General features: G+C 42.1%; 29 protein-coding genes and 2 tRNA genes (1 of these 31 only partly in view). 28 read left to right on the top strand and 3 right to left on the bottom strand.

All coding sequences use genetic code 11. The features are described 5' to 3' along the window. Positions 1-434 precede the first annotated feature (434 nt). The 24 genes from I2I04_RS17675 to I2I04_RS17560 all read left to right on the top strand — a co-directional run bounded on the left by I2I04_RS17675 (position 435) and on the right by I2I04_RS17560 (position 37,203). Complete coding sequence (locus I2I04_RS17675) at positions 435-3,854, top strand: TonB-dependent receptor (RefSeq protein ID WP_143259251.1); 3,420 nt, start codon at positions 435-437, stop codon at positions 3,852-3,854. 20 nt (positions 3,855-3,874) lie between these two features. Next, on the top strand, positions 3,875-5,608 hold the full coding sequence (locus I2I04_RS17670) for a RagB/SusD family nutrient uptake outer membrane protein (protein ID WP_195655521.1): 1,734 nt from the start codon (positions 3,875-3,877) through the stop codon (positions 5,606-5,608). A 20-nt stretch (positions 5,609-5,628) separates the two neighbouring features. Beyond that, the gene (locus tag I2I04_RS17665; protein WP_195655520.1) at positions 5,629-6,420 is read left to right on the top strand and encodes an endonuclease/exonuclease/phosphatase family protein; all 792 of its coding nucleotides are present in this window, start codon (positions 5,629-5,631) and stop codon (positions 6,418-6,420) included. A 28-nt stretch (positions 6,421-6,448) separates the two neighbouring features. Then, a complete protein-coding gene (locus tag I2I04_RS17660; protein ID WP_195655519.1) occupies positions 6,449-8,605 on the top strand; it encodes an alpha-N-acetylglucosaminidase in 2,157 nt (718 codons plus the stop codon). An 8-nt stretch (positions 8,606-8,613) separates the two neighbouring features. Next, positions 8,614-9,756, top strand: coding sequence for a glycerate kinase (locus tag I2I04_RS17655; RefSeq protein WP_195655518.1), 1,143 nt, complete (start codon positions 8,614-8,616; stop codon positions 9,754-9,756). 6 nt (positions 9,757-9,762) lie between these two features. Then, entirely contained in the window at positions 9,763-11,019 is a 1,257-nt protein-coding gene (locus I2I04_RS17650) for a GntP family permease (RefSeq protein ID WP_195655517.1), read from the top strand. A 14-nt stretch (positions 11,020-11,033) separates the two neighbouring features. Continuing rightward, entirely contained in the window at positions 11,034-12,119 is a 1,086-nt protein-coding gene (locus tag I2I04_RS17645; RefSeq protein ID WP_195655516.1) for an acyltransferase family protein, read from the top strand. A gap of 6 nt (positions 12,120-12,125) precedes the next feature. Beyond that, the gene (locus tag I2I04_RS17640) at positions 12,126-14,309 is read left to right on the top strand and encodes an alpha-N-acetylglucosaminidase (RefSeq protein WP_195655515.1); all 2,184 of its coding nucleotides are present in this window, start codon (positions 12,126-12,128) and stop codon (positions 14,307-14,309) included. Between the two features lie 118 nt (positions 14,310-14,427). Next, a complete protein-coding gene (locus tag I2I04_RS17635) occupies positions 14,428-15,009 on the top strand; it encodes an RNA polymerase sigma factor (RefSeq protein ID WP_195655514.1) in 582 nt (193 codons plus the stop codon). Positions 15,010-15,117: 108 nt separating this feature from the next. Then, complete coding sequence (locus I2I04_RS17630; protein ID WP_195655513.1) at positions 15,118-16,074, top strand: FecR family protein; 957 nt, start codon at positions 15,118-15,120, stop codon at positions 16,072-16,074. Between the two features lie 31 nt (positions 16,075-16,105). Then, a complete protein-coding gene (locus I2I04_RS17625) occupies positions 16,106-16,879 on the top strand; it encodes an endonuclease/exonuclease/phosphatase family protein (RefSeq protein WP_195655512.1) in 774 nt (257 codons plus the stop codon). Positions 16,880-16,886: 7 nt separating this feature from the next. Beyond that, on the top strand, positions 16,887-17,666 hold the full coding sequence (locus I2I04_RS17620; RefSeq protein WP_195655511.1) for a hypothetical protein: 780 nt from the start codon (positions 16,887-16,889) through the stop codon (positions 17,664-17,666). 13 nt (positions 17,667-17,679) lie between these two features. After that, positions 17,680-19,209 carry a hypothetical protein gene (locus I2I04_RS17615; RefSeq protein WP_195655510.1) on the top strand — a complete coding sequence of 510 codons (1,530 nt, stop codon included), beginning with the start codon at positions 17,680-17,682 and terminating at the stop codon, positions 19,207-19,209. 330 nt (positions 19,210-19,539) lie between these two features. Further along, positions 19,540-20,529 (top strand): FecR family protein, encoded by a 990-nt coding sequence (locus I2I04_RS17610; RefSeq protein ID WP_143259238.1) that lies wholly within the window; start codon positions 19,540-19,542, stop codon positions 20,527-20,529. 161 nt (positions 20,530-20,690) lie between these two features. After that, a complete protein-coding gene (locus tag I2I04_RS17605) occupies positions 20,691-23,906 on the top strand; it encodes a SusC/RagA family TonB-linked outer membrane protein (RefSeq protein WP_143259237.1) in 3,216 nt (1,071 codons plus the stop codon). Positions 23,907-23,926: 20 nt separating this feature from the next. Further along, positions 23,927-25,405, top strand: a complete 1,479-nt coding sequence (locus I2I04_RS17600; RefSeq protein ID WP_143259236.1) for a RagB/SusD family nutrient uptake outer membrane protein — start codon at positions 23,927-23,929, stop codon at positions 25,403-25,405. Positions 25,406-25,427: 22 nt separating this feature from the next. Beyond that, positions 25,428-26,519, top strand: coding sequence for a cellulase family glycosylhydrolase (locus I2I04_RS17595; protein ID WP_143259235.1), 1,092 nt, complete (start codon positions 25,428-25,430; stop codon positions 26,517-26,519). Positions 26,520-26,539: 20 nt separating this feature from the next. Further along, positions 26,540-28,417, top strand: coding sequence for a hypothetical protein (locus I2I04_RS17590; protein ID WP_195655525.1), 1,878 nt, complete (start codon positions 26,540-26,542; stop codon positions 28,415-28,417). Positions 28,418-28,443: 26 nt separating this feature from the next. Beyond that, positions 28,444-30,333 carry a hypothetical protein gene (locus I2I04_RS17585; protein ID WP_195655509.1) on the top strand — a complete coding sequence of 630 codons (1,890 nt, stop codon included), beginning with the start codon at positions 28,444-28,446 and terminating at the stop codon, positions 30,331-30,333. A gap of 39 nt (positions 30,334-30,372) precedes the next feature. Continuing rightward, on the top strand, positions 30,373-33,627 hold the full coding sequence (locus I2I04_RS17580) for a DUF5107 domain-containing protein (RefSeq protein WP_195655508.1): 3,255 nt from the start codon (positions 30,373-30,375) through the stop codon (positions 33,625-33,627). Positions 33,628-33,853: 226 nt separating this feature from the next. Beyond that, the gene (locus I2I04_RS17575) at positions 33,854-34,375 is read left to right on the top strand and encodes an RNA polymerase sigma-70 factor (protein WP_143259308.1); all 522 of its coding nucleotides are present in this window, start codon (positions 33,854-33,856) and stop codon (positions 34,373-34,375) included. Positions 34,376-34,404: 29 nt separating this feature from the next. Continuing rightward, complete coding sequence (locus I2I04_RS17570) at positions 34,405-35,544, top strand: aldose epimerase family protein (protein ID WP_143259232.1); 1,140 nt, start codon at positions 34,405-34,407, stop codon at positions 35,542-35,544. A 116-nt stretch (positions 35,545-35,660) separates the two neighbouring features. Continuing rightward, complete coding sequence (locus I2I04_RS17565; RefSeq protein WP_195470701.1) at positions 35,661-36,464, top strand: inositol monophosphatase family protein; 804 nt, start codon at positions 35,661-35,663, stop codon at positions 36,462-36,464. 31 nt (positions 36,465-36,495) lie between these two features. Then, positions 36,496-37,203 carry a ComF family protein gene (locus I2I04_RS17560; protein WP_195655507.1) on the top strand — a complete coding sequence of 236 codons (708 nt, stop codon included), beginning with the start codon at positions 36,496-36,498 and terminating at the stop codon, positions 37,201-37,203. A 134-nt stretch (positions 37,204-37,337) separates the two neighbouring features. Here I2I04_RS17560 and I2I04_RS17555 read toward each other — a convergent pair. Then, positions 37,338-37,411: transfer RNA gene (locus I2I04_RS17555), tRNA-Asn, on the bottom strand. Between the two features lie 28 nt (positions 37,412-37,439). Next, a tRNA-Asn gene (locus I2I04_RS17550) sits at positions 37,440-37,513 on the bottom strand. Between the two features lie 77 nt (positions 37,514-37,590). Here I2I04_RS17550 and I2I04_RS17545 point away from each other — a divergent pair. Together I2I04_RS17545 and I2I04_RS17540 are read left to right on the top strand one after the other, a co-directional pair. Next, entirely contained in the window at positions 37,591-38,580 is a 990-nt protein-coding gene (locus tag I2I04_RS17545) for an adenosine kinase (RefSeq protein ID WP_143259229.1), read from the top strand. Positions 38,581-38,626: 46 nt separating this feature from the next. Continuing rightward, complete coding sequence (locus I2I04_RS17540; protein WP_143259228.1) at positions 38,627-40,315, top strand: S41 family peptidase; 1,689 nt, start codon at positions 38,627-38,629, stop codon at positions 40,313-40,315. 146 nt (positions 40,316-40,461) lie between these two features. Here I2I04_RS17540 and I2I04_RS17535 read toward each other — a convergent pair whose 3' ends face one another. Beyond that, the gene (locus tag I2I04_RS17535; RefSeq protein WP_143259227.1) at positions 40,462-41,652 is read right to left on the bottom strand and encodes a PAS domain-containing protein; all 1,191 of its coding nucleotides are present in this window, start codon (positions 41,650-41,652) and stop codon (positions 40,462-40,464) included. Positions 41,653-41,823: 171 nt separating this feature from the next. On the opposite strand from I2I04_RS17535, the gene ahcY reads away from it, so the two are divergent. Together ahcY and I2I04_RS17525 are read left to right on the top strand one after the other, a co-directional pair. Then, a complete protein-coding gene (gene ahcY, locus I2I04_RS17530; protein ID WP_143259226.1) occupies positions 41,824-43,254 on the top strand; it encodes an adenosylhomocysteinase in 1,431 nt (476 codons plus the stop codon). 151 nt (positions 43,255-43,405) lie between these two features. Further along, positions 43,406-44,380: the start of a YfhO family protein gene (locus I2I04_RS17525; RefSeq protein WP_195655506.1), read on the top strand. Its footprint extends 1,554 nt past the window's final position; only the first 975 of its 2,529 coding nucleotides appear in the window; it begins with the start codon at positions 43,406-43,408; its stop codon lies off the right edge, out of view.

Raw genomic sequence — 44,380 nt, 5'->3', positions numbered from 1 at the left:
GAAAGTTATAAATCTACCCTCACCACCCCTCACCCTTGACCCATTCATTAGCGCAACGTTTAACTCGTTTCTATGCAGGAATGAATCTATTTTAAGGGTGTGATTGCCCTGAATCAAATCCCCAAAATTTTCAGACTGAGCCGGGTTCTGGTGGAATCACTCATATGTGAGGTGGATGTTGCTCATTCTTTTTCAGGTAAAGACACTAATTTATGTATTAAATGAGAAAATACTATCTACCCCTTTATATTTTCTTTTAAAAACGATACCTTTGAAGTGTTTTCTTTCTTTTTTATCAAGTACGGATTGATTTCCGGCAAGTTCTCCTATATTTCCCGAATTAATATTCATTAACTTATTTGCCGTAATACTTTTTAATACCTCTTGTGTATTAGCTAATAGATATTGAACTATTAACTTTAAAGACTAATATTATGGAAAAAGATTCTCCTTTTTCATCCACCGGCAGAAGGTGTATTGTAGCCCTAATGTGCATATTTGTCACTGCTTTTGTTTATGCACAACAGCAAAAAATATCGGTTAGTATCAAAGAGCTTCCTCTTAAAGAGGCTATCAGTCAGATAGCAGAGAAGGCTTCAATGCATGTAGCCTATAGCAAAGAATTTGTGGATACGAGTAGGAAAGTGTCATTGGAGGTAAAAGACACAGAGGTAAACAAAGCACTAACTCTTTTGCTAAAAGGGACTAACATTGGGTTCCGTTTTCTGGATGACAGTATTTTATTTTATAATAAAGAATATCAAAATAAAAATGAACCTGTTGATTCGCAAGGAAGTAAAAGGGAACTATACGTGAAAGGTAAAGTTACTGATGAGAATGCGGAACCGATCATCGGAGCCACCGTATCGGTAAAAGGATCGACTACAGGTACAATCACTGATGTCAATGGTCAGTATTCTATCAAGGTACCCTATGGAAGTACACTTAGGTACTCATACGTCGGCTATCGTGAAGAAAGCGTCATAGCGAAAGAAACGACAGTAAACGTAGTGATGAAAGAGGATGCTGTCAGTCTGGAAGATGTAGTAGTTGTAGGCTACGGCGTGCAAAAGAAAGTGAATGTAACAGGTGCTGTATCTATGGTTAAAGCGGAGGCTATTGAGAACAGACCTATTACTAACGTAACTACGGGGCTGCAAGGATTGTTGCCTGGAGTTAGTATCGTTTCCTCTTCGGGGCAGCCGGGTGCTGTGCCAAGTATCAACATTCGTGGTACGGGAACCATCAACAGTAGTACAGCGCCTTTAATCTTGATTGATGGGGTAGCCGGGGGAGACATCAATTTATTGAACCCTTCGGACATCGAAAGCGTATCAGTACTGAAAGACGCTGCTTCATCAGCCATTTATGGAGCACGTGCCGCTAACGGTGTTATTCTTGTAACGACTAAAAAGGGAGAAAAGAAAGAACGGGTAGTATTCCAATATAACGGATATGCCGGGTTCCAGACTCCCACAGCATTGCCCGAACTTGTTAACGGAAGGGAATACATGGAACTCTCCAATGAAGCCATGAGTGCGGCCGGATTTTCCAAGCCCTATACCCAAGAGGCTTTCGATAAATATGATTCGGGACTGTATCCCAATGAATATTCCAATACAGACTGGATTGATGAAATATACAAAAGCCGGGCTTTTCAGACGGGGCATAATGTGAGCGCACGGGGTGGAAGCGAGAAAACCGGATTTTTTATGTCGTATGGTTTCCTGGATCAGGATGGACTGATTGTAGGTGACGGATATAGTTCAAAAAGACATAATGCGCGTATCAGTGTAAACACGGAGGTGTATGATCGTCTGAAACTGACCGGACAGATGAGTTATGTCGATTTCTATAAAAAAGACTTAGGCTATAGTGGCACATCAGGAGTATTCCGCCTGTCACAGCGTATGTCTCCGTTACTTCCCGTCATGTGGCAAATCCCTGACGAGAATGGCCGGATGGTAGATAGTGAGAACTGGTCGTACGGTTCGGTACGTAACCCCTTGCAGGTAGCTTATGAGTCGGGAATGGAAGAACGGAAAACTCGTGTGCTCAATGGTATTTTCAATGCAGATCTCAAAATTATAGACGGGCTGAACGTAGGTATGCAGTACTCTGCTAATATATATACCCGCCAAGTGGATGAATTTAACCCGAAGATGTTGTCTTATTACTCGGACGGTAGCCCGCTGAAAGCAAATGAAGATGCCAAGGACTATATCTCACAAAGCCATCTCGACGTTATGACCCAAACGTTGCAATTCACCCTGAATTTTAATAAAACCATAGGACGCCACGAGTTGGGAGCGTTATTGGGATTCTCGCAAGAATGGGAAAACAGAAGCACACTGGGTGCTACGCGTGATAATGTGATGGTTGAGGATATTCACGTTATTAGTGCCGGAATGATTAATTTTATGAATAGCGGAACAAAAGATGAGTGGGCTTTGCGTTCTTACTTTGGTCGTGTCAACTATGCTTTTGACGGTAAATACCTGTTTGAAGCTAACCTGCGTGCCGACGGAACTTCAAGATTTGCCAAGGGCAATCGTTGGGGATATTTTCCCTCATTCTCGGCAGGATGGAATTTTTCACGTGAAAAATTCATGGAGTTCGCTACTTCGGTATTGAGTTCGGGTAAGCTGCGTGCTTCCTGGGGTGAGTTGGGAAATCAAAATATTCCCGGTAATTACTACCCCTACTTGTCACCTATCATAACCGAGGAGTCCTATCCTATCGGAGCTTCTAATACACCTGTTATGGGACTTTGGCAAAACAAAATCGGTAATCCTGATATCAAGTGGGAAACCATCCGCATGCTTAATTTCGGGGTAGACCTTAGTTTTTTGAACAATAGACTGAATGTGGACTTTGATTGGTATAAGAAAGAAAATATTGACGCATTGGTTCGTCCCGATGTTCCGGCTATTGTCGGAGTTTCCAGTAGTAACGTAGGTTATGTCAATCTTGGTAAGATTGATGTCAAAGGATGGGAACTCAATCTGTCATGGCGTGATAAGATCGGAAGTGTAAATTACAATCTCGGGTTCAATCTGTCGGATGCCCGTAATAAGATTACCGATTTGGGTGGAACTCCGGAGTCCCTGACTAGTACGGCTTCCGGTTCGTATCGTCGGGTAGGTGATCCGATAGGTGCTTTCTATGGTTATCTGACTGATGGGCTGGCGCAAGTGTATGACTTCGAATCGGTGAATACAACTACAGGTAAGTACCAGAAACCAAAATTCCCTCTTGTTGCATCACAAAACGGCATTGTACAGCCCGGAGATATTAAGTATCGGGACATTAGTGGTCCTGACGGCGCTCCCGATGGGGTAATTGATGACTACGACAAAGTGGTGTTTGGCGAGAAAGAGCCCCATTACACCTATGCAATCAAGGGTGGTTTGGAATGGAAAGGCATTGATTTCAGTTTCTATTTGCAAGGAGTAGGCAAAGTTGCCGGTTACCTTGAGGATGAGGCCCGGCATGCGTTTATCAATGACTACTCAATCCCTAAAAAAGAGCATCTTGACAGATGGACGCCTATGAATCCAAATGCTTCTTATCCCAGACTTTATCAGTCGCAGGAGCACAACAGGCTCTTTAGTGACTACTGGAAAGAGGATGCATCGTACTTGCGTCTGAAGAATATTCAGATAGGTTATCGTTTTCCTGCCCGGATGGTGGCACCTCTTGGCATTAATAGTCTTAGAGTATATGCTTCGGCAGATAACTTGTTTACTAAAACCGATTACTTCGGGGCTTATGACCCTGAAGTGAGGACCACCAGCGGAGATGTCTATCCGCAAGTAAAAACCTATGTTTTTGGATTATCAATAACATTCTAACCTATTAAACGACTATAAAGATGAAATACTCAAAATACTTTTTAATCATTGCTTTATTTGGTATAATTACCTCATGTAGCGATTTTCTGGATAGAACGAACCCTAACGAGCCGGACAATGTAACATTCTGGGTGAATGAAGATCAGCTTAAAAATGCCTTGCCTCCCTGTTACGAAGCTTTACAAAAAGACTATCTTGTGAATTGGAGTGAATCGACTGCCGAAACTGTTATGTGGGGGAATATTACTAGTGGACTAAGTAAGGTTTCGGGAGGCAAACACTCTTATACTGACGGCTTCCCCTTCACTACCTATTGGACAGGAGCGTATAGTTATATTTATCGCTGCAATAATTTTTTAGACAACTATAATAAAGCGCAGGTAGCTCAAAATAAGAAGGACGTTTATGCCGCAGAAGTAAAAACCATCCGGGCGCTTATGTACTTTTACCTCACGACATTTTGGGGTGATGTACCTTGGGTAGGAGAAGTCATCCAGCCCGAAGATGCATATATCGAACGTACTCCCAGAGAGAAAGTCATTGACCAGCTCGTCGAGGATTTGAAATGGGCGGCAGAGCGCATGCCTGAAGAAAGGTATACGGGCGATAGACTGGGAAGACTCGACCGCTGGGGCGCTTTAGCCATATTGGCACGTATCGCCTTGCAAAACGAAAGATGGGAACTGGCTGCAAAAACGAGTGAATATATCATTGAAAACAGTCCCTATGGCCTGTATGAATACGAAAAACTATTTCATCATGAGGGGGATGTCGAGAATGATCCGAAAAATATCGAAGCCATCGTATATAGCCTTTTTGTACCCGAAATCCGTACACAAAGTCTACCCAATGAAACTTGCAGCCCGACCGACTATATACGTCTCAATCCAACGAAGTCGTTAGTGGATGCCTATCTGTGTACAGACGGTAAACCGGCAAAAACCGGATTGGAATATTATAAAAAGACCGGTGTGCAGACCTCATCGTTATACAAGTCGCCTGAAGAGCATTATGTGGATTATTTCCAGAACAGAGATCCTAGAATGAAGATGACTTTATATGCTCCGGGTGACAAATGGCCGGGAGGAGATGACGGTGACCCTGATACGGATAAGGCCAACGAGATATTTAATCTGCCTCGTTTTGCTTCATTGCAAGATAATAACCGTGTGGGGGCAAATAGCCGTACAGGTTTTTATCTGAAAAAGTATAACGATATTGATTTGGCCGGCTCAAGTGTAGGCGGACATGGAAATCTCAATGTCATCCGCTTTGCCGAAATCTTGCTGATTTATGCCGAAGCCACTTTCGAACTACAAGGCAAGAAACTGACACAAACACAGATTGATTACTCCATCAACAGGCTTAGAGATCGTGTGAATATGCATCGTATGAACCTTGACGAACTTAGCGCATGGGGGATGGATCTCGAAACCGAATTGAGAAGAGAACGTCGCATTGAGTTGGCAGGTGAAGGAACAAGATACGCCGATGTGATGCGCTGGCGTGAAGGCGAACTTCGTTTTGGACGTGCCATCACCGGTCCCAGTCTGAAAGTTTGTATGAACGATTTGGGCGCCAACCCGTATCCTGATACCGGAGTAGATGAGTTTGGTGATGTTATCTACGAAAAGTCTACCGCGGAAGGCGGAGCACGCTACTTCGACGCAACGAAACATTATTTGTGGCCCGTGCCTAATCCCGAGCGTCAGAAGAATCCTCTGTTAGGACAAAATCCAGGTTGGGAAAAGTAATCATTAAAAAAATAGAAACCATGTATTCAATGAAGAAATATTTATTATTGTTTTTATGCCTGACTTTGGGCGTTGTCTATGCGCAAGATACTCTACGGGTGCGGGTAATGACCTATAATTTGAGATTTGGCGAACTGGCATCTTTAGAAGAACTTGCTCATCACATCAAATCCTTCAAACCTGATTTTGTGGCGCTTCAAGAAGTGGATAGCAAAACAGACCGTAAGCGTGCCCCGCATCAGAAAGGGAAGGATTTTATATCCGAACTTGCCTATCATACAGGGATGTTTGGGCTTTACGGAAAAACGATTGACTATTCTACCGGTTATTACGGTATTGGGATGTTAAGTAAATATCCATATATTTCTGTCCAAAAGATAATGCTGCCCCATCCGGTCAAAGAGCATGAGAGACGGGCCATGCTGGAGGGATTATTCGAAATGGGTAATGATACCATTGTTTTTACCTCTACGCATCTGGACGTCAACTCTCAAGAAACACGGGCGGAGCAAATAAAATTTATTACCGATCATTTCAAGAATTATAAATATCCTGTAATTTTGGGAGGCGATTTCAATGCGCGTCATTACTCGGAGGCAATACGTGGTATGGATAGTTGGTTTGCTGCGAGTAACGATGATTTTGGAATGCCGGCATGGAAACCTGTGATTAAGATAGATTACTTGTTTGCTTACCCGCAAAAAGGATGGCGTGTGATTAGTACGCAAACTGTCCGGTCGCTTTTGTCAGACCATTTACCGATTATTACGGAACTGGAATATGTGAAAGAAGCATCAAAGAAAAAATATTGATACTCACTTATAACATTTATGATTTTCTATGATACATACAATAGTCAAGTATTTACTGATTTCAACAACGCTTTTTTTCTGCTCATGCCACAAGCCTAAGACGGATATTATCACCCCCGCCAAACAGGTAATAGAACGTCAGATTGGGGAAAGAGCACAGTCTATCCACTTTGAATATATCGAACCATTCGATGGTAAAGATATATTCGAAGTGATAGCAAGCGACGGTCGGCTTACCTTAAGGGGAAGTAGCTCCGTTGCTATCTGTTACGCTTTTCATACGTACATGAAAGAGGCCTGCAAGAGTATGAAAACATGGAGCGGTGAACACATAACGTCGGTGATGCCGTGGCCCGATTATGAATTGTATGAGCAAGTGTCCCCTTATGAGTTGCGTTATTTCCTTAATGTTTGTACATTCGGCTACACTACCCCTTACTGGGACTGGGAGCGTTGGGAAAAGGAAATTGACAGGATGGCTCTTTATGGTGTAAATATGCCGTTGGCTACCGTGGCCAGCGAAGCCATTGCGGAACGGGTATGGCTGCGTATGGGATTGACCAAGGAAGAAATCCGTGAGTTTTTCACTGCCCCTGCACACCTTCCCTGGCATCGCATGGGCAATCTGAACAAGTGGGACGGTCCTTTATCTGATGCCTGGCAACATAACCAAATCGCTTTGCAGCATCAAATCCTGACCCGTATGCGCGAGTTGGGTATGCAGCCCGTAGCACCCGCGTTTGCAGGTTTCGTGCCGGAAGCATTTGCGCAGAAACATCCCGACACACAATTCCGGCACATGCGGTGGGGTGGTTTTGATGAAGAGTACAACGCCTATGTATTGCCACCGGATTCACCTTTCTTTGAAGAAATAGGCAAACTGTTTGTCGAAGAGTGGGAAAAAGAGTTTGGAGAAAATACGTATTATCTCTCGGACAGTTTTAACGAGATGGAGCTGCCTATCGATAAGGAGGATAAAGAAGCGAAATATAAGTTATTGGCCGAGTATGGAGAAACGATCTATAAATCAATTACAGCCGGAAACCCGGATGCCGTTTGGGTTACACAGGGATGGACATTCGGATATCAACATTCATTCTGGGATAAAGAATCGCTTAAAGCCTTGTTAAGCAATGTACCTGATGATAAAATGATTATCATTGATTTGGGCAATGATTATCCGAAATGGGTATGGAACACCGAACAGACATGGAAAGTACATGATGGGTTTTACGGAAAGAAATGGATATTCAGCTATGTACCCAACTTTGGTGGGAAAAACACCATGACAGGAGATCTGGACATGTATGCAAGCTCCTCGGTCAAAGCGTTACGTGCCGCAAATAAAGGTAACCTGATTGGGTTCGGTTCTGCCCCTGAAGGACTCGAGAACAATGAGGTTGTTTACGAACTGTTAGCCGATATGGGATGGTCATCGGACAGCATCGACCTGGACGACTGGATGAGGATATACTGCGAGGCCCGTTATGGAGGTTATCCCGATGCCATGGAGGAAGCCTGGAGACTTTTTCGGAAAACAGCATATAGTTCTTTATATTCATACCCCCGTTTTACCTGGCAAACCGTAATACCCGATCAACGGCGGATCAGTAAAATCGACCTTAGTGATGATTACTTGCAAGCCATACGTTTGTATGCTAGTTGCGCTGACGAACTGAAAAGCTCTGAATTATACAGAAACGACCTCATAGAGTTTGTTTCGTATTATGTAGCGGCTAAAGCTGAAAATTTTTATAAGCAGGCCCTGAAAGATGATTCGGAGAATCGTGTTCTCGCAGCGCAACGTAATCTGCAACAAACTGTTGATTTGTTGATGGACGTTGACAGGCTGCTGGCCTCTCATCCTTTATATCGATTAGAAGAATGGGTGGAACTTGCGCGCAATAGCGGAACAACTCTTCAGGAAAAAGATGCTTATGAAGCAAATGCCAAACGCCTGATTACAAGTTGGGGTGGTATTCAGGAGGATTATGCTGCCCGTTTCTGGAGCGGGCTGATTAAAGACTACTATATCCCTCGTATACAGCTCTATTTCACAAAAGACCGGAATAAAATCCGGGAATGGGAGGAGCAATGGATTACATCTCCCTGGAGCAACAGTACGACTCCGTTTGATGACCCGGTCAAGGCTGCGTTGAATTTAATAGAGAAAACAAATAAGTGATAGCTTTTATGAAAAAGATTGTATTGGCATTCGACTCGTTTAAAGGTTCGGTCGGTTCTTTCGAGATAGCGAAAGCTGCCGAAAAAGCGATTCAGGAGGAATTACCCGACTGTCAGATTATACGTTTCCCCATAGCCGATGGCGGCGAAGGGACTACAGAAGCTCTATGCTCTGCCCTTCATGCCCAAACGGTGTCATGTCGGGTGCATGATCCATTCATGAAGCCAATTGAAGTATCGTATGGTATCGTAAGCAAAGGTGCGATGGCTATTATCGAAATGGCTTCAGCCTGCGGTTTGCCATTGATTGACTCAAATCGAAGAAACCCCATGAAGACTACGACTTATGGAGTTGGAGAGATGGTTGCTGACGCATTAAAACGCGGGTGCCGGGAATTCATTATCGGGATCGGCGGAAGTGCTACGAATGATGCGGGAATTGGTATGCTGAAGGCTTTAGGTGCACGTTTCTTAGATAGTGGAAACGGTGAGTTGGAGCCTGTCGGCGAAAATCTGATAAAAGTCCATCAAATAGATATTTCCCAATTAAATCCGGCATTGAAGGAGAGTCACTTTACGATCGCCTGTGATGTTAGCAATCCATTTTTTGGAAAAGAGGGTGCGGCCTATGTATATGCTCCTCAAAAAGGGGCAACTATGTTGCAAGTGATAGAGTTGGACAATGGGTTGCGGCATTATGCACAGCTGATAAAGGAATATACAAATATGGATATATCACAGTTTCCCGGTGCTGGAGCGGCCGGAGGAATGGGAGGCGGCCTGCTTCCGTTTTTGAATGCAGAATTGCAATCCGGAATAGAAGTTATATTGAGAACGCTTCGTTTCGAGGAGGTCGTCCGACAGGCAGACCTGATACTGACCGGAGAGGGGAAGCTGGATCGCCAGACTGGTATGGGAAAGGCGCTGGACGGAATTTTACGTGTCGGTGACAGATGTCAGGTTCCGGTGATAGCACTGGGGGGAGCGGTCGAAGCTACCGAAGCGCTAAATAGGATGGGGTTTACTGCCGTATTGCCTATTCAACCTTTCCCGGTAACACTTGAAGAAGCGATGCAACCGGAGTTTACGAAAGAAAACATAGAGAGAACGGTGCGACAGGTGGTGAGAATCATAAAACAATTTACTAAATAATACTCAATGACAGCGATAGGCGCATTAATCGGGCTTTCATTATCCATACTGTTAATCATAAGAAAGCTTTCTCCGACATACAGTCTGATTATCGGAGCGATAGTTGGAGGGCTGTTGGGAGGACTATCTTTAAATGAGACCGTAACGGTGATGACCGAAGGGGTGAAAGAGGTCACCCCGGCGATATTGCGGATTCTGACAGCCGGAGTCTTATCAGGTATATTAATACAAACCGGGGCTACCACGGTCATCTCCAATGCGATTATAAACAAAATGGGTGAAAAACGGGTATTTATGGCATTGGCACTCGCAACGATGTTGCTTTGTACTGTAGGCGTATTTATAGATGTGGCTGTGATAACCGTTGCGCCGGTGGCTCTTTCGATAGGCAAGCGTCTAAACCTGTCTCCATCCGTGTTACTTATTGCTATGATCGGGGGAGGCAAGTGTGGAAATATCATATCACCTAACCCGAACACCATTATAGCGGCCGGAAATTTTAATGCAGATCTATCGGCTGTAATGTTTGCCAATATTTTACCGGCAGTGATCGGTTTGTTTTTCACTGTTTTCGTTATTGTCCGTCTGATGCCTCAAACAGTAAAAAACAAAAAAACGGTGATGCAAACAGAGAATAAAGAGGAAGAGGGAAATCTGCCGTCGTTAAGAACCAGTCTGATTGCTCCTGTTGTTACGATTGTTTTATTGGCATTACGTCCTGCGGCAGGAATTAATATTGATCCTTTGATAGCTTTGCCGGTAGGTGGCTTATGTGGTGTTGTCTGTATGAAACAATGGAAAAATATTCTTCCGGGTATAGAGTATGGACTGCAAAAGATGTCTGTGGTAGCTATTCTGTTGATCGGAACCGGAACTATTGCCGGCATCATAAAGAACTCTTCTTTGAAAGACTGGATTCTTACAGGACTGGAGCATGCTCATATGAGTGATGTCTTGATTGCTCCTATATCAGGCGCGTTGATGTCGGCGGCTACAGCATCGACAACAGCCGGAGCGACACTGGCTTCTTCTTCATTTGCTGAAACGATATTGGCTATAGGCATTTCTGCGGTTTGGGGGGCAGCTATGATTAATTCCGGAGCTACAGTTCTTGACCATTTGCCACATGGCTCGTTCTTTCATGCGACAGGAGGCGTATGCGAACTCAACTTTAAAGAACGTCTGAAGCTGATACCTTATGAATCGCTTATAGGGATAGTGTTAGCTGCCGGAACGACTATTTTATATATAATAAGTAATTAAAAGAATCAAATATTATGAATCCGAACAAACGGTTGCTTTCGCTTGATGTACTTCGGGGTATTACTGTTGCCGGGATGATCTTGGTCAACAACACAGGAAAGTGTGGGTATAACTTTGCTGTTTTTGCACATGCCAAGTGGGATGGCTTTTCGCCGGCCGATCTGGTATTCCCGATGTTTATGTTCCTGATGGGTATTTCGACCTACATCTCCTTGTGTAAGTATAACTTCCAGTGTCGACCGGCCATTGCGAAAATCATAAAAAGAAGTCTTTTATTAATATTTATAGGTCTGGTTATGGAGTGGTTCATTACATCAATAGATAGTGGTAACTATTTTGATCTGAGTCAGCTCCGGTTGATGGGAGTTATGCAACGGCTTGGGATTTGTTATGGCATTACAGCCTTATTGGCCGTAACAATACCGCATAAGCGGTTTATGCCATTAGCCGTCATTTTGCTGGCTGTCTACTTTATTCTTCAGTTATTTGGAAACGGATTTGAGAAGAGTGCGGATAATATCGTCGGCATGATTGATTCGGCTATTTTAGGATCTAACCACATGTATCTTCAGGGCCGCCAGTTTGTCGATCCCGAGGGGATACTTAGTACGATTCCCGCTGTATCTCAAGTAATGATAGGTTTTGTTTGCGGAAAGATAATCATCGACATTAAAGACAATGACCGCCGGATGCTGAATCTATTTCTTATAGGTACCACTCTGTTGTTTGCCGGCTATTTGTTAAGTTATGCCTGTCCTTTGAATAAACGTTTGTGGTCTCCTTCGTTCGTTTTGCTTACTTGTGGGATTGCGTCATTGTCATTGGCATTGCTGCTCTATATCATTGATGTGAAGCAGAATAAAAAGTGGTTTTCGTTTTTCGAAGCGTTTGGAGCGAATCCGCTTGTAATTTATGTGTTTAGTTGCATAGCCGGCGGATTGCTTGTTCATTGGCATATTCATACGGCTGTATTCAGTAATTTGCTTAACCCGTTATTCGGAAATTACTTCGGTTCATTTATGTACGGTGTATTTTTCCTGTTGTTCAATGGGCTGTTGGGATATGTTTTGTTAAAAAGAAAAATCTATATAAAATTATAAATCAGAATGAAAAGAAAAAGTGTATACACGTGTCTGGTTATGCTGTTTATGTCGTTGGCTCTTCAGGCTAAAGACAAAGACGTAGCTGTTGCGGAAGCATTATTGAAACGTTTGCTGCCGTCATACATCGAGAGTTTTCAATTTCAAAAGTTGAAAGGAGAGAAAGACTGTTTTACGATAGAGTCTGTAAAAGATAAAATTGTAATCGGTGGAAACAACGCCAATTCAATGGCGATGGGACTGAACCATTACTTGAAATATTACTGTCTCACTACCGTGTCATGGTATGCGGATATAGCCGTTGAAATTCCTGAAGAATTGCCAATGGTTGGTGAGAAGGTCGTTTCGGAAGCGCGAGTGGATACTCGCTTTTTCCTGAATTACTGCACGTATGGTTACACGATGCCTTGGTGGCAATGGAGAGAATGGGAGCGCTTTATTGACTGGATGGCCCTTAATGGAATAAATATGCCTTTGGCAATTACCGGACAGGAAGCCGTGTGGTATAAAGTCTGGTCGAAAATGGGAATGTTGGACATCGAAATACGCTCTTACTTCACGGGACCGCCGTATCTGCCCTGGCATCGGATGGCTAACATAGATCGCTGGAACGGTCCGTTGCCGATGGAATGGCTGGAACATCAGGTAAGCTTGCAGAAAAGAATACTCGCACGTGAGCGTGAATTGAATATGAAGCCTGTATTGCCAGCCTTTGCCGGACATGTACCTGCCGATTTAAAACGGCTCTATCCTGAGGCCGATATTCAACATTTGGGCAAATGGGCCGGCTTTGCTGATGCATACCGTTGTAATTTTCTGAACCCTGACGATGCTTTATTTGCGAAAATTCAGAAGCTATTTCTTGATGAACAAAAAAAACTTTTCGGAACCGATCATATTTATGGTTTAGATCCTTTCAATGAGGTTGATCCGCCCAGTTTCGAACCCGAATATTTGCGTAAGATAGCATCGGATATGTACGCCACATTGACGGCTGCCGATCCCAAAGCCCAATGGATGCAAATGACGTGGATGTTTTATTTTGATAAAGATAAATGGACTTCCGGGCGGATGAAGGCTTTGCTGACGGGAGTGCCACAGAATAAAATGATATTACTTGACTATCATTGTGAAAATGTTGAATTATGGAAAAGAACAGAGCATTTTCATGATCAGCCCTATATTTGGTGTTATCTGGGCAATTTCGGGGGAAACACAACTTTGACAGGTAACGTCAAAGAGAGTGGCGCACGGCTTGAGAATGCTCTCATTAACGGTGGAGGCAACCTTAAAGGAATCGGCTCTACGCTGGAAGGATTGGATGTGATGCAGTTTCCCTACGAATACATTCTTGAGAAAGCATGGAATCTGAATGTAGATGATGATAAATGGATTGAATGTCTGGCTGACAGACATGTGGGATGCGTGTCGCAGCCTGTGCGCGATGCTTGGAAAATATTATTCAATGACATTTATGTACAGGTGCCGCGCACATTGGGCACTTTACCCGGATATCGCCCTGCATTGAATAAGAATAGTGAAAAACGGACAAGTAATGTATATAGTAATGTTGAGCTATTAGAGGTTTGGAGAAAACTGAACGAAGCGCCTTCTGACCGGAGGGATGCTTTTCGCCTGGATTTGATTACTGTAGGCAGACAGGTGCTTGGAAACTACTTTCTTGACGTGAAAATGGAGTTTGACAGGATGGTTGAAGCTAAAGACTATCAGGCTTTGAAAGCTTGCGGCGAGAAAATGAAGGAGATATTGAATGATTTGGATAAACTGAATGCCTTTCATCCTTACTGTTCGTTGAATAAATGGATTGATGATGCGCGGAAGATGGGAGATTCTCCCCAATTGAAAGACTATTATGAAAAGAACGCTCGCAACTTGATTACTACTTGGGGGGGAAGCCTGAACGATTATGCCAGTCGTTCGTGGGCAGGATTGATAAGTGATTATTATGCAAAGCGCTGGGAGGTGTATATCAATACATTCACCAAAGCGGTCGGGAAAGGTGTAGAGGTGGATCAGAAGCAACTTGAAGATGAATTAAAAGCAATAGAAGAAGGTTGGGTAAATGCAACTGATCGGAAAGATACTCGAAAAGATGTTCATTCAACAACTGACGGATTATTATCATTCTCCATCTTTTTATTCAGCAAATATCAAAGACTGGTGAAATAAATAAGAGGCCTGTTTCATTTGTTGCTCGCGAATCATGCTATATCAGAAGGAATTAATATATTTGAAAATGAGGACTTGATATAATAAGCTTTTTATTTTCATATTTAAAATGATTAAGATGTCCCAGAAATACTCACAGGATGAAGCCCAAGCTTTGGTTAAGGCTCTGAAAGAGGGGAACCAGCTGGCATTTAGTATTGTATACAAGACGTATGCGGCGCAGACCTTTTCTTTGGCATTTAAATATTTGCTGAATAAAGAATTGGCTGAAGATGCTGTGCAGAACTTATTCTTAAAACTCTGGCTGAGAAAAGAAGAGATTGATGAAACAAAACCTATAAACAGATACCTTTTTACAATGTTGAAGAACGATCTGCTCAATACGCTGAGAGACTCAAAGAAAAATATCTATTTACTTGAGGATTGCCTTTCAATGGTTTTGGAATTGGAAGACAATTCTCAAAACGAAAACCTTAAACAAGAACAAATGAACATCATACAGCAAGCTCTTGAGCAACTTTCGCCACAACGCCGCAAGGTTTTTGAAATGAAAGTTTCGGGAAAATACTCCAATCAGGAAATAGCTGATAAACTCAATCTTTCGATCAATACAATTAAATTTCAATATAGCCAATCTTTGAAGCAGATTCGTGCGACAGTGGGAGAGCTTAGCTTGCTGTTGCTTTATTGTATGATGTAGTGCTATCGCTTTTGGTTGATATGGAACGTTCTTTTGAATTAACACGGTTTAACGTAGTCTGTATAATACTTTTTTGTAACAGTGTGTATTACTAATAGATATTGAAATATGAAATCAAAAAAGAAACATACAAGTCAGTACTTTGAAATAGTTGACGGCATCGGGAAATATATGGATGACGACATTCAAAGGATAATAGAAGGCAAACAGCTCGAATTGGGCGACAGAGAATTGCCTCCTTTTGATGAATATCGCATTTATAAGAATATTCAGGAAGCCGTGATGCGGGAAGAAAAACGAAAGAACAGGAGAATAAGGATGCCATTGTTCTTTAAGTGGACGGTAGCTTGTGCAATTGTTTTGCTAGTGATAGGTGTAGGATATAATTTCTATCAAAGTCGTAGTGAGGCAAACCTTGTTTATCGGGAGGTCTGTGCTGTAAGGGGTGAGAAGCTACTCGTATTACTTCCTGATGGTAGCCGGGTGTGGTTAAATGCCGATTCTAAATTGACCTATCCGGAACAGTTTGCAAAATACAACAGGAATGTTACGCTGGAAGGAGAGGCTTATTTTGAGATAGCTGAAAACAAGAAATCACCTTTTCAGGTGTTTGCCGAGAATGTAAAAATACAGGTGACGGGAACGTGTTTCAATGTAAAAGCATATGCTTCGGATAAGGTAATTAAAACTACACTCGACAAAGGGAGTATAAATATCGGACATGTGAAAAGCCGTAGACCTATGCAACAAGTGCTTCCCGGACAAACTGCAGTTTATGAAAAAAGAAGCAATGTACTAAGGATAAAAACTGATAGATATCACGATGATGCTTCGAGTTGGAAGAGCAACCGGCTTATTTTCAGAAATGCGTCACTGAAAGAAGTGCTTACAACACTCTCGCGGCATTTTGATATAGAGATTACAGTTAAAAACGAAAAGATTGCTTCGTTTACGTACAACTTCGTTTGTAAAGGAAACGACTTGAACTATGTGTTGGAGGTGATGCAATCCATAACACCGGTTAGCTTTAAAAAAATATCAGAATATACATATACCATTGAATAAGTAAACTTAATCTAATAACAAAACCAAATTTATGAAAGCACTTTTAAAGCCCATTGTATGGGTATGCCTTTTCTTCTTTGCGTATCAAAGTACGTATGCGCAGGCTCTTAAAATAATGAGCTATAATTGCCGGATGTCCGGACAGATGACTGGTTACTCGGTGAAGGAGTATGCTGTATTTATCAGGAAATACAATCCGGATGTTGTAATGTTGCAAGAGATAGATTACAACACGAAAAGGAATAAAAATCAAGATTTCACCACTCAGCTGGCTGCGGAGTTGGGATTGTTTTCCGTCTTCGGGAAAGCGATGGATACTGGTGGTGGAGAATATGGAGTGGCCATACTCTCAAAATATCCTTTTGTTTATATCAATAACAAAACTTTTGAAGGTATAGACGGAGCCAAAGAACCCCGGACATTATTGTATGTAGATATTCAGGAACCGGGAACTTCAGACATAATCAGGATAGGAACGACTCATCTGGATCATTCGACGGACCTGATAAGGAGCGCGATGGCCGAACAGATTAATGAGCGGATTGGTACGGTAGATACCCCGACGTTGCTGGGGGGAGATTTTAATGCCAGGACCGACTCTAATGTGATTTGTGAAGTCATGAAGAACTGGCAGAGAATCTGCGATGATACGTTCACTTATCCGGCAGATCAGCCGACAATCAAGATTGATTATATATTCGGACTTCCACAGAATAAGTGGAAAGTGAAGTCGTTTAAAGTTTTATCTAATCCGGAAGTTTCTGACCACAGGGCTTTGTTTGCTGAAGTTGAATTTGTAAAATGAATGAAATATGAAATCAAACTATCTATATCTGCTATTTATATGTGTCATCTCTTGTCTGTTCGTTTCGTGTAGTGATGAGGATAACAAGGGAGAAGATATTCCGGAATGGAACCGGTTCAGAACAACTAACGTATTGGTTTATGCGCACTTGTCAGAGCAAAATTTATTTAGCTCTTGTAGTTATAAAGAGGTGGCGTCATCTATCAGAAACACGGTTCATGCAGTGGCATTGTTGGACAGGACGAACGCTGTCTATGGACAAACTGCAATCATAAATACGGGTACGGAGACTGCTAGAGAGAGTAAGAAAGTGCCGGTGTTTGTGCCTGTCAGCTATAGTAACGGAGAAAAAAAGATAATCGGTAGTATGGTTCTTTTTCCTTCTACTATTTCCGAAATGACACAATATGTAGTAAAAAACGATTGCAGATATCTTGAAACAAAAACAGAAGCAGTGAACGGAATAGATATGCTCTTCTGTTCTGTATCATTAAATAGTGAAGACCTGATAGCTCCGGCTGTTGACGTTTTCAAGAAAAAGGTAAACGAACAGACGGTTCTGGTAGGCACTGTTAAACGTGCGTTATTGCCTAATCTTGAGTCGGCAATTACTTCTAACTTAACTTCTGATACCTATTCTTTCGTAGAAGTGGAAAATAGAAATAGAGACTCCGAGTATTGTATATTTGTCCTGACTTCACACAAATGGGCTTTTAGGGGGGTAACCGAAACAAGTGTAAGCGGAGATTTACATTGTTTTCAATTACAAATCGAATCTTTAAAATAAAAAATGAACGGTCATGAAGCAATATATCAAAAATATAATGATCCTGATACTTGCCCTTCCATGGGGTTTGTTGTTGACAAATTGTAGTGATAGTGAGTCTGATTATTCGGACGACAACGCGTATCCGCCACCTACTGTAGAACTCACTTCTCCTTCCGAAATAGATGTGGTGGAGTATAACTCGACGGTGACTGTATCTGCCAGAAGTTTCTCTGCTGTGGGTATACATAGTATATATGCTACCTTGTTGAAGATGGATGAAAATGGAGAATATGAAGAGATAAACGCGACTGAACGTCAACGTTTAAAGATAGATACTTTGCAAACTGATATGACACTTGAATTTGACTTGAATGTTAAGGTCAATACGCGTGAAGCAGCCGGGATACTGGTAACATCAACGGACGTTTTGACAAAAACGGCACAAAAGGTAATACCTATTAAAAAGATAACTAAACTTCCATCCCAGATATTCACCGAACCATCAGATTTCCCTGTTTTAGTACCCGATGAAGAGGTTTCTCTGTCTGTAGTGATCCGTTCTGCTGTAGGTATTAAGTCTGTAAAGCATACGTTGTATAATAAGGTATTGGGTGAACTGAAGGAATATACAACTATTCCGGTATCAGGTAATCCGCTGGAAATGGAATTTATCCTGAAAACTGTCGTAGACAATAAAGATACCAATGGAATCAAGATCGTGGTGGAAGATATAGAAGGGGTGAAAGAGGAAAAGATTATCAATATCGAAGGTCTTGAGGGTGTTGACAATAACGTTGCGCTTGTTTTCAACGATATCGAAATGGCACCCGAATGGGAACATTCGGTAGAACCGGATCAACCTTATATTTTCTCCATAGAAGGAATAATGATACAAGGTGTGCAAAAGCATGTATTAAGCCTGAAGGAAATTAAAGGATATGGCTCAAAGGCAAACAGTGTAGACTTTGCTTTCATCAATATATGGAGAAATCCGGAGTTTGTAGCCGTTAAAAATAGAGGTTTCTCTTATGTCAGTGCATCAAGAATTATTGGAGGACCAGTGGGACGGCGTTATGATGTGGATAACTGGATCAAACCGGCAGGCGTTGTTACTAACAAAACGTTGTTTACTCTTATTCCAGATGATAAGGTTACTGACCTTGGTATTGATGTGATGATGGAGAACGCGGCTTCGGACGTCAAGACTTTTGAAGCGTTGAATGTGTTGCAAAGTATAGCTAAAGGAGGTGCTGATATGTTAATGCAAAGAGTCAATGCGTCTGATGGCTATCCGAACGATCCTTGTAGTTTGCAGATAAAGGACGGTACTTATATTGCCTTTGTTACTGCGGCAGGCAAATATGGTGTCATTCATGTTATTGAAGCCGCAAACGATACAGATGCGCTAGTTGCCGGAGGATGTAAAATAGCTACTCCTACAGGAGTGGTAGGAAGCCAGGGACCAGCCTATTCGGGAGCTGGTATAACCGGACTCACCTATGATGGTGTGGCATTACTTTACGGGCGCACATGCAAGTTGAAAATTGTGGTTCAAAAGTAACGTTGTTATAATTTGAGGAATAAAGATATATATTTATGTGAAAAAAGGATAGAACGATTCAAAATTTGAGATATCTCCTCAATATTGACTATACTTGGAGGTTGTCCTAAAGACTTGATCTGATAAAATCACCTTTGCTACAACAGATTGTAGTAAGGGTGATTTTTCTTTTAGGGACTTTTCGGGCAATCTCTAAGTAGATTATCATCCTTGGTTAAATCAGAAAAAGAGGTTCGTTTATCTACATTATAAAAAAATATCAGATGTTTTTCAGGGTAATTCAAAAGCTACGGGTCTATTTAATAAAAGAGTTTATAAAACATAACTGATATGGAAGACATTTATATTATCATAACCAAATATTTATCGGGAACAGCTTCATTGCAGGAGGAGAAACAACTCGTGAAATGGCGGAATGCCGATATTGGACATGAACAAGAGTTTCAGGAGTTATGTGAAAGTTGGCAAATCGCTCATGCAGATTTGAATACGGTGATTCCTGATAAAGAACAGGTATGGGGAAAAATTATGGATAACCTGCGTTTGGCAAAACCTGTAAAGATGTATACTCGCCGTTTATTATATCGTACTGTAGGTGTTGCAGCTATATTAGCATTAGTGCTGGGATTTTCACTTTCTACACTTTTCCCAAAAGAAGAGGAAGAGGTAAAATTGGTTTCATTTACAGCTCCTGTTGGTCAAAAGGCGGAGGTTAGTCTGCCGGATGGTACCAAGGTTTGGTTGAATTCAGGTTCCACATTAAGCTATTCGACGGATTATGCGAAAGATCGCCGTTCTGTAAAATTGAATGGACAAGCTTTTTTTGATGTAGTACGAGACAGTGAAAAACTATTTGATGTTTCGGTTGGTGATGTAAAAGTGTTGGTTCATGGTACTGCATTCGATATTAATGGATATGGAGACAACTCCGAATTGGAAGTTGTATTGCTTCGAGGGCATGTGACGGTTGTTTCAGCTGCAACGGACAAATTGCTGGCAGATATGAAACCCAATCAAAAAGCTATCATCCCCATGCAAGGGGTAGAGAAATGTAAGTTGGCGGCTTGTGATGCTGAAATAGAGTCTGTGTGGCGTTTGGGTAAATTGAAAATAGAGAATGAAAGTTTAACGGATGTAGTCAGGAAAATGGAAAGGTGGTACGGTGTGAAAATTCAATTACATAATGTGCAGGAGAATAAACGATACTGGATGACAATTAAAACAGAATCTCTACGAGAGATGCTTGAGATAGTTAACCGGGTGACTCCAATTGCATACACTATTAATGGGGAGGAGGTGCGCATAACCGGAAGAAAGTAGTCGAAGAATAGAAAGGACGCAGAAGAGTGCCATCTTCCACGTCCTAAGAGCAAAACCTGCGTGTGTATGTTGTCCGTAAAACGGATAGCACAGGTATAGCCTTGCTTTACGCAGACAAAGGTAATAATTAATTCCTTTATTTAACCTTAAATGAGTTTACAATGTTAAAGCTGAAACAAATATTATGTAGCATTCTTGTTTTGGTCAGCCTGCTTTCTTGTCCTTCTTTATGGGCACAAAAAAACAGTAAAGTCAATATTGCTGCCAAACAGATAACTTTGAAGAATCTGATACAAGAAGTTGAGAAACAGACAGATTATACTTTTGTATTTGACAATTCCATCCCTCTGTCACGTGTTGTTTCCTTGAAAGGAGGTTCCCAATATCTTTCCGATATATTGAAACAGGCTTTTGATAAAAGTGATATTTTATATGAAATAGTAGGGAAACAGATTGTTTTACAAAAGATTCAGACAAAAACCAGCCGGATTGTCTCGGGAGTGGTGAAAGATGAACAGGGAGAAGCTGTCATCGGTGCAAGCGTATTGGTAAAAGGTACTACTAACGGTACAGTTACTGATTTTAATGGGAAATTTGAACTGCAGAACATTCCTGAAAATGCGACCATTGATGTGACATTTATTGGATATGTGTCGCAAAGTAAAAAAGTGACAGGAGGAACACGTTCGCTGAATTTCATCCTTGAAGAGGATACGGAGACGCTGGACGAAGTGGTTGTGGTAGGCTATGGCGTACAGCGTAAACGGGATCTTTCCGGTTCTATAGCTTCCGTTAAAGGTGATATTATTACTGAATATGCTAATACTTCCGTTGCATCAGCCTTACAGGGCCGTGTGTCGGGGGTACAGATTCAGCAGACAAATGGTCAACCGGGAGCCGGAATACAGGTAAGAGTGCGCGGTTCCAATTCGATCCGGGGAGATAATGAACCGCTTTGGATTATTAATGGTTTTCCCGGAGATATCAATATGATTAATACCGCCGATATTGAATCGGTTGAAGTGATGAAAGATGCGTCCGCAACAGCTATTTATGGATCACGCGGAGCTAATGGAGTTATTCTGATTACAACTAAACAAGCCAAAGAAGGTAAGATTACAGTAGAATATAATGCAAGTTTCGGTGTACAGAGTCTGGCTAAGGAACTTGATTTATTGGATGCGTGGGAGTATATGAACTATCTGAATGAAAAGGCAGCTATCAATAACCAGCCCACGATATATACCGATGAAGAAATCAAATCGACTCTGCATAGTACCAACTGGCAACGGGAATTGTTTCGTAATGCACTTGTTACCGACCACTCCATTAATATTTCGGGTGGTACGGAGAAAGTTCAGGGTACGTTAGGGGCCAGTTATTTCGATCAGCAGGGAATTGTGAAAGAGAGCGGATATAAACGTATGTCTATTCGTTCCAGCTTGAATTATCATATCTCGAAATATGTAACAGTTTCGAGTAATTTGATTTTTAGCCGTTCGAATCATAACCAGATGAACTCGCAGGGAGGTAGTCGTGGAACATCTGTTATTGGTTCTACACTAATCTTGCCGCCTACGGCAACCCCTCATTATGACGACGGAACCTGGAATGACTTTCAAACGCAGCCGATTGCGCCGGTAAATCCGTTGGCGTATGTGAATGAAGTGGATAATAAATGGTATGCCAACCGTATTATGGCAAATGCTTCTTTGACTATAAAGCCGATTGACGGATTGACAATTCAACTGTCTGCCAATGTTAATAATAACCAAAACCGCAAAGATTATTATAAGTCATTGTTGTATCCTAATTCGCAAGGAGCAGCTTCCATTACATTCGGAGAAACGGTCGACATAACGAGTAATAACATCATAACCTATAACAAGACTTTTTTGAAGAAACATCATTTAAGTGTTATGGGTGGTTTTACTTATGAACAAAGTACCTCGAAGACAGCGGGCACAGGGACGGCCGAAGGCTTTTTAAGTGATGTGACGGAGAGCTACGATATGGATGCGGCTGCTGTCAAGGGTTTACCGACATCCGGTTATTCAAACTGGCGTTTGTTTTCATTTTTGGGACGTGTCAATTATAACTATGCTGATCGTTATCTGCTGACAGCCAGTCTTCGTGCCGACGGTTCGTCTCGCTATAGTAAAGGTAACAAATGGGGATATTTCCCGTCGGCAGCAGTTGCCTGGCGACTTTCGCAAGAGTCTTTTCTGCGTGATGTGGAGTGGCTTTCGGACTTGAAGTTGCGTATGAGTTATGGGGTGACCGGAAGTACTGCCATTTCACCATATTCTACCCAGAATACACTGCGAACGGAAAATGTTGTATTTGATAAAAATACGGTCGTGGCTTATGTTCCGTCCGATACCTACACTGGTGATTTGAAATGGGAAACTACTTCGCAGTTTAATATGGGGATTGATCTTGCCTTATTTAATAACCGGTTGCGTATGACTGCCGATTATTACCGGAAGAAAACTACCGATTTGCTGAATAATGTGGAGATGCCCCGTTCAAGTGGATATACTACCGCTTTGCGTAATATAGGTTCGATTCGTAACTCGGGGTTTGAACTGCAGCTTGACGGACGGATTATCGATCGTACCGTGAAATGGGATTTAGGTGTCAATTTCTCGCTCAATCGGAGTAAAGTGTTAGTCCTTTCAGAAGATAAGGATATTTTTGGAGGTGAACTGGATAACACCATTTTGAAAGATCAGCTTAATCTGATGCGCGTTGGTGAACCGATGTATGTTTTCTATGGATATGTTGAAGATGGATATGACGAGAATGGTCATATTGTGTATAAGAATATGGATGACGACCCTGCTATTACGGCGGCAGATAAGACCATAATAGGTGATCCTAATCCCGATTTTCTGGTGAATTTAACGACTTCCGTCAGTTATAAAGGCTTTACGCTAAGTGCCTTTTTGCAAAGTTCAATAGGTAATGATATATATTCGCTTAGTATGGCTGCCCAAGCTTATGATTATGGATATAATGGTAATACGTTGCGTGAGGTATATTATAATCACTGGACGCCTGAAAACCCTACCGCAAAATATCCTAATTTGGATCAGACTTCTTATAAGATGTCCGATCGCTTTGTTTATGACGGAAGTTTCGTGAGATTGAAAAATTTAGAGTTAGCTTACGACGTGCCTTGCGCCCGTAGTAAATTCATCAAACGTGCCCGTGTCTATGTGAGTGCCCAAAACCTATTTACTATTACGAGCTATCCTTTCTGGGATCCGGATATTAATGCCAATGGCGGCGGAAGCTCGATGATTCAGGGGGTAGATTCGTATTGTTATCCCAGTGCCCGTACTTATACACTTGGATGCCGACTCACTTTCTAACATGTAAAAACTGATGTCTTATGAAAAAATTATTGATATATATTGCCGCTTTTATTATGATATTGGCAATGAATACATCTTGTGAAGATATGGGCGCTTTGGAAGAGCGTCCGAAGAAAGTTGATGCGACGACTTTTATGGCAAATGCCGGAGAGGTAGAGAGTGTTATCAACTCCATTTATTTTCAGCTCCGTCGTGATGCGGGATTCAGTCGTTATCTGATTGTTCTGGAAGAGGGATTGGCAGATTACTGTATAGGAAGAGGTAACTATGCGACAGCTTATGACACAGGACTCACTAGTGGCGGAGTTGGCTTCTCAAAAGATAGCTGGGCTGTGTTGTATCGTGCCATCCGTTTTGCAAATAATATTCTTGATGGCATAGGTAACGCTACGCTCTCCCAACAGGAATATAACAATCTTACCGGAGAAACACGTTTCCTGCGTGCATTTGCCTATTCGTGGCTGGCACGGAACTGGGGAGCCGTACCTTTCTTCGACGAGCGGAATATGAATGATTTTAATAAGCCTCGTACCCCTGAAGCTGATATCTGGAAATTTGTGATTGATGAAGCTGATTATGCAGTGGCAAATCTACCGGAAGTGGCCAAGGCTGCCGGACGTCCTTCGCGTTATGCTGCATTGGCTTTGAAAACAGAAGCTTGCCTCTATGCCGGTCGTTACGAAGAAGCTGCAGAAGCGGCTGGTCTGATTATCTCGTCCAAGCGTTATTCGCTGGTTGAAGTTGGTAAGGCTGATGATTTCATTGATCTTTACGGTCATACAGCCAATGCCACTTCCGAAGAGATTTTTTATATGAAGTACAATCGTGATAGTGGGTCGACAATAGGTTACATGTATCTCTGTAAACCGAATCCTTTTATGAATATGGGGGCTGTAGGAATCTATACCGACTATCAGAAAAATAAATTTATTCAAAACTGGGATCAGAATGATTTACGATATCAGTTTGGATTATATAAGCAGACACAGAACGGAACATTAAATGCGTTGACCAAAACAGGTATGATCTGCTCGAAATTCAGAGACCCGGAGTGGACAGGAAACAGTGCAACTCCCAATGACAACCCTGTGTATCGCTATGCTGATATTTTGCTTTATTATGCAGAAGCTGTTTGCCGTTGGAAGGGGGCTCCCACTGACGATGCCATGGAGAAGCTGAATATGGTGCGGAGGCGTGCTTACGGGCAGAAGCCGGCACAGGCTTCTCCTTCAGACTTCAAACTGGCCGATTATGCAAGTAAAGATGCTTTTCTTGCGTTGGTATTGCAGGAACGCGGTTATGAAACGATTTTTGAAGGTAAACGCTATAATGATCTGAAACGTTGTGGAAAACTAGCCGAAGCAGCTTTGGCAGCCGGGCGTATTTCGTCCCTGTCGGAAGTAGGAGATGCGGCTTATTGGTGGCCCATTCCGACAGATGAATTTAATTATAATATGGCATTAGACCCGACGAAGGATCAGAATCCCGGTTATTAACAACTTATTAACTTGATATCTTATGAATAGATTAAATATATTAATTGCAACAATCTTTTTCTTATTGGCAACGACTGGTTGTGCGCAGCAGGTTGAAAGATGGTCGACAGAAAAAGCAAACGCATGGTACGCATCGCAAAAGTGGCCGGTAGGCATTAATTACGTCACTGCTACGGCCATCAATCAATTTGAGATGTGGCAAAAAGAAACTTTCGATCCGAAGACCATAGAACTGGAACTGGGGCGTGCAGAGGAACTCGGATTCAATACGGTACGTATATTCCTGCATGATATGGTATGGGAAGCGGATCCTGATGGGTTTAAACAACGGTTGGATGCATTCTTGGGCATCTGTCAAAAACATGGAATGCAGGCTATTGTCACTTTCTTTACGAATGGCGGGCGTTTTGAAAATCCTAAATTAGGTGTACAGCCAGCTTCCGTACAAGGTGTTCACAACTCTCAATGGATACAGAGTCCTGGAGCGCCGTCTGTCAATGATCCTTCAACATATCCACGTTTGGAACGCTACGTCAAGGATGTGATGAGTACATTTAAAGCAGATGATCGTATCTTATTGTGGTGCCTGTATAATGAACCGGAAAATTTTAAACAGAAAGCACGTAGTATGCCATTGTTGCGCGAAGTATTTCGTTGGGCGCGTGAGGTGAATCCTTCACAACCACTTTCATCTCCGATTTGGATTTACCCCGGTGGACACGGTACACGAAGCAACCTGCCCATTATCAGTTTTTTAGGCGAAAACTGTGACGTTATGACCTTCCATTGTTATTATGGTCCTGAAGAGATGGAAAAATTTATTGCTTTTATGAAACAGTTTGACCGTCCTGTGATTTGCCAAGAGTATATGGGACGTCCCCGTTCAACTTTTGAAGAGATTATGCCGATTCTTAAACGTGAGAAGGTAGGTGCTATCAGTTGGGGATTGACAGCCGGTAAATGTAATTTCCATTTGCAGTGGTCAAGCAAGGCTGGTGATCCGGAACCTGCAGTGTGGTTTCATGATATATTTCGTTTGGATGGCACACCTTATAGTCAACATGAAGTTGATTTTATCAAAAGTATGACTTCAAGCGGATCGTTAACGGATTGAATAATAAAAGAACGAATATGATGAAAAAACTAAATACTCATAAATACCTTTTGGTAACAGCGATGGGACTTCTTGTCGCTTGTACGTCTTATACTTCAACAGATGAGTGGCCTAATCCACGTCCGAATTCAAATCCTGGTCCGGAACCGGTCACAGGAGAAATAACTTCTATCCAGTCACTCAATAAGAGTGAAAATACAGCTATAAATTCTCATGCGGACGAATGGGAAAACAGTTCTCTCGAACTGGATTATCGACGGTTGCTGACTTTGGAAAGTCCGGCACTCTCGGCTGTGAACGCTCTTTATCCCCGTATCAAGAAACTGGGCGACGGGTCTTATTTGCTATTATACCAACAAGGGCCGCAGGCTTGGAATGTCTATTATGCTTTGAGTACTAACCTGATTACATGGCAGAATGCATCCACTCCTTTGTTCCAGAGTGAAAGCGCCCAGCAAAGCTCGGGGGCCAGTGATACTCGCTGTTTCTCATCATGTGATGCAGTGGTTTTGGCAAATAAAGATATTTTAGCATTTGCCTCCTTCCGCTTGAACCAAGGATACAGGTTCGATCCGCAGAGTAATGGTATTATGATGAGGCGCTCTTCTGATAACGGACGTTCTTGGTCAACTGCCCAAATTATTTATCAGGGGACGACTTGGGAGCCTTATGCATTGCAACTACGTTCGGGTGAAATACAGTTGTATTTTACTGATAGTGAGCCTCTCACTGGGGACTCAGGAACTGCTATGCTGCGTTCTATGGATAATGGGCGGACATGGACTACTGTCGGAAAGGTGATTCGTCAAAAGACCGGATTGGCTATAGATGGTTCGGGTAAGCAAATTTATTCCGATCAGATGCCTTCTGCTCGCGAATTGAACAATTCAACGAAGATTGCGGTGGCTACAGAAACACGTTTCAGGGATGAAGGAGATGTTTATCATATTTCAATGGCGTGGAATTCAGACAATTGGGCTTCGGCTCCATTGACTGGGGATGAAGTAGGTCCTTCGGACCGTAAACTCAATTTTGTGCAAAAGGCTGCAGCGCCTTATCTGGCGCAATTTCCTTCCGGAGAGACTGTTTTGTCGTACAATGCTTCTTCTCTTTTTACCATGCAAGTGGGTAATACGGAGGCTTCACAATGGGGAGAAATTTATCAGCCGTTCAGTGGAAAAGGATATTGGGGAGCAACGGAAATTATTGATCCGCATACGTTGGTGGCTGCTATGCCCGCTACTTTTGTCAATAGCGAGAATAAAAATGCTGCCCGTATTCAGATTGGACAGTTTGTCCTGAATCACCGGATCAATGCTGTCGAAATGACACCGGTGATAGATGCTGATAATTCGGATTGGAGTGCGGTTAGTGATGCATTATTTATTGGTAGTGTGTCCACTACACAAGCTGTGTTCCGTTTCGCGTATGATGCAGAGAATGTATATTGTCTGGTGGAACGTCTTGATAAAGATCTGACCACAGAGGATAATATGGAACTAGTTTTCCAAGGCGGAGATGCCACCGGTACGCCTCTTAAAATTTCACTTATTCCGGATGCTGTTCAGCATACGATTAAATGCAGCCTTTCTTCGGTAACTTGTAAAACCGCAGTTTATGGAACTTTTGGTGATACGGCAGCTGATAAGGGATATATAGCTGAGATTGCTATTCCGCGGACTTTGCTCCGAGTGGTAGCCGACCGTCTGATGTTTAATGCTACGTTATACGATCAGAATGGCAGCGATACTTTCAGCGGACTGACTGCTACGAATTATGAAAAATGGTTGCCGGTTGTTCTAAAGGCAGCTACAGATCCTGAACCTCTACCAGGAGAAGGAGATATCGGTACAGGACCGTCCTGGAATAATGACGATACGGAAGGTACATGGAAATAATGATAACATTTTAAATTTGTGAGACCATGAAAAAAAATAAAATCCAGATTCTTTTGGTGGTTAGTTTATCATTAGGTAGTTGCATACAAACTGATGATGAGGCGTTTTCCCCAGAACCAATTATAAACGGAGGAGGGAAATCCATTACGGCAATTTGTTCCGTCGCCACCACAACACGCACATCGCTCAATGCATCAATGAATGTGGTTTGGAATCAAAATGATGAAATACGGTTATTCGGAGCTTCAACACCCAATGGTACTGTTTATGCTACTGTAGCTAATGGAGTTCGTACAGCTGTTTTTGATCCGGTAGACGATTCTGTGGATGATGCAGTCCGATATGCCGTTTATCCGGCGTCAGCTGCGTCAAGCAGTCAACTTGAAGGTACGACACTTGCTGTTGACTTTTCGGCACTTGCCGGACAGAAATGGATGGGTGCGTTCAATGCTGACAGTGAAATCTCATCTTTGCCGATGGTAGCAGCCTCTGATGGTGAAGCCTTTTCTTTTAAGAATCTGTGTGGCGGAGTACGGTTACAACTAAATGATTATCAAATGATGGGGATTAGCATTAAGTCTGTAGCTGTACATGGTAATGACGGAGAACTACTGGCCGATATAGCTGATGTCAATGTAGCGGATGGAATCGTATCACTTCGGAAGTCTTCCACTTCTTCTGCTGCGACTGCTGCATTGATTACTTGTGATACAAGCGTACCTCTTTCCGCAGATAATAACCCCTCGGGCCATACAGACTTTGTTTTATTTCTTCCTGCAGTAAATTATACCAAAGGGCTGACTTTTGTCATAACTGATGCTGCCGGACGGATTTACGAACAAGTGACTCCGGGGGCGTTCGCTATTGAAGCCGGAGTTGTCAAACCAATGAAGTTATTGCCTGTGACGTTGTATTATGGTAAGGCAAATTGTTATTGTACAGCATCTGCCGGAATGCTTGAAATAGATGTCACACCTTATTATTCGTTGGCAGGAGATTATACCTATGAAAATCGTCCAAGAGTGAATGTCGCTGGGGAAGTAGTAGATAAAGCTGTATCTGCAACTGTTGTGTGGACACAAACTAATTCGTCTTCATCGGGAAATGTCCTTTCTGCTGTTCCTACATTGGAAGGAACGATTTTGAGAGTTCCCGTAAGTGGCGTGAAAGGGAATGCACTTGTGGCTATTCAGGATGCATCGGGCAAGAACTTATGGTCCTTCCATGTTTGGGTGAGTGAAGTCTCGGATCTTACCTATATGAATGAGGAACGCGGAACGTTCAAAATGATGGATCGTAATTTGGGTGCAACTTCTGTTACGCCTAAAGACCAGAATGCTTATGGAACATGGTATCAATGGGGGCGAAAAGATCCGTTCCCGCGTCCGCTTGATATTGTCCGTTCGAGTGCGACGACTGTGGATAATAAGGAATTGACTGCCAATGCAATCACTTCTGCAGAAGTGGGAACTGTGAGTTATACCATATCCAATCCTGATATAAGAATCTTCTCTGCAAATGATTGGCACAACGAATGGCGGAATAATGGACTGTGGGGAAACTCTGATGGTTTGACTAAGAATGTAAAGACTGTGTATGACCCCTGTCCGGAAGGCTATTGTGTACCTGATCAGAACTGTTATCAGGGATTTACCTTTACTTCAAAGACGGAATGTGACACTAATTACGGTCATCTGTTTGTGATTGATGGGGTACAAACTTCTTACTTTCCGACAGGAGGCTATCTGGATAAGGGGGCTAATAAAATTGCTTATCAGGAATATCGGGGGTATCAGTGGACCAGTAACCCCGGAACAACAGGAGCTTATTACTTCTATTATAATAATGCAAATCTTAATTTTACAGGTATGGACCGTGCTTCTGCAGCATCTGTCCGCTGCGTCAGGATGGAGTAAAATGAAAGATATTTTTTAATCATAATAATACATGCACTTATGAAATATTTCAATATTTTGTTTTTGATTTTGTTTCTCACTACAAGCGCAAAAGCGCAATCGGTCAAGGTGTCTGTAAGCAAGGTCACTATTCCGACATACACAGAGCCGGAACGTGAAGAACTGCCGATGTTTGCCGAGAATCGGGTACACCAGCGTTCGAGCGGCAATCCTTATCCTAATAAAATTGTTCTGAAAGTGAATCGGGAACAAAAAGTGGATAAAGAGTATACGCTTATCAAATTAGAGAATGAATATTTGGAATTACAAATATTGCCGGAAATTGGAGGAAAGATATATGCAGCCAAAGATAAAACGAATGGATATGATTTTTTCTATAAGAACCATGTCATAAAACCTGCTCTTATCGGTGCATTGGGTTCGTGGATTTCGGGTGGACTGGAGTTTAACTGGCCTTTTCATCATCGAGCTTCGTCTTTTATGCCTACTGATTATGAGATAGAAAAATTGCCGGACGGGGGAGTGATCGTTTGGGTTTCGGAACATGATCCGACAGACCGTATGAAAGGTATGGTTGGTATTGTGCTTAATCCTGGTGAGTCTATCTTTGAAACGAGAGTCAAGTTGTCGAATATCACACCGTTAAGACATTCGTTTTTATGGTGGGAGAATGTGGCCGTACCTTCAAATAAGAATTATGAAATATTTTTTCCGCATGATGTAAGCCATGTCTTTTTCCATTACAAACGTTCGGTTACTACTTATCCGGTTGCAACGAATGCGGCAGGAATATTTAACGGTATTCGTTATGACGGTGCAGTTGATATAAGCAAACATAAGAATACGATTCAGCCTACCTCTTATTTTAGTGCGGCATCACAGTATGATTTCTTTGGCGGTTATGATACGGGCAGAAAATGTGGGGTTGTACACATCGGAGATCATCACGTATCACCCGGTAAGAAGATGTTCACGTGGGCTTACAATCAGTTGTCCCAGTCTTGGGAAAATGCTCTCACAGATACAGATGGAGCCTATTGTGAGTTAATGGCAGGCAGCTATTCTGACAATCAGCCGGATTTTACATGGCTTGAACCGATGGAGACTAAAACCTTCTCGCAATATTGGTTCCCAATCGGAGAAATCGGGGTTCCGGATTTTGCGAACACGACAGGAGCTATATATGTCAAGGATGCGATTAAAGTGCAACTGAATAAGACTCGTAATGTGAAGATTACGGTCAAAGGTGATAATCAGATTTTGTATTCAGGAAAAGCTACGATCAAAGCTAGAGAAGAATATATATTGCCTGCGGATGTAAAAATGAAGTTGGGGTATTCAATAGACGTTGATGCTAATGACGGAACTGTTTTAATGTCTTATACAGTGAAGAAACATGATACTTTCAATATCCCTCATACAACGCAGGATATGCCGAATTTCAAGAAGGTGGAAAGTCCGCATTTATTGTATCTTGAAGGTTTGCATGTGGATCAATATCGTGATCCGGCCACTAAGGGAGAGAGCTATTACAAAGAAGCTCTTGAGCGTGATCCTAATTTTGCTCCTGCATTGATCGCTTTAGGAGAGGCTAAATTACGTAATGCTTTTTATAGTGAAGCCTTGGACTATTTTTTGAGGGCGGAAAAAGTGTTGACACAGTTCAATACACGTCTTGAAAATGGGAAACTATACTATTTGTTAGGACATGTTTATTTAGCATTCGATGAACAGGAGAAGGCTTATGATTATTTCCAAAAAGCGGCATGGAGCAGTGCTTATGTTTCTTCTGCCATGACTTATGTCGCTATGCTTGATATTCGTAAACAAGAATATGACAAGGCTGTCCGGCATCTTAATACTGCCATTGCTTATCATAAAGATAATGTTGTTGCCAATGCGTTGATGATATATGCTTTTTATTTACAAGGAGATAAAAAGGCATCTGAACGTCAATTTCTGTCTGTAGAAGCGAATGATAAACTTAATCATTTGGCACGTTATTTCGGGGTGTTGACTGGTAAAATCAGTGCCCGGGATTTTATGGAGAAAATACGAACGGATAAGAATCAGGTGTGTCTCGATTTGATGGAAACTTTGCTGGTCGCTGATTTGAAAAAAGAGGCTGTTTCCCTGATAGAAATGCTACAAGCACAGGAACCTCTTGTTTTTAGTTTGTCTGCTATATACGCGGATATAAAAGGTGGCTCTCCGGATGATTTGGCAACGGAAGGAATCGCTTTCCCCAGTCGGCGGATTGAAATGAAAAGTTTATCTCATTGGGCGAAACAAGGTAATCAGAATGCTAAATTCCTGTTGGGATGTGCCCTTTATGCTAAAGGACATTATGAAAATGCTGTCACTCTTTGGGAAAGCTTGTCCGGTAATGATTATCGTGCCGCACGAAATCTGGCTGTCGCTTATTATTCACACATGAATCGTAAAAGTGAAGTATTGCCGTTATTGAAGCGGGCATTATCGTTGAAGCCGGATGATGAACAACTGATTTTTGAAACAGTTTATGTGATGGGTAAGCTAGGAGTCGCACCAGTTGAACGTATTTCTTTCCTTAATAATCATAAGGCTGTAATCAGTCGCGATGATATTATGCTTGAGTGGGCGCGAGCTTATAATATGGCAGGACAGGAGGATAAAGCAATAGAACTTCTTTGTGGGCGTAACTTTGTTCCGGCTGAAGGCGGAGAACATGCCGTAGCTGAACAGTATATGTTTGCTTATTTCCTGAAAGGGCGTCGATTAATGAAAGAAAATAAGATGAAAGAAGCGGCTGATTGTTTTAAGACTGCGCAGACTTTACCTCAAAATTTGGGAGCAGGTTTATGGAATATCGTTAGACTGGTTCCATTTAAATATTATGAAGCAATCTGCCTAAAATCTTTGGGACAAGAAGATAAAGCCAAAGAGAATTTTGATTTTATAACGGGTATTGAGATTGACTATTTTAGTAATATGAACTTGCCGGAACTGCCTTTTTATCAAGCGCTTTGTTATCGTGAAGCGGGTATTTCCTTCAAAGGAGATATGCTTGTCAACTATAAATTGAAGGACTGGAAAGAAGGAATAAAGGCTGTTGATGCAGGTTATTTTGCCACTACTCCTTTTTTTATAAGTTACTGCGATCGTGCCGTGCAACAAAGATGTGCTTATTATAGTTATTTACTTGCTTTGGCTTATCGCTACATGGGTGATACAGAGCTGGCACAGAAATACATTGAGCAGGCAGCTGTAAGTGATCCTTATGCTCTGAATATTTTTTCAGAAAGACAATTTTGAATGATTGTGTAAAGCTTGTTTGGACGTGGAATCATACGGATTTGCAGTTAGAAGGAATCTGTATGATTCACGTCATTGCTAGCGTTTTTATTTATTGTAATGAATGTGATTTCGGTTTTTGTATTAGAAAGTGTTTTGAAAGTATGGTGCTCTTTATGAAAATGTATTCCGAAAGAAGATTATTTTTTGTAGATTTGTGAGACTGATAAACACAACTCCGGGAACAATGGATATTCAAGCCTTTCGAAATTATTATGATACGTATTATGAACAACTTTGTTGTTTTCTCAACTTCTATACGCATGATGTAGCTGTGATAGAAGATGTTATTCAGGAAGTATTTCTCAAACTATGGGAAAATAAAGATTGCATTGAAATTACTTATATCAAAACATACCTTTTCCGGGCTGCCAAAAATCGGGTATTAAATTATCTTCGTGATGAGGAAAATAGACATCAGTTATTAGAGAGTTGGTTTAACCAGCAGCTGGAAGAAAGGAGATATAAAGATTGTTTTGATATGGATGCTTTGGTAAAGGTGGTGAATCAGGCAATAGAACAGCTTCCGGAGAAATGTAGGGAGATATTTTCCTTGAGTCGGAAGGAGGGGCTTTCTTATAAGCAGATTGCCGAACGTCTCGGGATTTCTGTGAAAACAGTAGAAACACAAATAAGCATTGCGCTCAAACGAATAAGAGAGCTCTTATCTTCTTCTGCATTTGCATTTTTGTGGCTGTTTATTCGATAAAATATTTATTCTTTACTATTGAATGTCAGATGAATAGATTTTTTGCTTGTTTGTATTTAGCTGTGTTTGTTACTGCTTGTGCGGAATGTGAAGTCATTCCTGGAGTGAAAACTACATTTTATGGTATTACTCAAGATGGTGATACCGTTACTCAATATACCCTGACCAATGCTTCGGGGGCTCAATTCAAGGTCATTGACTATGGGTGTCGTGTGACGAATATTATGGTGCCGGACCGGGAAGGAAAAATGGCGGATGTAGTGCTTGGATATGAAAATCTTAAGGACTATGAGACTGGAGCCGAGCGGTTTTTCGGGGCTTTATTAGGACGTTATGCTAACCGTATTGCCGGCGGGGATTTTATGATTGATTCTGTTCGGTATCAACTTTCGTGCAATGAATCTCCAAACGGACATCCCGGACATTTGCACGGTGGTGTGAAGGGATTTGATCGTGTCATGTGGAAAGCGATACCTGTCAATTGTTCTGATACGTTTGGCATTGTTTTTACTCGTCGCAGTCCTGACGGAGAGGAGGGATATCCTGGTAATTTGGACTGTAAAGTCACTTATTACTGGACCCCGGATAATACTTGGCGTATAGAATATGAGGCAGTTACCGACCAGCCGACTATCGTTAATATGTCGCAACATTGCTATTTTAACCTTCAGGGGTATGACGGAGGTTCAGTTTTAAGTCATATCGTACAAATCAATGCGGATTCAGTCACGGTAAACACTCCGTGGTATGTGCCGGCTTCGGTTGAACCGGTAATAGGAGGACCTTTGGATTTTCGTATTCCTCACAGTTTTGCAGAACGTGCCGACTTTCCTAATGAACACATGAAACTTATGGGTGGCTATTCGGCCAATTGGATACTTCGTGATTATAACGGAGATTTACATTATGCTGCAACTGTCACGGAACCTCAAAGTGGCCGTCAATTAGAAACTTACACTACAGAGCCCGGCTTGTTGATCTATACCGGTATCGGGCTTTCAGAAAAGATTGTGGCCAAAGGTGGTCCACAACAGAAATATGGTGGCCTGATATTGGAAACCATCCATCATCCGGACACGCCACATCATCCTGAATTTCCATCCTGTGTGTTGCGTCCTCATGAGAAATATTATTCCGTTACGGAATATAGATTTTCTGTGCAAAAGTAATTTAATGGAGTATACTACGGAATTACTTATCTTTTTCCGGGAAAACTCTGACTTCTATCAAAAAAAGTAATAATTTTGGCATTGATTTGTAGATTGCCTAAATTACGAAAGATAGAATGTTAGATTTAAAACAACTTACAGCTGATGTATGCCGGATTGCTACAGAGGTTGGACATTTTTTGAAAGAAGAACGAAAGAACTTCCGTCGTGAACGTGTGGTAGAAAAACATGCGCATGATTATGTGTCTTATGTGGATAAAGAATCTGAAGTGCGAGTGGTGAAAGCTCTTACTGCTTTACTGCCTGAAGCGGGATTCATCACAGAAGAAGGCTCTGCTACTTATCAGGATGAACCCTACTGTTGGGTGATTGATCCGTTGGATGGAACCACGAATTATATTCATGATGAGGCTCCTTATTGTGTGTCCATCGCCTTACGTAACCGTACCGAACTTCTTTTGGGGGTCGTTTATGAAGTTTGCCGGAATGAATGCTTCTATGCCTGGAAAGGCGGAAAAGCTTTTATGAATGGCGAAGAAATTCATGTGTCGAACGTTGAGGACATCAAAGATGCATTTGTCATTACAGAATTACCTTATAATCATCTGCAATATAAACAGACTGCTCTTCATCTTGTCGATCAACTTTATGGGGTAGTGGGAGGTATGCGCATGAATGGCTCGGCCGCTGCCGCAATCTGCTATGTGGCTATTGGGCGTTTTGATGCATGGATGGAAGCATTTCTCGGAAAATGGGATTATTCTGCAGCGGCACTGATTGTTCAGGAGGCGGGAGGAAAGGTGACTGACTTTTATGGCGAAGATCATTTCATAGAAGGACATCATATTATTGCAACGAACGGAAATCTTCATCCTTTCTTTCAGAAACTCCTGTCAGAAGTTCCTCCGTTGAATATGTAAGTGCCATTGCAACCTTAAAATCTCTATTATTATGAAACACACACTTCTTATAAAAGACTGGCTTAGTTCATTCTTATCTTTGCTATTTCCTCGTTGCTGCGTTGTTTGCGGCCGACCGTTAGCAAAGGGTGAAGAATGTATCTGTACAGTATGTAATATTAATCTACCCCGTACTAATTATCATCTTCGGAAAGATAATCCGGTAGAACGGCTTTTCTGGGGACAAATTCCTTTGGAACGGGCTACATCTTTTTTCTTTTATGAGAAAGGAAGTGACTTCCGCTTGATTCTTCATCGGTTGAAATATGGCGGACAAAAGGAAATAGGCGTGATTATGGGGCGGTATATGGCTGCCGAACTTTTGTCTTCCAATTTTTTTCAGGGAATTGATGTGATAATCCCCATACCGCTTCATAAGAAAAAACAGCAAATCCGTGGTTATAATCAGAGTGAGTGGATTGCCCGTGGTATTGCTGCTGTAACAGGAATCCCTATTGATACAGATTCTATATTGCGTAAGAAAAATACGGAAACGCAAACGCGTAAATCGGTATTTGAACGTCGTGATAATGTGGAAGGTATCTTCGAACTTCAACATCCTGAAACACTTGCAGGGAAACACATACTGATAGTTGACGATGTGTTGACCACCGGTTCTACCACTCTGGCATGTGCTTCCTGTCTGGTAGATGTGGAAGATATACGGATTAGTATATTGACGTTGGCAACGGTGGAATAAATATGAAGGCAATGAATAAATAATAAAGAGGCTTTCAATATGATTCATGAACCCAGAATTCCGATATAATCCGAAAAACATTGGATCAGAGAAATAAAAAAGAGATAAATCTTCCGATTTACCTCTTTTTTTTGCTCTTCCTCTTGGACTTGAACCAAGGACCCTCTGATTAACAGTCAGATGCTCTAACCGACTGAGCTAAGGAAGAATGTTTGCAATCAAGATTTTCAACTTTGCTCTTCCTCTTGGACTTGAACCAAGGACCCTCTGATTAACAGTCAGATGCTCTAACCGACTGAGCTAAGGAAGAATGTTTTTCTCAATTGCGATGCAAAAGTACTAGGTTTTTTTGAAATATGCAATATCTTTGCAAAAAAAATATTAGTAATGGACAAAATAATAGGATTAGGCAACGCCTTGGTAGACGTACTTGCAACCCTAAAGGATGATGCTCTCTTGAATGAAATGGGTTTACCCAAAGGAAGCATGCAACTTATCGATGATGCTAAGTTACAGCAGATTAACGCAAAATTCTCACAGATGAAAACCCATTTGGCGACAGGTGGATCGGCAGGAAATGCCATACTTGGACTGGCTTGTTTGGGAGCCGCAACCGGGTTTATAGGAAAAGTAGGAAATGATCATTATGGAGATTTTTTTCGTGAAAATCTGCAGAAAAATAAGATTGAAGACAAATTATTGACCTCGGACCGGCTACCTTCCGGTGTGGCATCCACTTTTATCTCGCCGGATGGGGAGCGCACTTTTGGAACCTATTTGGGAGCAGCCGCTTCTTTGAGGGCGGAAGAACTGACGCTGGATATGTTTAAAGGTTACGCATACCTGTTTATAGAGGGCTACCTCGTTCAGGATCATGAAATGATTCTTCATGCCATTGAACTGGCAAAAGAAGCAGGTTTGCAGATTTGTCTCGATATGGCTAGCTATAATATTGTGGCCAATGATCTGGAGTTCTTCTCTTTATTAATAAACAAATATGTCGACATTGTCTTTGCGAACGAAGAAGAAGCAAAAGCCTTTACCGGTAAGGAGCCGGAGGAAGCTTTGAGAGTGATTGCCAAGAAATGCAGTATTGCTATTGTAAAAGTCGGGGCAAATGGTTCTTATATCCGCAAAGGGACAGAAGAAATAAAGGTTTCGGCCATTCCGGTTCAGAAAGTGGTGGATACTACCGGTGCAGGTGACTATTTTGCTTCCGGATTCTTATATGGATTGACCTGTGGATACTCGTTAGATAAATGTGCAAAAATAGGTTCTATTCTCTCGGGAAATGTTATTCAGGTAATCGGAACAACGATCCCACAGGAACGCTGGGATGAAATTAAGTTAAATATTAACAGGATTCTGGCAGAATAACAAAGGATTAAGCTACTTTTACGACTCATTTAGATTAAAAAGAGGTATGAAAAAATTGCTGAACGGGCGAATAGCTATTGTTGCAGTAGCGGTGATAGCCACAGTTGCTTTCTTTAGTTTCAAGAGCGGAGACGACCGTAATTTCCAGATTGCAAAGAATCTGGATATATTTAACGCGATTGTGAAAGAACTGGATATGTTCTATGTAGATACCATCGATCCGAATAAAACGATTCGGGAAGGAATCGATAATATGCTTTACACCTTGGACCCTTATACGGAATATTATCCGGAAGAAGACCAGAGTGAGTTGGAGCAGATGATTAAAGGATCATTTGGTGGTATAGGTTCTTACATTGCTTATAATACAAAACTAAAGCGTTCGATGATTTCTGAACCTTTCGAGGGAACGCCAGCTGCAAAAGCCGGCCTGAAAGCGGGAGATATCCTGATGGAGATTGACGGAAAAGACCTTGCCGGTAAGAATAATGCGGAAGTCAGTCAGATGTTGCGCGGACAGGCGGGTACCAGCTTTAAGTTGAAGATTGAACGTCCGAATGTGAAAGGCGGACGTACACCGATGGAGTTCACAATTGTGCGTGAGTCTATTCAGAATCCGGCAATACCTTATACTGCCGTACTGGATAATAATATAGGTTACATCAGCCTTAGTACTTTTTCCGGTAACCCTTCCAAAGAATTTAAGAAAGCACTGCTGGATTTGAAGAAACAGGGAGCCACTTCATTGGTGATAGACCTTCGTAGTAATGGCGGTGGATTGCTGGATGAAGCAGTAGAAATTGCGAATTATTTCTTGCCGCGTGGAAAAGTGATTGTGACGACCAAAGGAAAAATCAAACAGGCCAGTAACACTTATAAAACGTTGCGTGAACCATTGGATTTGGATATTCCGATTGCCGTACTGGTAAATAGCGGAACGGCTTCTGCTTCTGAAATCTTATCAGGTTCTTTGCAGGATCTCGACCGTGCTGTTATCGTTGGTAACCGTACTTTTGGAAAAGGACTGGTACAGGTTCCCCGTTCTTTGCCTTATGGCGGAACGATGAAAGTGACTACCTCCAAATATTATATTCCGAGCGGCCGTTGCGTGCAGGCTATTGATTACAAGCATCGCAATGAAGACGGAAGTGTCGGCACTATTCCCGACAGTTTAACTAAGGTATTCTATACAGCTGCCGGACGTGAAGTTCGTGACGGAGGTGGTGTAATGCCGGATATTACGATCAAACAAGAGAAATTACCGAACATCCTATTCTATCTGGTACGTGATAATCTGATTTTCGATTATGCAACGCAGTATTGTTTGAAACATCCCACTATCGTTGCTCCGGAGAAGTTTGAGGTGACAGATGCTGATTATAACGATTTTAAAGCATTGGTGAAGAAAGCTGACTTCAAGTATGACCAACAGAGCGAGAAAATTCTGAAAACGTTGAAAGAAGCTGCCGAGTTTGAAGGATATATGGATGATGCTTCAGAGGAGTTTAAAGCACTAGAGAAGAAGTTGAATCATAATCTCGACCGTGACTTGGATTATTTCTCTACTGACATAAAGAAAATGATTGCTACTGAAATCATCAAGCGTTATTATTATCAACGTGGTACTATAATCCAGCAGTTGAAGGATGATGACGGTTTGAAGGAAGCGATGAAAATACTGAATGATCCGGTGAAATACAAAGAAATGCTTAGTGCCCCGGCTGCTAAGAAATAAAGAAATATTTTTCAAATATAGATAATACAGAAAACGCGGCTTTGTCATCGGCAGGCCGCGTTTTCTGTATTATCTGTATCTAATTGTAAATAGTCATATAAGGGTCATCCTCGGATACAGTCATTTATATTCTCAAACTGACACATTTATTGGCGAATCAAAGGGAGAGTGAAATAAAACCTGCTTCCCTGCCCCTCCTGGGAGCGCAGCCAGATACGTCCTCCCATTTTTTCTACTAACATTCTGCAAAGAGTCAGCCCCAATCCGGTTCCCTGAACAAAATCGTTGACCTTTCCAAAGCGGCGGAAAATAGTGGCAACTCTTTCTGCCGGAATACCGATGCCGCTATCTTTCACGTAGAACTCTACAAAATCCTCTTTTTCCCGATACCCGAAATGAATTTCTCCTTTGGGGGTAAACTTCGTGGCGTTACTAAGTAAGTTACTTATGATTTGTATAATACGATTCCAGTCACCGGAGGCATACATGTCCGCATCTACATCATCTAAAATAAGTTTGACTCCGTTTTGCGTCTTGTGGCAAAACTGTTGCTCCAGTTGCAAACAGATATCTGTTAACTTGATCGGACGGATGTTGAATTTTAAAGAGTCGGCCTCCAGTGAGGCCAGATCCAGAATATCGTTGAATAGATTCAGTAACATTTCCGAATTGCGTTCGATGATTTCCGCATATTGATTTTTCTCTTCCGTAGATGTTGCGTTAGTGATTAGTTTGGAGAATCCGACAATCGCATTGAGCGGAGTGCGTATTTCATGGCTCATGTTTGCAAGAAAGGCAGATTTCAGCCGGTCCGATTCTTCTGCCTTGACTCTGGCGGCCTTCAGCTCTTTCTGTTGTTGCGCGTTCGTCTGTTCTGCCTCCCATTGTTGGGATATATCACGGCACATACATAACAGATATTCATTATCCAAAGGAAAGATGCGGTTTTCGTAGTGATGTAAAACACCGTCCAACATCAGGTCATGTCTGGCTGTGGAACTTTCTCCCGTGAGGATCACTTTATCCATATTCTTGCGGACGCTTTCATAAGCTTCTTCCGGCAGGATATCTTTTACGTTAGTGGTGGTGATATTACTGGCATTGATACCTTCTACGTGGTTGGTAGCCGGCGAAGAAGCAAGCTCTATAATATTGGCATCATGGTCGAAGACGGTGAGCATATCGGGGAGGGCATCCAATATCCGGGTGCTATATTTATCGCGAAAACGTTTTTGGGAGGGAGGCGAAGAATGAGAGGAAAGAAAATCAATCTTCTCCTCTAATTGTTCGATTATTTCTAAAAGTTCCTCCTTCGTTTTGCTCTCGTAATGTCTCATAGAAGATTTATTGTTATTCATTAGAATGTTGTAGAAATTGTTTCATCTGTTGCAAATATAAGACAATATTCTGAGACGCGGATTGCCTCCCAAGTTATTATAACATAAAAAAAACGGATAGCTTTTGCCCTACTAATCAGAATGTTCTATCTTTGCACCAATTATATATAAATGATTTACAATATGTCTACAGAATTATTCTCTACTCTGCCCTATAAGGTGGCAGATATTACACTTGCTGATTTCGGACGCAAGGAAATCGATTTGGCAGAAAAAGAAATGCCCGGCCTGATGGCTCTTCGCGAAAAGTATGGAGAATCCAAACCGTTAAAAGGTGCCCGCATTATGGGATCGTTGCACATGACCATTCAGACGGCTGTGCTGATTGAAACATTAGTGGCTTTAGGAGCTGAAGTACGTTGGTGCTCTTGTAATATATATTCAACGCAGGATCATGCGGCAGCTGCAATAGCTGCTGCGGGTGTGCCTGTGTTTGCATGGAAGGGGGAGACTCTTGCTGATTATTGGTGGTGTACATTGCAGGCATTGAACTTTGCCGGTGGTAAAGGGCCGAATGTGATTGTAGATGATGGCGGTGACGCTACGATGATGATTCACGTAGGTTATGATGCGGAGAATAATGCTGCCGTATTGGATAAAGAAGTACATGCAGAGGACGAAATAGAACTGAATGCAATCTTGAAGAAAGTATTGGCGGAAGACAGTACTCGCTGGCATCGTGTAGCGGAAGAGGTGCGTGGTGTGTCTGAAGAAACTACGACAGGCGTACATCGTTTGTATCAGATGCAGGAAGAAGGCAAGCTGTTGTTCCCGGCATTCAATGTGAATGATTCGGTCACAAAATCTAAGTTTGACAATCTGTATGGCTGTCGCGAATCGCTGGCTGACGGTATCAAGCGTGCAACGGATGTGATGATTGCCGGAAAAGTGGTGGTAGTATGTGGTTATGGTGATGTGGGTAAAGGCTGTTCTCATTCTATGCGTTCTTACGGAGCGCGGGTACTCGTGACGGAAGTAGACCCGATCTGTGCATTGCAGGCTGCCATGGAAGGCTTTGAAGTGGTGACTATGGAAGAAGCTTGCATGGAAGGTAACATTTTCGTGACTACCACAGGTAATATCGATATTATCCGTATCGACCACATGGAGAAAATGAAAGATCAGTCTATTGTTTGCAACATCGGTCACTTCGATAATGAAATTCAGGTGGAAGCCTTGAAACATTATCCGGGCATCAAATGTGTGAACATCAAACCGCAAGTAGACCGTTATTATTTCCCGGATGGTCACAGCATCATTCTGCTTGCTGACGGTCGTTTGGTAAATCTGGGATGTGCAACCGGCCATCCGTCATTTGTGATGAGTAATTCATTCACCAATCAGACATTGGCGCAGATAGAGCTGTTCAACAAGAAATATGATATCAATGTATATCGCTTGCCGAAGCATCTGGACGAAGAAGTTGCCCGCCTGCATCTTGAAAAGATCGGCGTGAAACTGACTAAGTTGACTCCTGAACAGGCTGCTTATATTGGTGTGTCAGTGGACGGACCTTATAAAGCAGATCATTATAGATACTAATTAGATTTACGATTTGACGATTTTCTATTTACGATTGATAAATGTGGGAGATCGGTATTCTACCGTTATCAATTGTAAATGTTAGATTGTCAGATCGTAATTTATTTTATATTCAAACTTCAATCGTAAATAGTAAATCGTGTCATTGTAAATGAAAAAGTTTCTTCCCGACTTAATAGCCATTCTGGCTTTTATCATTCTTTCTTTCGCCTATTTTTTTCCGGCTGATATTGAAGGTCGTATCTTGTTTCAGCATGACACGGCTGCCGGAGTCGGCGCGGGACAAGAATCGAAAGAGTATCTCGAACGTACCGGAGAACGTACGCGCTGGACGAATTCGATTTTTGGAGGTATGCCTACCTATCAGATGTCTCCGAGTTACGACTCGACAACATCCCTGAAAGGGGTGGAGAAGGTTTATCGCCTCTTTCTCCCGGATTATGTAGTGCTGACTTTTATTATGATGCTGGGATTCTATATTCTCTTGCGGGCCTTTGGTATATCGGCCTGGCTGGCAGGATTGGGCGGAGTGATGTGGGCATTTTCTTCCTATTTCTTCATTCTGATACCGGCAGGGCACATTTGGAAGTTTGTGACGTTGGCTTATATTCCACCTACGATTGCGGGTGTCGTTCTGGCTTACCGGAAGAAATACTTGTTGGGCGGAATTATTACGGCGCTGTTTATCGCCCTTCAGATTCAGTCGAATCACATTCAGATGAGCTATTATTTCATGTTTGTGATCCTGTTCTTCGTGGGAGCGTACTTTGAAGATGCTTATAAAAAGAAAGAACTGCCCCATTTCTTCAAGGCCAGCGCAATTTTGGCATTGGCTGCTGTGGTAGGAGTTTGCATCAATATCTCCAATCTGTATCATACTTATGAATATAGTAAGGAGACGATGCGCGGCAAGAGCGAATTGAAGCAGGAGGGCGCTGCGGCCAGCCAGACAAGTAGCGGGTTGGACCGTGACTACATAACCAACTGGAGTTATGGTATCGGCGAGACATTGACGTTGCTGGTTCCGAACGTAAAAGGAGGAGGATCAGGGTCTACGATGTCGCAAAGCGAAGTTGCTATGGCAAAGGCCAATCCGCTATATAGTAGCATCTATTCACAGTTTCCA

The sequence above is a fragment of the Bacteroides sp. 1001136B_160425_E2 genome, assembly GCF_015559655.1.
Classification (GTDB): domain Bacteria; phylum Bacteroidota; class Bacteroidia; order Bacteroidales; family Bacteroidaceae; genus Bacteroides; species Bacteroides luhongzhouii.
This window is presented reverse-complemented; position numbering and strand designations above follow the sequence as displayed.

What these genes read in the sequence shown, in the direction of transcription:
- I2I04_RS17645 (WP_195655516.1), top strand. Translation starts at nt 11,034, where the DNA reads ATGAATCCGAACAAACGGTTGCTTTCGCTTGATGTACTTCGGGGTATT.
- I2I04_RS17545 (WP_143259229.1), top strand. Translation starts at nt 37,591, where the DNA reads ATGGACAAAATAATAGGATTAGGCAACGCCTTGGTAGACGTACTTGCA.
- I2I04_RS17625 (WP_195655512.1), top strand. Translation starts at nt 16,106, where the DNA reads ATGAAAGCACTTTTAAAGCCCATTGTATGGGTATGCCTTTTCTTCTTT.
- I2I04_RS17665 (WP_195655520.1), top strand. Translation starts at nt 5,629, where the DNA reads ATGTATTCAATGAAGAAATATTTATTATTGTTTTTATGCCTGACTTTG.
- ahcY (WP_143259226.1), top strand. Translation starts at nt 41,824, where the DNA reads ATGATTTACAATATGTCTACAGAATTATTCTCTACTCTGCCCTATAAG.
- I2I04_RS17660 (WP_195655519.1), top strand. Translation starts at nt 6,449, where the DNA reads ATGATACATACAATAGTCAAGTATTTACTGATTTCAACAACGCTTTTT.
- I2I04_RS17585 (WP_195655509.1), top strand. Translation starts at nt 28,444, where the DNA reads ATGAAAAAAAATAAAATCCAGATTCTTTTGGTGGTTAGTTTATCATTA.
- I2I04_RS17670 (WP_195655521.1), top strand. Translation starts at nt 3,875, where the DNA reads ATGAAATACTCAAAATACTTTTTAATCATTGCTTTATTTGGTATAATT.
- I2I04_RS17590 (WP_195655525.1), top strand. Translation starts at nt 26,540, where the DNA reads ATGAAAAAACTAAATACTCATAAATACCTTTTGGTAACAGCGATGGGA.
- I2I04_RS17535 (WP_143259227.1), bottom strand. Translation starts at nt 41,652, where the DNA reads ATGAGACATTACGAGAGCAAAACGAAGGAGGAACTTTTAGAAATAATC.
- I2I04_RS17575 (WP_143259308.1), top strand. Translation starts at nt 33,854, where the DNA reads ATGGATATTCAAGCCTTTCGAAATTATTATGATACGTATTATGAACAA.
- I2I04_RS17600 (WP_143259236.1), top strand. Translation starts at nt 23,927, where the DNA reads ATGAAAAAATTATTGATATATATTGCCGCTTTTATTATGATATTGGCA.
- I2I04_RS17605 (WP_143259237.1), top strand. Translation starts at nt 20,691, where the DNA reads ATGTTAAAGCTGAAACAAATATTATGTAGCATTCTTGTTTTGGTCAGC.
- I2I04_RS17630 (WP_195655513.1), top strand. Translation starts at nt 15,118, where the DNA reads ATGAAATCAAAAAAGAAACATACAAGTCAGTACTTTGAAATAGTTGAC.
- I2I04_RS17580 (WP_195655508.1), top strand. Translation starts at nt 30,373, where the DNA reads ATGAAATATTTCAATATTTTGTTTTTGATTTTGTTTCTCACTACAAGC.
- I2I04_RS17540 (WP_143259228.1), top strand. Translation starts at nt 38,627, where the DNA reads ATGAAAAAATTGCTGAACGGGCGAATAGCTATTGTTGCAGTAGCGGTG.
- I2I04_RS17570 (WP_143259232.1), top strand. Translation starts at nt 34,405, where the DNA reads ATGAATAGATTTTTTGCTTGTTTGTATTTAGCTGTGTTTGTTACTGCT.
- I2I04_RS17620 (WP_195655511.1), top strand. Translation starts at nt 16,887, where the DNA reads ATGAAATCAAACTATCTATATCTGCTATTTATATGTGTCATCTCTTGT.
- I2I04_RS17595 (WP_143259235.1), top strand. Translation starts at nt 25,428, where the DNA reads ATGAATAGATTAAATATATTAATTGCAACAATCTTTTTCTTATTGGCA.
- I2I04_RS17655 (WP_195655518.1), top strand. Translation starts at nt 8,614, where the DNA reads ATGAAAAAGATTGTATTGGCATTCGACTCGTTTAAAGGTTCGGTCGGT.
- I2I04_RS17640 (WP_195655515.1), top strand. Translation starts at nt 12,126, where the DNA reads ATGAAAAGAAAAAGTGTATACACGTGTCTGGTTATGCTGTTTATGTCG.
- I2I04_RS17560 (WP_195655507.1), top strand. Translation starts at nt 36,496, where the DNA reads ATGAAACACACACTTCTTATAAAAGACTGGCTTAGTTCATTCTTATCT.
- I2I04_RS17565 (WP_195470701.1), top strand. Translation starts at nt 35,661, where the DNA reads ATGTTAGATTTAAAACAACTTACAGCTGATGTATGCCGGATTGCTACA.
- I2I04_RS17650 (WP_195655517.1), top strand. Translation starts at nt 9,763, where the DNA reads ATGACAGCGATAGGCGCATTAATCGGGCTTTCATTATCCATACTGTTA.
- I2I04_RS17675 (WP_143259251.1), top strand. Translation starts at nt 435, where the DNA reads ATGGAAAAAGATTCTCCTTTTTCATCCACCGGCAGAAGGTGTATTGTA.
- I2I04_RS17615 (WP_195655510.1), top strand. Translation starts at nt 17,680, where the DNA reads ATGAAGCAATATATCAAAAATATAATGATCCTGATACTTGCCCTTCCA.
- I2I04_RS17635 (WP_195655514.1), top strand. Translation starts at nt 14,428, where the DNA reads ATGTCCCAGAAATACTCACAGGATGAAGCCCAAGCTTTGGTTAAGGCT.
- I2I04_RS17610 (WP_143259238.1), top strand. Translation starts at nt 19,540, where the DNA reads ATGGAAGACATTTATATTATCATAACCAAATATTTATCGGGAACAGCT.